This window comes from Embleya sp. NPDC050493 (assembly GCF_044458105.1).
GTDB lineage: Bacteria > Actinomycetota > Actinomycetes > Streptomycetales > Streptomycetaceae > Embleya.
Map to the genome: position 1 here is coordinate 1 of NZ_JBITHP010000007.1, position 56674 is coordinate 56674.

At 70.9% G+C, this 56674-nt stretch carries 48 protein-coding genes and 3 pseudogenes (1 of these 51 cut by a window edge); 31 read left to right on the plus strand and 20 right to left on the minus strand.

All coding sequences use genetic code 11. The annotated features are described in order from the left end of the window. Window positions 1–996: 996 nt before the first annotated feature. Window positions 997–3042: a PQQ-binding-like beta-propeller repeat protein gene (locus ACIBM5_RS15875; protein WP_396007376.1), complete on the minus strand. Its 2046-nt coding sequence runs from the start codon at window positions 3040–3042 to the stop codon at window positions 997–999. 484 nt (window positions 3043–3526) lie between these two features. On the opposite strand from ACIBM5_RS15875, the gene ACIBM5_RS15880 reads away from it, so the two are divergent. Beyond that, window positions 3527–4231, plus strand: coding sequence for a hypothetical protein (locus tag ACIBM5_RS15880; protein ID WP_396007377.1), 705 nt, complete (start codon window positions 3527–3529; stop codon window positions 4229–4231). A 38-nt stretch (window positions 4232–4269) separates the two neighbouring features. On the opposite strand, the pseudogene ACIBM5_RS15885 reads toward ACIBM5_RS15880, so the two are convergent. The 4 genes and pseudogenes from ACIBM5_RS15885 to ACIBM5_RS15900 all read right to left on the minus strand — a co-directional run. Beyond that, window positions 4270–4596 (minus strand): annotated as a pseudogene (locus tag ACIBM5_RS15885) (Imm21 family immunity protein); the annotation flags it as partial. 259 nt (window positions 4597–4855) lie between these two features. Then, on the minus strand, window positions 4856–5713 hold the full coding sequence (locus ACIBM5_RS15890; RefSeq protein ID WP_396007378.1) for a S1 family peptidase: 858 nt from the start codon (window positions 5711–5713) through the stop codon (window positions 4856–4858). A gap of 1041 nt (window positions 5714–6754) precedes the next feature. Then, complete coding sequence (locus tag ACIBM5_RS15895) at window positions 6755–6898, minus strand: hypothetical protein (protein WP_396007379.1); 144 nt, start codon at window positions 6896–6898, stop codon at window positions 6755–6757. Between the two features lie 28 nt (window positions 6899–6926). Then, window positions 6927–7841 (minus strand): LysR family transcriptional regulator, encoded by a 915-nt coding sequence (locus ACIBM5_RS15900; protein ID WP_396007380.1) that lies wholly within the window; start codon window positions 7839–7841, stop codon window positions 6927–6929. A 101-nt stretch (window positions 7842–7942) separates the two neighbouring features. Here ACIBM5_RS15900 and ACIBM5_RS15905 point away from each other — a divergent pair, with 101 nt between their 5' ends. Then, complete coding sequence (locus ACIBM5_RS15905; RefSeq protein WP_396007381.1) at window positions 7943–8983, plus strand: NADP-dependent oxidoreductase; 1041 nt, start codon at window positions 7943–7945, stop codon at window positions 8981–8983. 902 nt (window positions 8984–9885) lie between these two features. Here the strand turns inward: ACIBM5_RS15905 and ACIBM5_RS15910 are convergent. Then, the gene (locus ACIBM5_RS15910; RefSeq protein ID WP_391589315.1) at window positions 9886–10197 is read right to left on the minus strand and encodes a chaplin; all 312 of its coding nucleotides are present in this window, start codon (window positions 10195–10197) and stop codon (window positions 9886–9888) included. A 419-nt stretch (window positions 10198–10616) separates the two neighbouring features. Between ACIBM5_RS15910 and ACIBM5_RS15915 the strand changes: the two genes are divergently transcribed. The 10 genes from ACIBM5_RS15915 to ACIBM5_RS15960 all read left to right on the plus strand — a co-directional run bounded on the left by ACIBM5_RS15915 (window position 10617) and on the right by ACIBM5_RS15960 (window position 18289). Then, window positions 10617–11228: a hypothetical protein gene (locus ACIBM5_RS15915; protein WP_396007382.1), complete on the plus strand. Its 612-nt coding sequence runs from the start codon at window positions 10617–10619 to the stop codon at window positions 11226–11228. Between the two features lie 486 nt (window positions 11229–11714). Beyond that, complete coding sequence (locus ACIBM5_RS15920) at window positions 11715–11846, plus strand: hypothetical protein (protein WP_396007383.1); 132 nt, start codon at window positions 11715–11717, stop codon at window positions 11844–11846. Window positions 11847–12125: 279 nt separating this feature from the next. After that, complete coding sequence (gene mihF / locus ACIBM5_RS15925; RefSeq protein ID WP_396007384.1) at window positions 12126–12440, plus strand: integration host factor, actinobacterial type; 315 nt, start codon at window positions 12126–12128, stop codon at window positions 12438–12440. 133 nt (window positions 12441–12573) lie between these two features. Next, entirely contained in the window at window positions 12574–13578 is a 1005-nt protein-coding gene (locus ACIBM5_RS15930) for a YdcF family protein (protein WP_396007385.1), read from the plus strand. Between the two features lie 333 nt (window positions 13579–13911). After that, window positions 13912–14103 (plus strand): hypothetical protein, encoded by a 192-nt coding sequence (locus ACIBM5_RS15935; protein ID WP_396007386.1) that lies wholly within the window; start codon window positions 13912–13914, stop codon window positions 14101–14103. A gap of 327 nt (window positions 14104–14430) precedes the next feature. Next, a complete protein-coding gene (locus ACIBM5_RS15940; protein ID WP_391589311.1) occupies window positions 14431–14601 on the plus strand; it encodes a hypothetical protein in 171 nt (56 codons plus the stop codon). A gap of 72 nt (window positions 14602–14673) precedes the next feature. Continuing rightward, window positions 14674–15243, plus strand: a complete 570-nt coding sequence (locus tag ACIBM5_RS15945; protein ID WP_396007387.1) for a MauE/DoxX family redox-associated membrane protein — start codon at window positions 14674–14676, stop codon at window positions 15241–15243. Between the two features lie 30 nt (window positions 15244–15273). Further along, window positions 15274–15828: a hypothetical protein gene (locus ACIBM5_RS15950; protein ID WP_396007388.1), complete on the plus strand. Its 555-nt coding sequence runs from the start codon at window positions 15274–15276 to the stop codon at window positions 15826–15828. Beyond that, window positions 15825–17741: an ABC transporter ATP-binding protein gene (locus tag ACIBM5_RS15955; protein ID WP_396007389.1), complete on the plus strand. Its 1917-nt coding sequence runs from the start codon at window positions 15825–15827 to the stop codon at window positions 17739–17741. Before ACIBM5_RS15950 ends, ACIBM5_RS15955 begins: the two co-directional genes overlap by 4 nt. Beyond that, window positions 17738–18289 carry a S26 family signal peptidase gene (locus tag ACIBM5_RS15960; protein WP_396007390.1) on the plus strand — a complete coding sequence of 184 codons (552 nt, stop codon included), beginning with the start codon at window positions 17738–17740 and terminating at the stop codon, window positions 18287–18289. The genes ACIBM5_RS15955 and ACIBM5_RS15960 overlap by 4 nt, the downstream gene beginning before the upstream one ends. Before the next feature lie 3 nt (window positions 18290–18292). Here ACIBM5_RS15960 and ACIBM5_RS15965 read toward each other — a convergent pair whose 3' ends face one another. Together ACIBM5_RS15965 and ACIBM5_RS15970 are read right to left on the minus strand one after the other, a co-directional pair. Continuing rightward, window positions 18293–19357, minus strand: a complete 1065-nt coding sequence (locus ACIBM5_RS15965; protein WP_396007391.1) for a hypothetical protein — start codon at window positions 19355–19357, stop codon at window positions 18293–18295. A 1084-nt stretch (window positions 19358–20441) separates the two neighbouring features. Further along, window positions 20442–23147 (minus strand): AAA family ATPase, encoded by a 2706-nt coding sequence (locus ACIBM5_RS15970; RefSeq protein ID WP_396007392.1) that lies wholly within the window; start codon window positions 23145–23147, stop codon window positions 20442–20444. 321 nt (window positions 23148–23468) lie between these two features. Between ACIBM5_RS15970 and ACIBM5_RS15975 the strand changes: the two genes are divergently transcribed. Both ACIBM5_RS15975 and ACIBM5_RS15980 read left to right on the plus strand, forming a co-directional pair. Next, window positions 23469–24044, plus strand: coding sequence for a hypothetical protein (locus ACIBM5_RS15975; protein ID WP_396007393.1), 576 nt, complete (start codon window positions 23469–23471; stop codon window positions 24042–24044). Between the two features lie 151 nt (window positions 24045–24195). Continuing rightward, complete coding sequence (locus tag ACIBM5_RS15980) at window positions 24196–24855, plus strand: hypothetical protein (RefSeq protein WP_391589303.1); 660 nt, start codon at window positions 24196–24198, stop codon at window positions 24853–24855. 310 nt (window positions 24856–25165) lie between these two features. Here ACIBM5_RS15980 and ACIBM5_RS15985 read toward each other — a convergent pair whose 3' ends face one another. Continuing rightward, a complete protein-coding gene (locus ACIBM5_RS15985; protein WP_396007394.1) occupies window positions 25166–26230 on the minus strand; it encodes a hypothetical protein in 1065 nt (354 codons plus the stop codon). Window positions 26231–26650: 420 nt separating this feature from the next. Beyond that, the gene (locus ACIBM5_RS15990) at window positions 26651–27355 is read right to left on the minus strand and encodes a TetR/AcrR family transcriptional regulator (RefSeq protein ID WP_396007395.1); all 705 of its coding nucleotides are present in this window, start codon (window positions 27353–27355) and stop codon (window positions 26651–26653) included. A 157-nt stretch (window positions 27356–27512) separates the two neighbouring features. Between ACIBM5_RS15990 and ACIBM5_RS15995 the strand changes: the two genes are divergently transcribed. Beyond that, a complete protein-coding gene (locus tag ACIBM5_RS15995; RefSeq protein WP_396007396.1) occupies window positions 27513–28325 on the plus strand; it encodes an alpha/beta fold hydrolase in 813 nt (270 codons plus the stop codon). Window positions 28326–28761: 436 nt separating this feature from the next. Here the strand turns inward: ACIBM5_RS15995 and ACIBM5_RS16000 are convergent, their stop codons facing one another. The 3 genes from ACIBM5_RS16000 to ACIBM5_RS16010 form a co-directional block, all read right to left on the minus strand. Further along, on the minus strand, window positions 28762–29364 hold the full coding sequence (locus ACIBM5_RS16000; protein ID WP_396007397.1) for a dihydrofolate reductase family protein: 603 nt from the start codon (window positions 29362–29364) through the stop codon (window positions 28762–28764). A 159-nt stretch (window positions 29365–29523) separates the two neighbouring features. Continuing rightward, window positions 29524–30030, minus strand: a complete 507-nt coding sequence (locus tag ACIBM5_RS16005; RefSeq protein ID WP_396007398.1) for an SRPBCC family protein — start codon at window positions 30028–30030, stop codon at window positions 29524–29526. Window positions 30031–30033: 3 nt separating this feature from the next. Next, on the minus strand, window positions 30034–30375 hold the full coding sequence (locus ACIBM5_RS16010; RefSeq protein WP_396007399.1) for an ArsR/SmtB family transcription factor: 342 nt from the start codon (window positions 30373–30375) through the stop codon (window positions 30034–30036). 551 nt (window positions 30376–30926) lie between these two features. On the opposite strand from ACIBM5_RS16010, the gene ACIBM5_RS16015 reads away from it, so the two are divergent. The 3 genes from ACIBM5_RS16015 to ACIBM5_RS16025 all read left to right on the plus strand — a co-directional run bounded on the left by ACIBM5_RS16015 (window position 30927) and on the right by ACIBM5_RS16025 (window position 35173). Beyond that, on the plus strand, window positions 30927–31271 hold the full coding sequence (locus tag ACIBM5_RS16015) for an SH3 domain-containing protein (protein ID WP_396007400.1): 345 nt from the start codon (window positions 30927–30929) through the stop codon (window positions 31269–31271). A 1291-nt stretch (window positions 31272–32562) separates the two neighbouring features. After that, window positions 32563–33444 (plus strand): hypothetical protein, encoded by an 882-nt coding sequence (locus ACIBM5_RS16020; protein WP_396007401.1) that lies wholly within the window; start codon window positions 32563–32565, stop codon window positions 33442–33444. An 847-nt stretch (window positions 33445–34291) separates the two neighbouring features. Continuing rightward, window positions 34292–35173, plus strand: coding sequence for an alpha/beta fold hydrolase (locus ACIBM5_RS16025; RefSeq protein WP_396007402.1), 882 nt, complete (start codon window positions 34292–34294; stop codon window positions 35171–35173). A 186-nt stretch (window positions 35174–35359) separates the two neighbouring features. Here ACIBM5_RS16025 and ACIBM5_RS16030 read toward each other — a convergent pair whose 3' ends face one another. After that, window positions 35360–35779 carry a TnsA-like heteromeric transposase endonuclease subunit gene (locus tag ACIBM5_RS16030; RefSeq protein WP_396007403.1) on the minus strand — a complete coding sequence of 140 codons (420 nt, stop codon included), beginning with the start codon at window positions 35777–35779 and terminating at the stop codon, window positions 35360–35362. Window positions 35780–36264: 485 nt separating this feature from the next. Here ACIBM5_RS16030 and ACIBM5_RS16035 point away from each other — a divergent pair, with 485 nt between their 5' ends. After that, window positions 36265–36759 carry a DUF4429 domain-containing protein gene (locus ACIBM5_RS16035; RefSeq protein WP_396007404.1) on the plus strand — a complete coding sequence of 165 codons (495 nt, stop codon included), beginning with the start codon at window positions 36265–36267 and terminating at the stop codon, window positions 36757–36759. Between the two features lie 509 nt (window positions 36760–37268). Here the strand turns inward: ACIBM5_RS16035 and ACIBM5_RS16040 are convergent. Then, a complete protein-coding gene (locus tag ACIBM5_RS16040; protein WP_396007405.1) occupies window positions 37269–38027 on the minus strand; it encodes a class I SAM-dependent methyltransferase in 759 nt (252 codons plus the stop codon). Window positions 38028–39043: 1016 nt separating this feature from the next. Between ACIBM5_RS16040 and ACIBM5_RS16045 the strand changes: the two are divergent. The 4 genes and pseudogenes from ACIBM5_RS16045 to ACIBM5_RS16060 all read left to right on the plus strand — a co-directional run. Further along, window positions 39044–39688 (plus strand): annotated as a pseudogene (locus ACIBM5_RS16045) (ABC transporter ATP-binding protein); the annotation flags it as partial. Between the two features lie 77 nt (window positions 39689–39765). Beyond that, window positions 39766–40560: an ABC transporter permease gene (locus tag ACIBM5_RS16050; RefSeq protein WP_396007406.1), complete on the plus strand. Its 795-nt coding sequence runs from the start codon at window positions 39766–39768 to the stop codon at window positions 40558–40560. 409 nt (window positions 40561–40969) lie between these two features. Then, the gene (locus ACIBM5_RS16055) at window positions 40970–42124 is read left to right on the plus strand and encodes an epoxide hydrolase family protein (protein WP_396007407.1); all 1155 of its coding nucleotides are present in this window, start codon (window positions 40970–40972) and stop codon (window positions 42122–42124) included. Window positions 42125–42561: 437 nt separating this feature from the next. Then, entirely contained in the window at window positions 42562–43251 is a 690-nt protein-coding gene (locus tag ACIBM5_RS16060; protein ID WP_396007408.1) for a class I SAM-dependent methyltransferase, read from the plus strand. Between the two features lie 621 nt (window positions 43252–43872). Here ACIBM5_RS16060 and ACIBM5_RS16065 read toward each other — a convergent pair. Next, a complete protein-coding gene (locus tag ACIBM5_RS16065; RefSeq protein WP_396007409.1) occupies window positions 43873–44433 on the minus strand; it encodes a hypothetical protein in 561 nt (186 codons plus the stop codon). 2048 nt (window positions 44434–46481) lie between these two features. Between ACIBM5_RS16065 and ACIBM5_RS16070 the strand changes: the two genes are divergently transcribed. The 3 genes and pseudogenes from ACIBM5_RS16070 to ACIBM5_RS16080 all read left to right on the plus strand — a co-directional run bounded on the left by ACIBM5_RS16070 (window position 46482) and on the right by ACIBM5_RS16080 (window position 49091). Next, window positions 46482–48017: a serine hydrolase domain-containing protein gene (locus tag ACIBM5_RS16070; RefSeq protein WP_396007410.1), complete on the plus strand. Its 1536-nt coding sequence runs from the start codon at window positions 46482–46484 to the stop codon at window positions 48015–48017. Window positions 48018–48052: 35 nt separating this feature from the next. Continuing rightward, window positions 48053–48183: pseudogene (locus ACIBM5_RS16075) on the plus strand (IS5/IS1182 family transposase); the annotation flags it as partial. Between the two features lie 488 nt (window positions 48184–48671). Then, window positions 48672–49091, plus strand: coding sequence for a hypothetical protein (locus ACIBM5_RS16080; RefSeq protein ID WP_396007411.1), 420 nt, complete (start codon window positions 48672–48674; stop codon window positions 49089–49091). Between the two features lie 509 nt (window positions 49092–49600). Here the strand turns inward: ACIBM5_RS16080 and ACIBM5_RS16085 are convergent. Next, the gene (locus ACIBM5_RS16085; protein ID WP_396007412.1) at window positions 49601–50518 is read right to left on the minus strand and encodes a DUF6891 domain-containing protein; all 918 of its coding nucleotides are present in this window, start codon (window positions 50516–50518) and stop codon (window positions 49601–49603) included. Between the two features lie 170 nt (window positions 50519–50688). Further along, a complete protein-coding gene (locus ACIBM5_RS16090) occupies window positions 50689–51678 on the minus strand; it encodes an NAD(P)H-dependent oxidoreductase (RefSeq protein ID WP_396007413.1) in 990 nt (329 codons plus the stop codon). Between the two features lie 169 nt (window positions 51679–51847). On the opposite strand from ACIBM5_RS16090, the gene sigJ reads away from it, so the two are divergent. From sigJ to ACIBM5_RS16115, 5 genes are all read left to right on the plus strand, one after another. Continuing rightward, complete coding sequence (gene sigJ, locus ACIBM5_RS16095) at window positions 51848–52795, plus strand: RNA polymerase sigma factor SigJ (protein ID WP_396007414.1); 948 nt, start codon at window positions 51848–51850, stop codon at window positions 52793–52795. 467 nt (window positions 52796–53262) lie between these two features. Beyond that, window positions 53263–53685, plus strand: coding sequence for a hypothetical protein (locus ACIBM5_RS16100; protein ID WP_396007415.1), 423 nt, complete (start codon window positions 53263–53265; stop codon window positions 53683–53685). Window positions 53686–54036: 351 nt separating this feature from the next. After that, on the plus strand, window positions 54037–54318 hold the full coding sequence (locus ACIBM5_RS16105; RefSeq protein ID WP_396007416.1) for a hypothetical protein: 282 nt from the start codon (window positions 54037–54039) through the stop codon (window positions 54316–54318). 763 nt (window positions 54319–55081) lie between these two features. Then, on the plus strand, window positions 55082–55273 hold the full coding sequence (locus tag ACIBM5_RS16110) for a toxin-antitoxin system HicB family antitoxin (protein ID WP_331768951.1): 192 nt from the start codon (window positions 55082–55084) through the stop codon (window positions 55271–55273). Beyond that, window positions 55270–55566 (plus strand): hypothetical protein, encoded by a 297-nt coding sequence (locus ACIBM5_RS16115; RefSeq protein ID WP_396007417.1) that lies wholly within the window; start codon window positions 55270–55272, stop codon window positions 55564–55566. The genes ACIBM5_RS16110 and ACIBM5_RS16115 overlap by 4 nt, the downstream gene beginning before the upstream one ends. A 94-nt stretch (window positions 55567–55660) precedes the next feature. Here ACIBM5_RS16115 and ACIBM5_RS16120 read toward each other — a convergent pair whose 3' ends face one another. Both ACIBM5_RS16120 and ACIBM5_RS16125 read right to left on the minus strand, forming a co-directional pair. Continuing rightward, complete coding sequence (locus ACIBM5_RS16120; RefSeq protein WP_396007418.1) at window positions 55661–55966, minus strand: alcohol dehydrogenase catalytic domain-containing protein; 306 nt, start codon at window positions 55964–55966, stop codon at window positions 55661–55663. A gap of 331 nt (window positions 55967–56297) precedes the next feature. After that, window positions 56298–56674, minus strand: the 3' portion of a protein-coding gene (locus tag ACIBM5_RS16125; protein ID WP_396007419.1) for a LacI family DNA-binding transcriptional regulator. 655 nt of this gene lie beyond the right edge of the window; the window shows 377 of its 1032 coding nt (coding positions 656–1032); its start codon lies off the right edge, out of view; its stop codon occupies window positions 56298–56300.

A 56674-nucleotide genomic window follows, 5' to 3' on the forward strand; every position in this document is an offset into this window, starting at 1 on the left:
CGCGGTCTCCGGCAAGTCGCCCAAGGACGTGCTGGACCAGCTCCAGAAGGAAGCCGAAGCGGCGGTCGCGCAGCAGAAGAGCTGACGCACCACAGCTGATCACGCTACTGGGACTGGGGACTGGGGGCTGGGGGCTGGGGACCGGGGACCGGGGACCGGGGACCGGGGACCAGACCGGGGACCAGACCGGGGACCAGACCGGGGACCAAAGACCGGAGACCGGAGCGGACGGGCGACCACGACGGTTCGGAACGCCTCGCCCGCCAAGCCGTCGACGCCGAAACACACCGACCCACCGAGACTGACGGCAACCGGCCCGCCGCCACTCACCCCGACAGCGTAGAGAGGCGTGGCGGTTCAAGACACGCGACGGTCAGCGGGTGGCACGACTCGGCACATGACTCGGTTCCGATCCGGATCAGCGTGCAGCGGAAGACGAACGCCCGTCGAGCCGGGCATCCTGGGCGGCATCGGTGTCACGCTGGAAATGGTGCGCTGCGTCTTCGAGATCGACCGCGCCGACACCGCCTCCAGCGGTCCGCGCGCCCTGGTCGGCCGCCCCGTAGGTACCGGGGCATCCGTACCACGAGCGCTGGTACGGCCGGCCCGCCCCCAGCAACCGCGGCGGCGGCGCCACTACCTACGTCGACGACACGACCAAGGCCTCCTGACACACGCTGAGGGCGGCGGGCGCAAGCGCGTACCCGCCGCAACGGCCGCCGGCGGCCACAACGGCGTGGAGATGCACAACGCCGCCGGCGAAGGCGGCAGCCTCGCCGCCGCCCTCGATCTGCTCACGGTGGACGTCGTCTGCGTTCAACGTGGTGCGGTGGCGTTCCTCGGCAGGCTGACGTTGTGCGTGGCGTGGTTGTCGCGGCGCTGTGAGCCTCCGAGCTCGAGCGCCACTCCGAATCTCGATTGCGCGACGTGTGGGGAGTCGGGACGGATGTGGTGTTGTGGATCGGTCCGCCGATTCTCGAGGGTGTAGTGCGCGGGCTATGGCGAGTCGTTTCCGGTGGTGGTGTTCAAGGCGTACACGTTCACGCCGCCGCTGACGTAGACCACGCCATCGGCGACCACGGGCGACCCGTCCGCGCCGTCGAAGGTCCACCGCATGGCCCCGGTCGCCGCGTCCAAGGCGTAGACCTTCCCGCCGCCGATGTACACCACCCCGTCGGCCACCGCAGGCGTTGTGATCTCGTTGCCGGTGTCGAAAGTCCACGCCTTGGTCCCGGTTGTCGCATCCAGGGCGTACAGGCGGCAGCCGGGGCCGCAACTGCCGACAAACACACGTCCGGCGGTCGCCACGGCCACGGACTTCCCCACGCTCCCGTCCGTGGCGGAAGCCCACTTTTGTGCGCCGGTGGCCGCATCCAGGGCGCAGACGGTGTTACCGGCACCGATGTACACCACCCCGTCGGCGATCGTGGACCAGTTGGACCCGGGGACGGGGGCGGACCACTTGCCGGTGCCGGTGGCCGCGTCCAGTGCGTACACATTCGGGTAACTGGCGAGGTACACCACCCCGTCGGCCACCGTCGGCGTCGGGCTACCGAAGGACGTGTCGCCCGTGGAGACGACCCACTTCCTGGTGCCGGTGGTCGCTTCGATGGCGTACACGGTCCCTCGTACAGCGACGTACACCACACCGCCGGCCACCACAGCCGCCGACGAGTCGATGCTTCGGTCGGCGGTGAACGTCCATTTCCCGGCCCCGGTGCTCGTGTCCAGTGCCTGCACCTTGTCGTACCGGCAGACGTACACCATTCCGTCGGCCACCGCCGGCAACACCTCGACCGCGTCGCCGGCGCTTGCCCATTTCCTGTGCCCGGTAGCCGCGTCCAACGCGTACAGCTTGTCGCTGCCGCCGATGAACACCGTCCCGCCGGCCACTGCCGGCGACCGGGAGAGCTTGCCGTCGGTGCCGTGTCGCCACCGGACTCGGGGGTCGGGGTTGTCGCGGTCGGGCAGGGCGAGGGCGGCGGCGGTGCCGGCGCCGGCCGCCGCCACGGCGCCGACACCCAGCCACAGCGCAGTGCGGCGGGTGATACGCCGGGGCGGCGGTGGGGGGTCCGCCGTCGGTCCCGGGATGCGCTTGGGCACCTGATCCGTGGCGGTGGAAGCCTGGTGCGGGGTGAGGTCGCCCAGGACGGTTGTTCCTCCCATCGCCGCTGCCGGGGTGTCGGCGTCCACGAGCGGGGCCCTGTTCGTACCCGCGCCGGGCGAGTACGCCGCGGTGGTGGGGAGTTCGCGGAGCCGGTGACGGACCTCGGCGGCGGACGCGGGCCGATGGTCGGGGTCCTTGGCGAGCAGGGCCAGGACGAGGTCGTCCAAGGCGGCGGGGACACCGTGGCGCGTGTTGCCCGGTGGTACCGGAGGCGTGTGCAGGTGGGCGGCCATCATCGCGATCATGTCGCCGGCGCGGAAAGGCGTGTGTCCGGTGAGGAGTTCGTGCAGGACGCACCCCAGGGAGTACAGGTCCGAGCGGGCGTCCCCGGGGAGTTCGCCGAACCGCTCGGGCGGCATGTACGCCAGGGTGCCGATGACCTTGCTCGATCGGTTCGTCGACGCCATGTAGCGAGCTGTGCCGAAGTCCAGGATCTTGACCCGACTATCCGTGCCGAGCATCAGGTTCGCGGGCTTCAGGTCCCGATGCACGACCCCGGCCGCGTGGGCGACCTCCAGTGCCTCGGCGGTCTGCGCCGCCCACTCCACCGCCGTGGCCACGGCGGGCGGTCCATCCCTGCGCAGAACGGTGTCCAGATCCCGCCCGGCGAGGAACTCCATCACCAGATACAGGGTTCCGTCGTCGGGGTCCTGACCCAGGTCGAACACCGTCACCACACCCGCGTGGTTCAATCCTCCGGCGGTCTTGGCCTCTCGGAAGAACAACTCCGCGCCGGAGGCGTCGTGTCGATCGTGCGGCAACAGTTTGACCGCCACCCGCCGCTCGATCACTCGGTCACGGCCCTCCCAGACCTCCCCCATACCGCCCCGGCCGACCAAAGCGACCAACTCGTACCGACCGCCCAAAACCCGCACGGTCACAACCTCCCCCGGATCGCCATCCTCGGGCCCGCCGTCACGGGACCACACCGAAGATCCCACGCCCGCCACCTGCCGGCCCATACTCCGAGCAGTGAGGACGAATCGGCAATTGTCTCCAACGAGTTCGTGGGGCACGGCCGAGCAACGTCTCGGTGTCTCGGTGTCTCGGTCGACGAGACGGTCGTCCACGATCGGCGCGGCTTCACCGCCGCGATCGTGGACATCGAAGCAGACCCGGGTACGCGTCGGCGATGGCCTGCTGCCTCCGCGCGCATGAGGGGACGTCGCCCGATCGCGCGATGCCGCCCGGGCGCGGGCCGCGGCTCAGTCGCGCGCCGCGGGAGTCAGTACCCGGACCCGCACGGAGGCCGGCCATACCCGTGCCGGGGTACCCGTCGGGGCCATGCGGCGGTCCGTGGACGGCGACCGACGGATTCCTCCCGTCCGCTAGTGCCGGGCGCGGCACTAGCCTGCGGACATGAGCTTGGATGCCGAACTGCGCGCGTTGGCGGCCCAAAAGGACCTCGCGGCCGACCTGGTGTGGCGTCTGCTTCGACACCCGCCGGCCCGTCGTGCGGTGGCGCTGCTGCGCCGGGATCTGACCGAGGCGATGATCGAGGAGATCATCGCGCTCGGCTCGGCACGTTCCCTCGCGGCCAACTGCTCCGCCGTGCCTGCCGAGGTCAGGGCTCGCTTGGCGGAGCACCCGGAGCCGGCGGTCCGGAGCGGGATCGCCGCCGGCGTCACGGACGATCCGCCGGGACTGCCGGCCCGACTGGCGGATGATCCGGATCCGTCCGTGCGGATGTTTCTCGCGATGAACGACCATCTGCCATCGGAGTTGCGAGACCGTCTGGCTGCGGATCCGGATCCCCGTGTGCGCCGGCAGATCGTCCACCACTGGCGCGACGCCCCGGAGCGGGTGCGTCGGGCCCTGATGACCGATCCCGACCCTCACGTTCGCACGGACAGTGTCCGGAAGTACGTCCCTCCGGCGGACCTGCTGCCCGTCCTCGTCGCCGACCCCGTGACCCGCGCCGCCGCCGTCGGTCATGCGGGCCCGTCGCCGGAGTTGGCCGCCGATCCCGATTCCGCCGTACGTGTGGCCGTCGCCGACCATCCGAACCTTCCCGCGGTCCTTCGTGAACAGGCGGAAGCACTCCTGGCTCGGGCCGGTCTGTAGAGCGAACGAAGCGTCCGAGGCGACCGAGAGGCCCGCTTTCAGGCTGCGGGGAGGAGCCGGACCACGCCCACCGACGCGTCGTCCCTGCACACGTGCGCGGCCCTCACGCGCCATCGGCCGGCCTCGACCGGGACGGGCGCCTGCTCGGGGAGAGCAACCCCGCCCGGACATCCGACGTTCGGTTCGATCCCGGCCATCACGGCGTCCATCAGCAGCGCGGCCCCATCGGACTCCCAGACGCCGCAGTCCTCCCACGTGGTCGCCGGATCGGCGATGACGGCTTCCGCCATGGCAAGGAGTGCGGCCTCGGAGTCGGCCCCGAGCCACCGCACGAACGCCCGCAGATCCGGTATGAAGCAGCTGCTCGCCGGCTCCCGCGGCTACCCCGACGCGCGGACGCTGCTTCCGGTCTCTTCGGCTGGCATGTGAGGGGCAGGTGACCGAGGTTTCGTACGGACTCGGTGGCAAGCCTCGCCCGCGCCCGGGGAAACGGTCTTCAGTCTCGTCGACTCGGACGGGACAGCGTCCCCCGGGACGGCGACCCCTGACGGCGGGCGGTTCCCCAACCGGCACCACACCGGCGCCCGGCGTGGGTCACCACGCGCCGGGCGCCGGCGTCTCGGCCTACTTGTGGCCGTGGATCGTCTTGTGGATCCAGTTCTTGTACGCGGTGTCGTTCGTGTACAGGCCCGGGCCCGTCGCGCAGCCGGGCTTGCCGTCGCCGTCGCCCGAGGTGGTGCCGATCAGTTCCCACCGGCCGCCGCGGTTCTTTTGGATCTGCGGGCCGCCGGAGTCGCCGAAGCAGGCCATGGCCTTGGGCTTCTGGCTGATCGTGCACAGGCGGGTGGCGTCGGTGCGGCCGTTGCACTCGGCGCTGGTGCCCAGGCGGGTGTCCAGCTCCTGGAGCCGGTTCGGGAAGACCGCGTTCTCCAGGCTGTCCGGGTCGACTATGGTGCCGAAGCCCAGGAGCCGAGTCGGCGTGCCCACCGGCCCGGCCTGCTTGGCGAGCTTGATCGGCTTCTCCTTGACCGGCCGGTCAAGGCGGATCAACGCGAGGTCGTTCACGTTGTAGCCACCATCGTCGGCCGGCTGCGAGTAGCCGGGGTGCATCACGATCTTGTCGATGCCGCGAACGGTGCCGCCCTGCGTGCGGTTCTCGCTGCCGATCCGCACCGTCCCGGCCAGTTCGATCGGCAGATCACGGTCGACACAGTGCGCCGCGGTGAGCACCCACTGTCGATCGATCAGGGTGGCTCCGCAGCCGGCGTCCACGCCCCCCGCCTTCATCGGGACGTAGGCCATGAACGGGTAACTCTGGGTGGAGTCCTGCCCGTTGACGATCGCCCCGGCGCTGCCGGCGAACGCCGTGGAGCCGAGCACGAGTGCCGCCCCCGTGGCCGCGATCGCCTTGGCGACCAGACCGCGCCGGCTGCGCGAGGTGGGGCCGGTGTCGGCGGTGGGACGCGAGGTGAATGCGCGCATGTAGTGACCTTTCGTGAAGGAAGGATCGGCCGCGGGAGGGGTGCGGCGGCCGTACCCGGGCCGAACGCTTCGCGCGTCCGGGCCCGTGCAATTCATCCTCGGTGCGGCGCGCCGCCAGAAACAGTCGGCTCGATGTCATCCTCGGTCAGATTCCGGACACGCCAGTGATCGCGGTACTCGCGGTACTCGCGGTACTCGCGGTACTCGCGGTCGACGGGCCGTCGGACACCGGTTCACCGCCCCCCGGCCGGCTTTCGGCACTGCCGCCCGGCATCCCCGCACGCCGGTTCGCGACAAGCGGCGGCCGCGCGAGGATCAGCGGGCCTGTCGGCCACTCCGCGCGTGACACGAGGATGGGTCCGGACCGGTCCGGACCGGTCGGGTCCGGTCTGGTCGGGTCCGGTCTGGTCGGGTCCGGACCGGTCGACCGTCGCGGCCACCGCATCCCACCAAACAGGTGGGGCAGGGAGCAAGGGTTTTCGGACACAAACGCCCCTCCGATACGCAGAGCAGGTCTCGACGTCCCGGCAATCTGCCGGTCGGCGATCGACACGATGGGCGGTGGCAAGTCTCGAGTGCGTCTTTTGCCGAGCACCTGGGCGGCAGGCAGGATCGACGCGGTCTCCTTCGCGTCGGTGCCTGCCGGCCTCGTGGCGCTGAAGGCCGTGGAACCACGCCTACCAGGGATTCCTGCCGGGGGGTTCTCGATCACGCTCTCGTCCAGTTGGCAACTCAGGAGCTCCGTGGTCCCCAGGCCGCACGCCGGGGTTCCATCACCCGTCGGGAAACGGTTGCACGACGTCCCGCGAGGGGCCGTCGTCGTTGCGATCGGGTGCGGACGGCGGACCCAGTCGGGTCACGAGGGTGAGTGAGGACGAATCCCCTCGATTGGTGTTTCCGGGCCGCAGGATTCGGCGAGGGTCGCCGGCGCCACACCCGGATGTCGAGAACCCGGACACAGGACCATCCGGGTGCTACTGCGGCGCGCGCGGAGGCAACCATGCAAGGCCGAGCGTTCCAGTGAGACAGCCGGAACTGCGTCTACACGGACGCCGCGCCGTGGGCGGGATCGGTTCGTGGTGCGCCCGGCCCGCGGACACCGTGCTCGGGGAACTCGATGCCCGTGATGGCGCCGGAGCCGTCCAGCCACAACCAGATCATGTCGCCGCCACGCTGCGGGATCACCACCCCGGAGCCGGAAGAACCGAACGCTTCACCGGCAGGCTGCTCGGAGTTCGCGGATCAGGGCGCGGACGGAGAGGCTGGAGGCCAGCTCCGGGGTGGTGATGTAGCCCACGGAACGGGTCGGGCGCTCGGGTCCGAGATCGGTGATCTCGATGCCGTCCGGTGCTTCGTTCAGCGAGAGCGCGGGCATGATCGCCATTCCGAGACCTCTGCTCACCATCGAGAGCACCGCTCCGTCGTCCTCGGTCAGGACGGTCGCCTTCGGAATCCAGTCCTGCTCGGCCCACCACCGGCGGGTGTAGGAGCCGCAGTTCTCGTGCCAGTCCACCAGCGGCAGGGAGCGCGGGGCGGGGTGGCCGGCCGGGTGCACCAGCGAGTAGTGCTCCTCGATGAGTACGTCGCCGATGAGCCCGGCGGGCACGAGCGAGGTGGCGCCGATCGTTGCGATGCCCACGTCCGCACGCCCCCCGGCGACCTCGCCGGCGGTGCCCGCGCCCAGTTCTCGGACGACATGCACCTCCGGTTCGATGCCGGGGTGGCGGGCGGTAAGGCGCTCCAGGACGGGCGGCAGCAGGTAGAGGGCGGCGCTACGAAAGGCGGCGATCCGCAGCGGGCCGGCGACCGTGCCCCGTTCGGCGCCGCGGGCCTCTGCGGCCAGGGTGTCCAGGAGCCGCAGGACCCGGCGGGCGTGGGCGGCAGCGGCGGTACCGGCCGCGGTGGGTGTCGCGCCCCTCCGGCCCCGCTCGAAGAGGACCACGCCGACCTTGCGTTCCGTCCCGCGTATGGAGTGCGAGACTGCGGACTGGGTCAGTCCGAGGACCTTGGCGGCCGCCGAGAAGCCGCGCTCGCGGTCGACGGCCACGAGGATGCGGAGTTCGTGCGGGGCGAGGTCGGTGGCGGCAGCCGCGGTGGGTGCCGAGGTTATCGGGGCTGAGGCTGTCATAGGGGGTCCCACCTGCTGCTATGAGGGCTCTTCATGGACCGGGCCGTTCCATGAGCGCAACCCTCTCCCCGGCTTCCGCATTCCTCCGTACGGTCGCCGTCATGACCGAGACCGCGCTCACCGTGCACCAGACCGCCCGCCCTCATGGCTTCCCCACCGCCGACCACTTCGCCTTCGTAGAGTCCGCCATGCCGGAGCCCGGTCCGGGAACGGCGCTGGTGGAGAACTTGTACTGGTCGGTGGATCCCTACCACCGGGAGATGATGGACGGGCACTTCGCGCTGAACGCTCCCCTGGAGGGCCGCACGATCGGCCGGGTCGTGGACTCCCGCGATCCGGCGCTTCGCGAGGGCGAGATCGTCTTCCACCGGCAAGGCTGGCGCACTCACACTGTCCTCACCACCGAAGAGGCGCGTGCGGTCCCCCATTTCGACGGCGTACCGCTCTCCGCGCACCTGAGCATCCTCGGCGGCACCGGCCTGACCGCCTACGTCGGTCTCACCCGCATTGCCGAACTCCGCGAGGGGCAGGACGTGTTCGTCTCGGCGGCGGCCGGTGGTGTGGGCACGGCCACCGGGCGGCTCGCCCGGCTGATGGGCGCGGGACGGCTGGTCGGCAGCGCGAGCAGGGCGGCGAAGGCCGCCTACCTGACCGAACACGTCGGCTACGACGAGGTCTTCGACTATCGCTCGGGCCCGGCGGCAGAACTGCTCGCCAAGGCGGCGCCCGAAGGAATCGACCTCTACATGGACAACGTCGGTGGTGAGCTCCTCGAAGCGGCGATCTCCTCGCTGCGGGAGTACGGACGGATCGTGCGGATCGGCACGATCGCCCAGTACAACAGCACCGGCACGCCCTACGCCCTGCGCAACCTTCCCGACATTGTCGAGAAGAGCCTGCGCATGGAGGGCTTCCTGGTCCGCAACTACCGTGATGTTCAGGAGGAGTTGTACGAGTTCGTCGTGCCGCACCTGCAGAGTGGACGCGTCACGCTCGACGAGACCGTGGTCGACGGCTTCGGCGGCATCGTGGACGGGTTCCTGGGAATGCTGCGGGGCGAGAATCAGGGCAAGATCATCGTGCGGGCGGCCGGGGCGGCCGGGGCGGCCGGGGCGGCGGGGGCGGACGGCGCGGACGTCTGACGGACCGGGGCGTGTCCGGCGCCGCAGAGGAGCGGGGATCCACCTCCGAGGATGGGGGAGGGGGTTGGACTGCGGTGTGCAGGAGCAAACTCACGAGGCTTCTCCGTTCGTTCGCGTCGCCGAGGCGGCGTCATCCGGGACCGGGAATCCGGACCGGGCCGGGCCGGACCGGACCGGACCGGGCCGAGACGGGGCGAGCCCGGCTGGGGGACATGCCGGTGGGGTCGGGCACCGTGATCGGCAGGGTGTTCCAGGTGTCGCCGGCTGCTTTCGGCACAGGACCGCGAGCCGGTGGCGGTGGCCGGGTGCGGCATGAGCGCGGTGTCGTCCACGACGGATGTGAGGGTCGGACCGGTGCTGGACGTCCGAGCGGGAAGGTGAGGCCGGGGTTCTCGGGACCGTCGGGACCGATCGCCGTCGGTGCTTCGTCCAGCGTCTCGCGTACCGTTTTCAGGACGGCCGGTCCGCCCTGCCCTGTTCGGGCGCCGGGAGGAATCTGCCCGCGTGCGGCGACCGAGCGGTCGACTCCGTCAGGGAGGTGGCCGCAGATCCGGGCAGGGCGGCCCAGTGTACGCGGTGCGGTCCCTCCGGTGACTTGACGGTGCGCAGTTCGCCCCAGGTGACGCCGACGGGGTCGAAGCAGACTCGGGTGCGGTCGAGGCGGTTGTGCATCAGCCACGCGCGCACCGGTTGGCGCCCGGTGTCATGGTCACGTCGTCGTCGCGTGTCGCGTCGAGGAAGTCGAAGCGCAGGCGGGCGGGTTGGAGCAGGCACGGGGAGAGTTCCGCGAACCGCGCGGCGGCCGGGTGCTTCCGGGTGTGCCGAGACCCCCGCGGGATGCAGGCGCGGGGGTCTCGGTGTGTCGGACGTGGAGGAACGTCCGGTGTGGCTGGTCCCTGGGGTCAGCCTCGGTGGCCTTCGTGCTGCGGCGCCTGGTGGCCGCTGTCGTGGCCCTTGTGCTCGTCGTCGCTACCGTCGACGTTGAGGCAGGTGTTGCCGATGGCGGGGTTGAGGATGCCGACGATGTTAACGGTGTTCCCGCACAGGTTGATCGGGACGTGGACCGGGATCTGGATCTGGTTGCCGGAGGCCACGCCGGGGGAGCCGACCGCGGCGCCGTCCGCGTCGGCTTCGGCGTGGGCGGCGCCCGCGCCCGCCATCAGGACGGCGGCGGTGCCGGCCATCACCATGGTGACCTTCTTGAACGAACCCACGAACACTCCCTCGTCGCCGTGGCGTCGGTCCGTCCCGACGCCCTCGTGTCGATCAACGACGCACAGGCCCGGAGGACTTCGACCTCGCCCGTTGTTCACCCGAATGCCACACACCGCACGGCACACCCCATCCGGCGCGGCAGCCCGGTCACCGTTGCCGTGCAGCACGGCGTCGTCCCCCGTGCCCGCCGCGAGGCCCGCAGCGGGCGGTCCGCGTCGTCCCGGCGTTCGAGGTGGGGTCGGCGGGAGACGCTCGTCGGACGGCGCTCGCGGAGCGGCGGCAGTGTCGAGTTGCCGACAGCAGTGGGCGGATATCTTGGCGTCCGGAAGCGTCCGGAAGCATCCGGGCGTGTCGGGTCGTCGCGTCCTGCCGGGGGCTTCCATGAAAGGGGCGTCCGGTGCCGGTGACAATGCAGGACATGGATGACGTGTTCACCCTCCTTTGCCAGGCCGTCGATCTGCTGCCCGAGGACGCCGCGGCGGACAACGGCCAGACGGTCGGGGACGTTCGCGAGGACCTCGGGCGGCGGGAGTGGGGGATGGTGCTCGGCGTTCTCGAGGAGATCGGGGATGTGCATCCCGTGTCCGTGGACTTCTGGGAGCTTCTCGCCGAAGCCGCTCGCCGGATGGCGCTCGATAGCAGTCGTCGTTGGTGTCGGTGGCGGGCCTGGGAAGTCCGGCACGGCACGATCCGGGCAACGTTGCATCTGATGGATCCGAAGGAGGGCGGACCTCGAACCGCCTTTCCCGGGGACGGTCGGCTCAGGCCGATGTGGGACATCGGTGGTGGCAGTCGCAGCACGGACGGAGAACGAGCACTCCACGTCGCGAGGCTGTGGGTGGAGTTTCAGCCACGGCTCGGCCCCGGCGAGACAGCCACCGTGCGCCTGGCCCCCCTGCACCCCGAACAGTGGCGGCACCTCGAGCCCGGTGACGTGACCTTGATGCACCAGGCGCAACCTGTCGCGGACCCGACCCCCGCAGACGCCGGCATCGCCGAGATCATCGAGATCCTGCTGCCTCGCGTTTGACGCCACCGCACCGGGCGGGCGCGAGATGCCCGCGGCGCGCACCGCCGTCGGCCGCCACCAGGGCTCACCGTGAGCCCGCCGGAGCCGGCACGGTAACCGGGCGACTCGCCGATGCGGGATCCCTCCACCCCCAATCCGAACACGGACGGGCAACGGCCGGCGCCGACGCACTCCGGCGACCGCATGGCCGAACTTCGAGGGCAGTATCGGCAAAGGCCTCTCGCGGACGATGAGTTACGGACAGACACGATCTCGCCCGTACGCTCCTCCGCACACCACCCCCCGGGGCGGCCGATCGGCCCCCTTTGGCCCGACCGGGCTCGTCGAGGAGGTTTCCTGCCTGCGGGTCGGCTTGGTTCTGGCGATCGCGCAACCGGAGCGGGAACACCGCCACGAGGATGCCGTCGTGTTCAGCCGAGCGTGTTGCTCGGACGCCGCGCACCCGCCCGCCCGAGGCCAGGGGTCGCGGCGGGCGCTGGGATGGCTGTGTCTGGTCGACGACCGCTGCCCGAGGACCTCGGTGCCGTCCCGGACGAGACGGCCGCGCAAGAACTCGGCCGCCTGACGGCCGAGATGCCCTGGCTGTACCAGGTCGACCACCCCTCCGGTATCGATTGATCCCGCACCGTGCCCGGGCTGCGCCGTCGCGGCCGCCCGGTCGTCGGCCCTCGGAGTGTCCCGGTTTTCGGGAACGGGAAGTCCGTTGCGGGCACACGCGTTTCCGTGATTCCCGCATGGTCCCGAGCCCGAGACATGTCCCGGTCGGCCGTATGACGTCGTGTGCCCGCTCTCTCGATCGGGACCCCGGGTTGGCGAAATTGTTGGTCGAGGCTCCGGGTGGAGGGGCATGATGGGCCCGTTCCGTTCCGTTCCGAGCGATGCGAGGAGAGCACCCCGATGGCCGTGCCGCCTTTGACCCCCGAGGAGCGCCGGGCCGCGCTCGCGAAGGCCGCCGCCGTGCGGAGTGAGCGGGCGGAGGTGAGGGAGGCGCTCAAGCGCGGCCGGTTGTCGTTGGGCGAGGCGTTGGCGGCCGACTCCGACGCCGTGCGCAGGATGCCGGTCCGTGCCCTGCTCGAATCCCTTCCCGGCGTCGGCAAGGCGCGGGCCGCCAGGCTCTTGGCCGAGTTGGAGATCTCCGAGCGCCGCCGTGTGCGCGGCCTCGGCGTTCAACAACGCAACCGGCTTCTGGAGCGGTTCGACCCGCGGGGCTGACCGACAAGGCATGGTGCCTGCGCCGGGCACGGGTCGAGCACGCGATCCGACCGTGACCGCGGCCGTGATCCTGCGTGACGCCCTCCGTGACACCCTCGGGAGTGCCGCCGGGCGCGCTGCATAGGATTCGGCGGTGTTCGCCTATCTCCTTTCCGCATTGTTCTTTGCGTTCTTCCTCGTCGGAGTCCTGCGCGACCGCCGCCGGTTCGGCAACGCCGTGTACCTGGGGTTGGCGTTCGTCGCCCTCGTCGTCGGGCTGCTCGGTGAACTCGATCGGCTGCCGGGGCCGCTCGTCACGGCGGTGACCGTGGTCCTCATGCTCGCGCCGGCCGTGGGCGTGCTCGTACTGGCCGGCGCGCTGGTGTCCAACGGCGCGACGATGGTGCGCCGGGAGGGAATCCGCCCCGCCAACCTGCTCTCGCTGCTGGCGGGGCTGACCATCGTCGCCGTGGTCGCGCTTCTGGTGACGGCCCTGATCACCCGCTCACGCACACTGATCGTGGTGACCGGCGCCGTCGTCCTGGTCGTCGGCTATGTGTCCTTCCTCTTTCTGTGCTTCGTCTGCTACGCCTTCCTCTACGAGCGGTTGCGGGTGCGCCGCTCGGTGGACTTCGTGGTCGTACTCGGCTCGGGACTCGTCGGCGGAGATACGGTGCCACCCCTGCTGGCCGGTCGACTCGACCGCGCGCGAGCCCTCTTCGAGGCCCAAGCAGCGCGCGGCAACCAGCCCGTACTCATCACGTCGGGCGGCCAGGGCCCCGACGAGAACCTGCCGGAGTCGCACGCGATGGCCGACTACCTGATTGCCGGCGGGTTCCCCGCGGAACGGATCGTGCGCGAGGACCGCTCACGCACCACCGAGGAGAACCTGCTCTTCAGCAAGGCGATCATGACGGCCGCCGACCCCGACTACCGGTGCCTGATCGTCACCAACAACTTCCACGCCTTCCGCGCCGCCCTCACCGCCCGGCGCACCGGAGTCCGCGGCCACGTGATCGGTGCTCCGACGGCCCCGTACTTCCGCCCCAGCGCAACGATCCGCGAATTCGTCGCGGTGTTCCTGACCTACAAGGTCGTCAACCTCGGTGTGTGCCTGCTCATTGCCGTATCCGGCATGGCCGCCTGGCTGCGCCTGTGAAAGGCATCCGGGAGCCGGCGACGCCGACGGACGGCGACGCGCACCGGGCTGGAGCTGCACCGGCAGGGCCGGCGTCATGGCACCGGGCCTGGAGCTGCACCGGCAGGGCCGGCCTCATGAGCGGGATCCACGCGAGTCGGCCCGGGCGACGCGAACCGGTCGAACCCACCCGTTTCCTGGGACGGCTCATGCGGATGCACGCGGCCGGGACGCCGTGCAATTCGAAGTCGCCCTCCGGCGGAACACCCTCGGTATCCCTATTCCCACCGGTGGAGGCTCCCTTTGGGGAACACTTGCCTCGGGTAACACTCGCCGCATCCGGACCGGAGCTTCATGGACACGAACGGCTTCAAAGGCTTTCTCCGCAGGCAATGGTTCGGACTCGCGATCTTCGTGTTCTTCCTGATGTTCCACGCGGCGCTCGGCTTCTACTCATGGCTGCTGACCGATCTCGCTCTCGGAGTGGCTCTCATCGGGTTTCTCGTCTGGGGCGATCGCCGGTTCGCTCGGAATCGACGCCCCTGATCGTGTGAGAGCGTTCGGCCCGACGGTGGAACCGGCGGGCCGAACCTGCGGTCAACGATCGACGACCAAGGCATGGCGGGCCGACCCGACCAGCGCCCAGCGAGGCCCGACCCCGGCCACGCTGTTCCCGACCGGGGCCTCCGTGTTGTCCCGGACACGCGGACGGAGCGGGACACGAACGGTCCTTGTCCAGGACATGTCCCGGACGCCCGTTCGGCTTGTCACGGACGCTCCACGCGCCGGAGTCTCGAATCGTCCCTCCCGCCGGATCGCCGCGGCGGCCCGCCGGGAGGGCTTATCGATCCCATCGATCCGAGGAGCGTTCGAATGCTCGCGAAGCTCGAAGCCGTGGGGGCCGGTCTGCTGGCCCGCCTCGTTCCCGAGACCGAGGCTCAGGCCGCGACCTGCAAGGTGCGCTGCGTCGACGGTTGGTACTGGTGGTGCTGCAAGCACGGCAACACCTGGACCTGCACGGACCGTTCCGAGAGCCCCTGCTGATCCGATCCACCCAATGGGCCGGGCGGTTCCCCCCGCGGGAACCGCCCGCCTCCGGCATTGCGGAGCCTGGTCATGCCCTACGTGGTCATCGCGATCCGGTGTGCGATCGCACTGATCTTCGCCGTTTCCGCGTTCTCCAAGGTGCGCCGTCGCGCATCGTTCGGGCTCTTCGTCGCCTCCCTCCGGGAGATGGCGGTGCTGCCCGCCGCGCTGGTGCGTCCGACCGCAGTGGCGGTCGCCGCGGCCGAGTTCGCCGTCTGTACCGCGATCGCCTACCCGTTCGGCCGGACTTGGCATCCGTGGGGTCTGGCGATGGCCGGCGCCCTGCTCGTCGCCTTCACCGTCGGCATCGTGCGAGTGTGGCGCGCCGGTTCACGCGCGACGTGTCGTTGTTTCGGCGCTTCCACCCGCGCGCTGGGTCCGCTGCACGTCGTACGCAACACCGTCTGGGCCCTGGCGGCTCTGGGGGCCGCCTGGTGCGGTTTCGCCGATGCGGACGGCGGCGCGGTGCGAGCCGGCGGGGTGTCGACGGCGGTGGGCGTCGGCGTCCTCCTGGCCGTGTTGACGGTCGAACTCGAAGACATCGTCGACCTGTTTCGCGCACCGGCGGCCGCCCCGGGTGACATCTCGCGTGCCGGCTGACGTCGGTCGTCCCGAAATCCTGGAGATCCCATGCGCTTTCTTGTGGTCGCCGTAATTTTGGTGGGTCTGCTGTGCGCCCTCGATCTGCTCCTGACGCTCGGAGTGCTCAAACGCCTGCGCCGGCACGCCGAACTGCTCGACGCGCGCGTGCGCGACGCCGACGACGTTCGCTTCCCGGTCGCCGAAATCGGTTCCGTGGTCGCCGACTTCACCACGGTGAGCGTCGACGGTCGGGAGTTGACCACGCGCGACGTTGCCGACGACACGCTGGTCGCGTTCCTGTCGCCGAACTGCTCACCGTGTCGCGAGAAGCTGCCGGATCTGGTCGCGTACGCCGCCGCATCGCCGGGCGAACCGGATCGCGTGCTCGCCGTGGTCACCGGAGAACGCGCGCAATGCGCCTACTTTGTCAGGGAGTTGTCCCCCGTCGCCCGCGTGGTGGTGGAGCCCCCCGGCGGCCCGGTCGGCTTGGCCTTCGCCACCTCGGCCTACCCGGCCACGCTTCGCGTCCGTCGGGCGGCCGACGGCCGGCTCGCCGTCGTCGACAACGACGTGGAACTCGCGGCGCCCGGTGTCGGGCGATGATCCCGATACGCGTCACGGGTAGTCGACCATGGGCTGCGACCGCCCTGGCCGTACGGGCCGCGAAGGGCCCGCTGGCGATCCAGGTCGCGTTGACGGTGGTCTCCGGTGCGCTGCCGGTCTGCGTCGCCTGGCTGACCAAGCTCACCCTGGACGGCTTGGTGGAGGGCGTCCCGGGCTCGACCATGGTCGGGCTCGGCGCCGCCTTGGCGGTCGTCGGTCTCGTCGCTGGGATCCTGCCGCAGGTGTCCCATTACGTTCGACGGGAGAGCGACCGCCGCATCGGCTTGATGGCGGACGAACGGCTGTGCACGGCGGTGAACGGCTTCGTGGGGCTGTCCCGATTCGAGGACCCGGCCTTCGTCGATCGGCTACGCCTGGCCCGGCAGGGCGGCGGGAAGAACCCCGGCACCGTCGTCGACGGATACCTCGGCATCGTCCGGGCGCTGCTCACCATCTCCGGCTTCTTGGCGACGCTGCTGGTGCTCAGCCCGCTGATGACCGTGCTGGTGTCGGCCGCGGGGGTGCCGACGATGATTGCGGAGTGGGCCCTGGCTCGTCGCCGGGCTCGTCTGGTGTGGACCATCGGACCCACCGAGCGCCGCGAGTTCTTCTACGGTTCGCTGATTTCCGACGGCGAAGCAGCCAAGGAGTTGCGGCTGTTCGGCATCGGCGGATTCCTGCGGGATCGCATGCTGGCCGACCGGCGCACCGCCAACGCAGCCAAGCGGGCCCTGGACCGCCGGGAGGTGGCCGTGCAGAGCGGCCTCGCCGCACTCGCCGCCGCGGCCTCCGGGGCGGGCCTGATCTGGGCGGTCGGTGCCGCGCACGCCGGACGCCTGAGCGTCGGCGGCATCGTCGTGTTCATCGCCGCCGTGGCCGGGGTGCAGGCCGCCGTGCGCACGCTGGCCGCCGAACTGGCCCGCTGCTACGAGGCGGTGCTGCTGTTCGACCACTATCGCGCCGTGCTCGACTGTGCCCCCGACCTGCCGGTGGCCGCTTCGCCGCGCGCGTTGCCCGCGTTGCGTCGAGGCATCGAGTTGCGCGATGTCTGGTTCCGCTACACCGACGAGCACCCCTGGGTGCTGCGCGGCGTGGATCTGTGGATTCCGTACGGGGAATCGGTGGCTCTGGTGGGTCTCAACGGCGCCGGCAAGTCGACCGTGGTCAAGCTGTTGTGCCGGATGTACGACCCGACGCGCGGACAGGTGCTGTGGGACGGTGTGGACATCCGGGACGTCGACCCCTGCGCGTTGCGCGAGCGGATCGGCGCGGTGTTCCAGGACTTCGTCAGCTACGACATGACCGCTGCCGAGAACATCGCCCTCGGTGACCTGTCCGTGCTCGAGGCGTTGGACGCCGCCGGACCGAACGGCGGGGATGCGGAAGCCCCGGTCGAGATCCGCGCGGCGGCACTTCGGGCCGGCGTCCACGAAACCGTGGCACGGCTGCCACACGGATACCGCACGCTGTTGAGCCGCACGTTCTTCACGGAGGCCGATCGCGACGACCCGGCGACGGGCGTCATGCTGTCCGGAGGACAGAGCCAACGACTCGCGCTGGCTCGCGCGTTCCTGCGTGATCGCCGGGATCTGATGATCCTCGACGAGCCGTCCGCCGGCCTCGACGCGGAGGCCGAACACGAGATTCACGCCTCGCTGCGCCTGCACCGCGGAAACCGCACGAGCGTACTGGTCTCGCACCGCCTGGGCGCGGTCCGCGAGGCGGACGCCATCGTGGTGCTTTCCGGCGGCCGAGTCGTGGAACAGGGCGCGCACCACGAACTCCTGGCAAGGGAAGGCGAGTACGCCAGGCTCTTCACCCTCCAGGCGGAGGGCTACCGAGCCGACGAGGACGAGATCTTGACGACGGCGGGCTCACAACCGGGCACCGAGTCCCTGCGGGAGTTGTCATGAGCGGCTCCGCCCCGCCTCGCGCGATCGCCGGCCGAGTGCTTGCCGCGCTCGCCGTCGGTGCGGGCATCGGTGGGCTGTTGCGCTACGGCCTGGTCACCGTCACGGTGCGGGGGGCGAGCATGGCGCCCGCCTTCCGTGATGGTGACCGGGTCCTGGTGCTGCGCACCCGCGCGATCGGCGCCGGTGGCCGGCTCGTGCCCGCCCCCGGGCGCGGCCGGGTGGTCGTGGCCGAACGGCCGGACTCGGAGTCACCGAGCCCCGACCCGGCCCGGAAGCTGCGCCCGTGGTTGGTCAAACGTGTGCGTGCGGCACCGGGGGACCCGGTGCCGCACGCCTCGGTGCCGGGCCTGGGCGGGACGCCGGACGGTCGCGTGCCGGCGAACCGATGGGTACTGCTCGGGGACAACCCCACAGTCAGCGTGGACTCGCGGGACCTGGGCTACTTCACGTCGACGTCGGTCCGTGGCCTGGTGCTGTGTCCGCTGCCGCCGGTGCGGACGCCCGGGGCAGATTTCGTCGAGAGACCGCGGCGCACCCGCGGCGCGTAGGCGCTACCCGGAGGCCGTGTCCGCCGGCGAGACCCATCGGGCGATGTGGGTCCGGCCCCCGGCGCTTCGGCAGATCAGCCCGCCCTCGACGACTGTTCGCTCCCCACGTTGTGGCGGTGGGAGTTCGAGCAGGCCGCGCCACCGGCCGGTCCGGAGATCCAGGACGGCCAAGCCCGTGGCCTCCCACTCGTAACGGCCACCGGCCAGGTACTCGCGTTCGACCACTGCGGCGAGCAATCGGCCGCGTGTGAAGATCGGCCCGTTGCACGCCCACGTGTCGTCGTCCGGCAGAGGTTCGCCGCTGTGTGCGACGATGCGCGCGCTCGTCCCGGGGGTCCGCCACGGCACGGTCGAGACGAAGCCGTCGGAGTCGAGCACCACGAGGTCGGCGGTGTCCGACAGGGCGATCGCCATGACACGTTCGCCGGGCACGCCCTCGGCCAACGCCGCCGGGTCGGTGTCGAGACCGTGCCACCGCAAGACGCCGTCCGTGGTCCGCGCGACGGCCAAGAGCGCAGTGTCGTCACCGGAGCACGCCGCCAAGGCGATCGTCGTGGACGCGCCGGGCCCGATGGCGATCTCGACTCCCTCGTCCACCACAGCCGGCTGAGCGGTGACGCGCGTTTCGAGCGCCACGTTGTCCATTGGCTCCAGTGTCACGGCGTCGAGCAGAAGCAGCCGCCCGCCCGCCTCCTGCCCGGTGTTCCCTACCAGCACCAGGCAGGCGCCGTCGGCGGTGAACCGGAGCGAGGGCCGGATGGGTCGTCCCGTCGCGACGGGCAGGGCGCTGCGGCGGGCCTGCCCGTCCGGGCCGTGCACCTCGATCGTCAGGTCTGTGCGCAGGACGGCCAGGCCGGTGCCGTCGGGACCGACCGCCAGGGCTTCTCCCGGGACGCGGTAGGGGCAGGACATGACGGCGGTCAGGCCCCGGTGGGAGTCGTGCACGGTGAGCCGGCCGCGGTCTTCCAAGGCGACGAATCGTCCGGCCGGATCCATCGCGGCCACCCGGCCGGCGGCAACGCCGACTTCGACGATGCGCCCGGCGGGGGAGGGGGAAGCGGTCGACATGGCTCTGTTCTACCTCGGAGGTCGGACGCGCAACGCGGGAGCCTCCGAGCAGCGGAGTGCTTCACGAGCGGCCACCCACCCGACACCGCCACCGACCCCCGCGGCAACGCCACCATCCACACCGTCCAGGCCGACGGCAAGGTCGACCGCGTCACCGACGCCCAAGGGCACGAACGCGACACCACGTACGACGCGAACAACAACGTGCGGACGGCCGTCGACGCCATGGGCACCGGAACGGCCGGAACCGGATTCGTCCGCGAACCCTCGGGCAGCATCGTCGGTGTGAACATCGGGGCACCCACCTACTACCACCTCACCGACACCCAAGGCTCCCTCGTCGGTCTCACCGACACCGCCGGCACCAAATCACCTACGCCTACGACCCCTACGGCAACACCCGCACCGTCACCGAAACGGTCCCCAACCCGCTCCGCCACACCGGCGCCCCACCTCGACCCGGCGGGCCTGTACAAGACCGGAGCGCGCAGTCCTGGCCTTCCTGAGACCAGCCGACCCGTCGGGCCCGTCGGGTGCCCCGACGACACCACCGGAAAGGGCAGACATGATCGGGGCCTCGACGACGAGGAACAACAACCATCCGTGGCGAACCTTCGTGGCCGCCTTCGTCTTCCTCTACGTGCTCATCGGCGTTGTCATGACGCTGGCCGGCTCCTCGGCGCAAAGCGCTTGGACCGCGCCCTTGGTCCTCGTCGCACCCGCCCTGGGCGTGGCAGCGGTGAGGTACCGGCGAACACGGACGTAGCAGTCGTCGCCGCGAGCGATGTGTCGGAACGTGACGCCGTCGCGTCGGCGACGGGGCAACGCCACCGCTGTGGGATCGGTGGGTGAGGAGGCGGTGCGGGTGCCGGTGACCCGGACGTGCCCCGGCGACAGGAGCGGGAGCGGGACGCGGAAGGTTTGTGCACGGCGGTTCCGTTGGTGATGGTGCCGTAGGTGACGGTGCCGGTGGTGGTTGTGCATTCGGCGGACAGGTTCGTCGGGGTTGCGCCCGGGGGCGGCGTGGCGGCGACGGTTGATCGCCGAGTTCTTCGTCTCCCTGATGGACGGTCCCGCGCAGGCTTCAGGTAGTCCTTGCGGTGGGCAGGATCGAGCGCAGGCCGTGGCGGTCGCGGACGCCGACCTTTCGGTAGGCGCGGCCCAGCGTGTTGTCGACGGTGCGAATCGACAACCCGCACGTCACGGCGATTTCCCTGCTGGTGTGACCCTGTGCGGCCAGGAGGGCGATCTGATGCTCGCGGACGCTGAGGCTCGCGGCGGTGGACAGGGTCGCCAATGCCGGCGTGGCCGCCTCCTCGCATTCCGCGACCAGGAGCAGTGCCCGCGATTCGGCGCGTCGGGCCGCCGCTTCCGCGCGTGCGTCGTGCGCGTGTCGGCGCAGTCGGGCGGACCGGGCCAGGCACTCGGCCGCGAGCAATACCGCGCCGTGGGCGGCCCACTGGTCCGCCACGGCGCTCAGCGCGTGCGGGTCGGCCGTGGCGACCGCGCGGGCATGGGCGGCGCGAGCCGCCGCGTTGTGCCCTTGGACCACGTCGGTCGACGCGATCACGCGGATCGCCGCTGCCCGGTCGCCCCAGCGGACCAGGTCGTGTTCGAGGGTCAGGGCCGCGCTCGGGTCGCCCCGGTCGCGGGCCGAGGCGGCGCCGGCGCGCAGGACCGCGTGAGCCTCGTCCGCGTGCCCGCGGCAGCGCAGCGCCCAGGCGTACGCGCGCGTGGTGTCCCACCCGCACAGCGCGCTTTCGCCGTCGGCGATGGTCAGGGCGAGCTCGTCCGCCTCCGCTCCGGCGTGGCCGGCCTGGGCCCGGGCCAGGACCAGGCCGGCGAGCGCGCGCTGCTCGGCGAATCGGTGGCCCTGCACATGGGCCTGGGCGCGGGCCTCGGCGAAGAGTGTCGCGGCCTCCCGTAGGCGCCCGCGATCCAGCGCGATCCGGCCGTGTACCCAGCCGAACCACACGACCAGCGCCGGAACCGGTGCGCGCAGCAATTCGTCCAGGCCCTCGACGAGTACGCGTTCGGCCTCGTCGAGGCGACCGGCCTCCAAGAGTGCCCAGGCAACCAGGTACGAGCTGCGGGCGGGATAGAAGACCTCGGTCCGGTCGGTGATTTCGCGGTGCGCGGCGTACGCGGCGCGGGCCGTGCGGATCGCGTCCTCCGGCCGCGCGCGGGCGAGTTCGATGCGCAGGCGGGCCTGGAGATGCAGGACCAGGTCCGGTCCCGGCCGATCGTCGGCGCCGAGGCCGGGGCCGGCGTCGAGTTCGTCGCCGGCCCGCGCGACTCGTCCCGTCGCGCCGAGGATGGTCGCGGTCCACGCGGACAGCGCGGGGGAGGGGCCGGCCCGACGAGCGGCCTCGCGCAGTACGGCCAGCGCGCGGGGCAGGTCACCGGGCCCGTAGAAGTGGTGCACGGCCAGGGCCAGTCCGGCCGGATGGGCGTCGGCGCCCCGGGCCGCGGCGAAGGTCTGCTCCAGGACCGCGATGCCCTCCGCGAACTCGCCCCGCTGTCCCAGCGCTTCGCCCAGCATCACCCCGGCCCGCACGTCGGGTCCGTGCCGCAGGGCGGCTCGGGCCAATCGGCACATGGTCTCCACGTCGCCGACGCCCAAAGCCTCGGCGGCGCCGCGGACCAGGAGTTCGCTGTCGGCGGTGCCGGTGGCGGCCAACTCCCAACGGGCCAGGGCCAGGGCGTCGCCGGTGCGATGCGCCCCGTGCGCTCGTACCCGCGCGGCCTGCTCCAGCAGGATGGCGCGGGCGCGCAGTCGGCCCACGCCGGCCCGCAGGACGGGCGCGTGGGCCGGTTGGGCGAGCACGAGGCGTTCCCGACGGTCGTCGCGGCGCAGACCCACCAGGTGCGCCGCCTCCAGGTCGGCCAACGCGTCGGCCGGGGTCTCCGGCGGCAGGTCGCACAGCGCGATCGGGCCGCACAGCGCGAGGAGTTCGAGCACGGCCCGCCGGTCGGGGGACAGCAGGTCGATCCGTTCGTCGAACGAGACACCCTCCAGCGAGTCGGCCAAGGGCCGCTTCAGGCACCAGATGCCGTGGGCCGGGCCCAGCCGATCGTCCGCGATCGCGGCGCGCAGCGCCTCGCGGAGGTGGAGCGGGTTGCCCTGGCCCGACGTCCACAGCGCGCGGACGGCGACCGTGGTGATCGGCGCGCCCAGGGCGGCGCGGAGCAGGGCGCCGGCCTGCCCGACGTCCAACGCGGGCAGTGCCACGTGCCGCAACGCGCCGCGACGCCACAGCGAGCGCAACGGATCGGGCCAATCGGCGCCGTCGGGCAGCGTGGCCAGTAGGAAGATCGTGTCTTCGGCCAGCAACAGCGCCAGCAGTGCGGACGAGGACGCGTCGAGCAGGTGGACATCGTCGATCGCGACCACCGGCCTGCTCCCTCCGGCCGCCCGGCGCGCGGCCAGTTCGTCGCGTACCTGCCCGAAGAACGTCGCGGGCTCCTCCGGGCGCGCGCCGTGGGGCACCAACGGGGTCAGCGCCGACAACGCCACGGACGCCGAAGCTCGGGTGGCCCGCACCCGTACGATGTGCCGACGCCGAGAGGCGGTTCCCGCCCCCGCCCTCGGCGGGCGGACGTCCGCCGGATCACCGCCACCGGCGGACCGGCCGAGGAACTCCTCGACGAGACGGCTCTTGCCGATCCCACCCGCCCCCGTGATCACGGTGCCAATGCAGGTGGACGCGCGTAACGCGCGCTCCAGCTCGCCCAGTTCCACGTCGCGGCCCACGAACGGCAAGCGCGTGTCTCCCGGAGCGATGTCCATCGTGACCCCCGTACCCCCGTCGTATCGGCCCCCCGGCCACGGCCCGCGAGACGGACACGTTCTCGGCAGCATGCCGGCCCCGGCTCGCCGCCGCACGAATTCGCGCCCTCGGAGCCCGCGTTCGTTCGACGGGTCGGCGGCTCGATGGAGTATGCGTCGCGCCGAAATGGAGTAGCGGTTCACTCTGTGTGCGGCGAAGCGGCCCGGTTGACAGTAGCTGTGCCGAGGACCGGTCGACCACGTGCCGTCCGAGGTCCCGGCATTCCATATCGCTCGTCGGGCCGATCCGTTCGGCGCGACGTCATCGAACAGGACACCGATGTGAACGCGAGACGACTTACCCGTCGGTTGGCGCCGTTGGCGTTGATCACCGTGATCGCGGCCGGCACCCTCACGGTCGGCACCGCCGCCGCGGAGCGCTGCCAGGACTGCGAGCCGGGCGGCGGCGGAGGCACCGGCGGCGGCACCGGCGGGGGCGGCGGCGGTACCGGATCGACCGGACCCACCCGCCATGTCCGGCTGACCGGCTCCGTCGCGACGACCGACGCGGAGGGCATCTTCGGCGACGACAAGCACTGCACCGACGCCTTCGCGTACGAACTGGCCGCGCCGATCGGCCAGTGGACGGTGAGCCGACGGGACAGCTTCTGCGGCGGCGAAGTGCGGTTGGAGACGTATGTGGACGTCTTTCCGGCGGCCGACGGAACGATGCAGGCGGTGGTGCGCCTCAAGCTGTTCGAGGGCACGAACTACCAGACGCAGGACCTGGACGGCGAGGCGAGCAAGATCCTGCCGACCATCGCGGTGGGCGGGTCCGGCGGGGCGAACGTCTATGTGCACAGCGGCGAGGGCGCCGACGACGACGGCAGGTCGGACATCACCATCGAGAACTTCTGAGTGGGACCCACCGAACGGGAGTAGTTCCGAGTGGGACCCATCGAACGAGAGAACTTCCGAGTGGGACTCACCGAACGAGAGAGCTTCCGAGTGGGACCCACCGAACGAGAGAACGGCTGAGCGGGACACACCGAATGAGGGGGACGGATCCATGCGAGACAAGCTTCGGCGGCGGATGCGCAAGGCGGCTGTGCTCACGGCAAGCACCACCCTGGCGATGGGCGCGCTGACGATCGGCTCCGCGTCGGCGGAGCGCTGCCAGGACTGCGAGCCGGGCGGCGGCGGGGGCGGCGGTACGGGAGGCGGCACGACCACGCCGGTGGTCTACCGGCACGTCGGCCTGGAGGGCTGGGTGAACCTGTACGACCACGAGGGTGGCAGCACCTACACGCGCTGCGAGGGCAGCGGCGGCGACTACTTTTGGTACGACCTGCAGGCGCCGGTCGGCCAGTGGACCGCCAGTCGGCGGGACAGTTTCTGCGGCGGCGAAGTGCGCCTGGAAACCAGGATCGAGGTCAGGCCGAACGCCGACGGCACGCTGGACTACCGCGGCACCCAACTGCTCTACGAGGGCACCAGCACCACGACCAACGACCTCGACGGCAAAGCGGCGATCCCGCAGGCCGCTCCGGTGGGCGCGGGGGCCACCGCGGGCTTCGACGTCGCGGCCAAGAACGGCAACGAACAGGGGCATATCAACTTCGAGTTCGGCTCGACCGACGACGGCTTCCAGGTCTCGTTCAACTGGGTGCACGACGAGGGCGACCCCACCGACTTCACGGTCTCCCGCTTCCGAGTCCACAACGTCTGACCGGGTGATCGCACGACCCGATCACCGGTTCGCCACCCCGGTGTTCGGGTCGCCTCGGTGTTCGGACCACGGCCACTTGCGGACGCAGCAGGCGGCACGTCCCGGCCCACCCGCCGTCCCCGACTCCGGCGCGCCCGGCGGAGGCCCGGGGTCGGTGACTCCGGGGCTACCACCCGTGACCACGCGTAGACCAGCGGTGGGGGCCGGCCGTGGTGGGCGCCACGTCCGAACCCCGAACCGGGAACACGAGCACGATCGAGGGTCGAGTCGAGGCTTTCACATGCACAGGCGTCGAAGTACCCCGGGAGTGCTACAGCTTGTAGGTGTTGCCGCCCGTGTCCTTGACGGACTTGCACGTGCGGCCGGTGTCCGTCCCCGAGAAAACCGCCGACGCCTTCCTGTTGTAGTAGTCCACGCTGTAGGTGTTGTCCGAGAACGTGTTCCCACCGCTTCCGCAGATGTCCGCCCTCGGGAACGCCCAGTAGGTGAACATCCCGTGGTTGCCGTTCCCTCGGATCTTCCCCTCGAAGTCGCGGCCCTTCTTGAACACGTTGTTCCGGACCTTGTTGCCGCTGCTGCCGTCACTGGCACGGACCGGGTCGCCGGAGACGACCTGGAAGGTGTTTCCCTTCACCAGATTCCCGTTGCTCCCCGGGGTCTTCTGCGTCTGGTTGAAGGCGAGGTAGACGCCGTGGGTGTTGCCCGGGGCGTCCTTGTTCTCGAGATTGACGAATCGGTTGTTGGTGATCCTGGCCTGCGAAACGTAGTTCAGGTGTACGCCGGCGTAGCCGTTGCCACCCTTGACCCAGGCATTGCCGATTTCCTTGAAGGTGATCCCGTCGACCACCAGCCCCTTGACCGGACCGTCCTGCCTGGTTCCGGTGGCCTTGATCCCGCCGTCGCCGTAGCGCTGCACGGTGTACGGCCCCTGGAAGTTCAGTTTCGGCGACTTCGGACCGACCTTCGTCCAGTACCCGTCCTTGGCCGCCCGCCCGTCGAAGGTGACGGGCCCCGTCCCAGGCTGAGCCTTGACGGTGACGGTCCCGGAGGCGATGCCCGGCGCCCACTCGACCCCGGCATCCGTGTAGGTGCCGCCGCGGAGCATGATCGTCGCGTTCTTCGTATGTCTGGCCTCGAGCACAACCTGGGCGTCACGCAGGGACCTGACCGGACTCTGCGCAGTCAGGCCGGTTTTCCCGGCCGTCCGCGCAAGCGAATCCCCTGAACGGTCGGCCGGCGACAACCCGTCGGGGTCGACGTAAACGGTGACATCCTCGCCTCCGGCCGGGGCCGCCAGTGCCTCCGGCCCACCCGGAACCAGGACCAGCACGGCCGCCGCCAGGCCCGGCAGACCGAAGCGTAGGTGTTTGCGCATGGGCGTTCCTCCGCATCCGAACGTCATGGGAGGCACGAGGGAGAAGTCCGTCCCCGCCGCTCGTGCTGCCGAGGACGCTGCCGTGTGCACACCACCACCGGCAAGCACTTCACCCCGTTCGGGACTGTTCGGGACTGTCCCGGACAGCCCGTCCACCCCGATACCGAGGTCCGCCGAGGCGGCGCGGCGCTTGGCCGGGGCGACGATGGTGGCGCCGTAGGCGACGAGTCCGTGGCCTCGGCGGGCGATGTGTACGTGGTGGCCCGGGGCCGGTGGGGCGACGACTCGGCCGCCGAGCTGCGCCGCCGGATCTCTCACCGGGACTGGCTCGACCGGGCGGCGCGGCTGCGCCCGGTGACCGTCCACCGGTCCGACGCGCGATCTCGTTTCGGCACCGACGGAGCGCTCGGCGTGGGACGTTCAACCGTCCGTGTGCGGGTGATCGTCGGTTGTCGGCGGTCTGTGGAGACCGTGTTCGATCATGTCGACGAGGTCGTCGGTGGACGCGCGGGCCTGGGCGGGGGTGAGGCCGCGCAGGGGGCCGTCGACGAGGAGCGCGGCGAGGCCGTGTACGGCGGACCAGGCGAGGAACTCGGCGCCGGGGCGGCGGCTTTCGTCGAGTGCTCCCGCGTCGACCAAGCCGTCGAGGGCGTCGCCGAGGATTTGGAACGGGGTACGGCCCGCGGGGCCGGCAGCGGTGCTGTCCTCGGCCCGGGCCATGTCGGCGTGGAAGGTGAACGCGATCCGGAACAGGCCGGGTTCGGCCTGGGCGAAGGCGACGTAGCCCCGGCCGACGGCGCGGAAACGGGCGCGGGCGGCGGCGAGTCGGTCGGCGTCGTCGGCCGGATGCGCGGTGGCGGCGCCGATCTCGGTCTCCATGTCGGCCGCGAGTCGGGCCATGGCGGCCTGGGCGACGGCGGCGAGCAGGGCGTGGCGGTCGGCGAAGTGCCGGTAGGCGGCGTTCGGGGCGACGCCGACGCGGCGCGTGACCTCCCGCAGTACGACCGCGTCCGGCCCTCCGGTGCGGGCCAGTTCCAGCGCGGCTTCGACCAGGGCGTGGCGCAGGTTGCCGTGCCGGTAGGTGCTGCGCGAGCGGGACGGGGGCTCGGGGGTGTCGACGGGCACGCTTCCTCCATTGTGGACGGCGTCCACATGTGTGTGGCAGGATTCCGGTCGTCCGCCACGGCGCCCGGATCCCGGCCGCGCGCACCATGTGGACGTTGTCCACAATAGCGGTCCGCCGCGCGAGCAGTGGCCCCGCACACACCCCGAAAGGCTCGTCATGACCGTCACGCTCGACACCACCCCCGCCACCGTCGTCTCCGCGGACGGCACGCCGATCGCCTACACCGCCACCGGCACCGGCCCTGCGGTCGTGTTCGTCGACGGGGCCCTGTGCCACCGCGCCTTCGGTCCCGGCCCCGCCCTCGCCGCGGAGCTGGCCGCGCACCACACGGTCCACACCTACGACCGGCGCGGGCGCGGCGACAGCGGCGACACCGCGCCGTTCGACGTCGAGCGCGAGATCGAGGACCTCGCCGCGGTCATCGCCGCAGCCGGCGGGACCGCGTACGTCGTCGGGATGTCCTCGGGGTCCGCGCTCGCCCTGCGCGCTGCCACCGCCGGCATCGGCGTGCGCAAGGTCGCGGTCTACGAGCCCCCGTTCACCACCGACGACGACGGCGCCGCGCACTTCGCCGACTACGTTCGCAACCTTCGCACCGCGCTCGCGGAAGACCGGTACGGTGACGCCGTCGCCGAACTCATGCTCTACGCGGGCGCCCCGGCCCCGGCGGTCGAGCAGATGCGCGCCATCCCGCTGTGGCCGGCCTTCGAAGCCGTCGCGCCCACCCTCGCCTACGACGCCGAGGCACTCGGCGTCGACACCGGGGCGGCCGTCCCCGTCGGGCTCCTCGCGGACATCACCGTGCCCGTCCTGGCCGTCGACGGCGGCGCGAGCCCCGAAACCCTTCGTGCCCCCACCCGCGCCGTCGCCGCCGCGACCCCCACCGCCCGGTACGCCACCCTGCCCGACCAGACCCACGAAGTCGCCCCGGCCGTCCTCGCTCCCGTCCTCACCGACTTCTTCGCCTGAGCACCCGGGACGGACCCACGTGGCCGAGCGATCACCCGGGATGGACCCGCGTGGCCGAGTGATCACGCAGGACGGACCCACGTGGCCGAGCACGGCCGCGGCGGCCGGGTGGACGAGGGTCGCCGAGTGCGCGAGGCCGGCATCTCACGCGGCAGGCGCCGAGTCGCCCGGCCGAAGCGCGAGGTGTGCGGCGACATGGCCCGCACCTCCACCGCCGAAGGCCGGCCGGCCCAGTGGCGGCCGGGCCCCGGGCGGCGGAGGCGGTTCCCGGGTCCGCCTCGGCGGGAAGCCGCTCCACCGGCGCTTGGACGGCGGCTGGGGTGCGCCGGCCCGTACCGCGACGGTGGCGGGGCCCACGGCGGGGGCGAACATGAGGGGGTGGGCTTCTCCCTCTGGTTCGCCTCGGGCCGGTTCGTCGGTCGCATTCGCCCGGGGCTCAACTCTTGCGGCGGTAGCGGATGTGGGTGGCCAGCGGGGAGTGCAGCACCTCGGCGGGCTCGAAGTCGAAGTCGACGCCGTCGAAGATCCGTTCGCCCGAACCGAGGAGGACGGGCGCGATGTCGAGGGTGAGTTCGTCGATCACCCCGGCTGCCAGTGCCTGCCGGACGACCGAGGCACCGCCGGCGATGTCCACGCCCTTGTCGCCTGCGGCCCGGCACGCCGCGGAGTATGCCGCGTCGAAGCCGTCGGTGACGAAGTGGAACGTCGTCCCGCCGTCCATCTCGATCGGATCGTGGGGGTGGTGGGTCAGTACGAACACCGGCGCGTGATAGGGCGGTTCGGCGCCCCACCAGCCCGACCAGTCCTCATCCCAGTCCCCGCGGATCGGGCCGAACATGTTGCGGCCCATGACGTATGCGCCCCTCGGGCGCATCACCCACTCCTTCGCGATCCTGTCCGCGTCGTTGGCCCGCGGGTCGCCGAGGTGCCAGCCGTGCAACTCCAGCCCCCGCTTTCCGATGGGGTCCTCACGGCTCTGGTCGGGTCCGGCGACGAAGCCGTCCAGCGAGATCGACATGTGGCAGGTGGTATCCGACATCATGAACTCCATCCGGTTGTTGCGACCGGGAAACCGCTTGTGCGGATGCCGGTCCGATTCGATCGCCGATTCGCCGATTCGCCGATTCGCCGGTACGCGGGTTAGCCGGTTCGCCGGGTCATCTTCCGCGGAGGTGAGCTTGTCGCCGTTTCCCGACCATCAGTCCTCCGCTCCCTTCCGGGCGATCTCGGTGAGGTAGGCGGCCAGGTTGCTCAGGGTCTGCCGGCCGCGCTCGATCGCACGGTACTTTTCGGCCGCCTCGTCACGCTGCTCCTTGGTGGGGAACACCGTGTGCATCTCGATCCGGGTCGCCGCGCCGTCGAGCTCGAACGTGAGGACCGACTCGAAGGCGTTCGGGTCGTCGCGGGTCTCACCGTGGAGCATCGCGATCCGTTCCGGCGGGACGAGCTCGGTCCAGGTGATCAACTCCTGGTAGTCCGTCCCGTCCGGTCCGTGCATCACGAAGTCCCACTCCCCGCCGACGCGGAACTCGAACGCCCGCGTGGTGGTGGTGAACCCCTCCGGTCCCCACCAGTGCGACAGGTGCCGCACGTCGGTGAACGCCTCGAACACCAGCTCCCGTGGGGCGTCGACGAGCCGGGAGACGACGATCTCGCGGTCGGCTGTCGCCGACCGCGCCGGCTTTCCTCGTTCTGTCGTGCTCATCGGCTACTCCGCTTTCCCTGTCTGCTTCAGGTCCTGCACGTAGGCGTCCAGTCGGTCGAAGCTCCCGTTCCAGAACTGCTCGAAACCGCCGGTCCACTCGTGGACGGGCCGCAGCCCGCGGGCGTCGAGGCCGTACAGGCGCTGCTTGCCTGCCTTGCGGTCGCGCACCAGCCCGACCTCCCGGAGCACCCGCAGGTGTTTGGACGTCCCAGGCTGGGTCATCCCCAACTCCTGGGCCAACTCGGTCACCGACCGCTCACCCGTCCGCAGCAGCGCCATGATCTCCCGGCGCTGCGGCTCGGCGATCGCGTTGAAGACGTCCGACGTCGTCGCTGCTCGTGCCATGGATTTGATCATATTCCCATATCGGCATGCGTCAAGCCGGAGGGATCAGGTTGGGCTTGCCGGGTGACGATCGTGACCGCTTGTCAGGGCCGCCCGGAGCGCTGCCGCCGCGACACCGTGGTTCGGCCGGCCCGGCCCGGCCCGCCCTCCGGTCGGCTGTTCGTGCGCGCGGATCGGGCCGCCGTGCAGCGGCCCGCGTCGCGAAACCCGAACGGCTGCGCATACTCGCGCGGGGCCGGGTCGTCCGTGGTCGTCGACGACGATGCCCAGGAGCGCGAGGCCTGCGAGGCATGCGAGGCCTGCCATGCCTGCGGGGTTCCACACGGTTTGAGCCGACTGAATGCCCGCCTCGGCGATCCTGTGCCGAGTCGAGAACCACGAAGGCCGCACTTGATCGCCGACCCGGATGGACCGCTCTCGGGTGCGCGCACGAACTCCCTGTCGCAGTAAGGCTGTGTCGTTCGCCACCGCGTGAATTGGATATCCGTCCGGGCGGGGCGACGGAAAGGTTGCGCTCGAGTCGTTCTTTTCATCGATCAAAGGGGTCATCAGTGAGCAAGCCAGGCCGGAACGCCGCCGCGGTGCTGATGTCGGTGTCGCTCTTCGCGGGTGTGGGCGTCGCGCTCGCGCCGTCCGCCTCCGCCGCGAGCCACCCGGCGTGCTACCGGGATCTCAGGGATCACACCGCCAAGATCACGGGCAACAACGTCAACCTGCGCAAGGCCAAGGGCACCTGGAACCCGATTCTGCGGGTCCTGCAGAAGGGCGCGAAGGTCACCGTCTACTGCCAGGGCGTGGTCTACCGGGACGGCGACGCCGAGGCCAGCGAGTGGTACTACGTCAAGCACCAGGCATCGGGCATCAAGGGTTGGGTGCTGACCAAGTACGTTCGCTGATCGGCGGCCGTGAACGCGGCTTGGCTCAGGCCGCGACCACACACCGAACACCTTCCGGAGGCCGGCACTCGAACCCGTACGACACGCGAACCCGTACGACACTCGAACCCGAACGGTACTCGAACCGGTACGCACTCGAACCCGTACGACACTCGAACCCGCACGGTACTGGAACCCGCACGGCCTGCTGGGACTGATCGACCAGGACGTCCTGTTCACCACGGTGCCCTCCCCGTCCGGCGACCGGGCGTCGTTCTCCGGCCGCGGATCCGCGTCGACGGCCGCCCCGCCCACGCGTCCGCGTCGACGGCCGCCCCGCCCACGCGTCCGCGTCGACGCCGTGTGCGAGTCGGGTGGCGGGGGTTGCCGGGACGGGGCAGCGAGGGCGGTTTGCCGTGAGGTCGGCCCCGTCTCGGGGTGCGCGATTTCAGGTGCGGGTTCGATCCGGACGAGTCGCGCGGATTGTCCGTCGCGCAGGAGGGCGTCGGGGTGGCGACGGGCCAGGGCAGAGACAGCGCGGGTTCCGGGGGAATCTCGGGGGCCCGAGCCGGCCCAGGGGTTCACAGCCGGCGTTGTCGTCCTCGTTCGTCAACCGAGGGCGCCCGGCGCCGGGCAATCACGGCGTAGCCGCCCGCAGTTGTCGTACGGGTTCTCGACCGGCCTTCGGCACCCCGCGTCGGCCGGGTCCGGCATCGGCTTTCGGGACGCGGCATACTGACGCAAACTCCCACGTCCGACACGCACCTCGGACGAGGGGTGGCGTGCCCAGGCAAGGCGTCGGTCGAGCCGTGGCGCGGCAGGGTTCGAGAAAGCCGGGCAAGGCCGTCGAGAAACGGACGGACAGGGCGGGGGCGCCCGCCGCTGCGCCGAAGCGTGGTTCGGCCGCCGTGTGTTCGGTGGCCGAGCCACGGTGTCATCGGCCGATCAGGTGCGCGGGCCGTTCGTGTCGGGCGGGTATGCCCTCGCGCGGCGATCCCGCCTGCCGACCATCGGCGTGGCAAGGGACCCGGCGATCGACCCACTCCCGGGTTCGTGCCGCGAGTCGGACGTCGAAGGCGGCCGTCACGCCGCGGGGAACCGCCCCGGTGCGCGTCGGCGTCCGGCGTGTAGGGGGCCGCCGAGGTGGCCGAGTGGGGCGTCGGACCAGGACGTTGCCCCGACGGACGCGGCCCAGGCACCGGCGGCGACGGCCTTGACGGCCCACCTGAGCTGTGTCGACGATTGTTCACTCGGGCGGCGACGCGAAGGTTCCACCGGCTGACGCCGTCGACAGGGGAGAGGAGAACCGATCGTGCCGGAGACGAGCGCGTTGGATGACGTCCTGCGAAGTGCTGTCCGAGTCCGCATTTCCTCCTCCGTCTCGTCGTCCGGGGGCCTGATCGACGGAGAGACCGTTGTGGATCTGTCGGATCGGGCCGAGCGTGACCGCCTGCGCGTTGCCATGTCGGTGGAGTCACCGCTGCAGTGGCGCTGCCTGTGCGGCGGAGATGTCAGGTTCGAGTTTTTCGACGCGGACGCACGACATCTGACCGCCGTGGTCCTCCACCATGGTGCGATGCTGCGTTGGGAAGGCTGGGCAGGGGACGCCGTCCTGACCGACGGCCAGGGGCTGCTGCGTTGGCTCGACGCACGCGGCGCACCTGGCCCGCTGCGGAAAGCCGAGGAAGACGAACTCCGCCGTGTGCAGCAAAAACTGGAGGAAGAGCACTGGCTCGCAGCGATGCCGGACGCACTCGAAGACCTTTCCGACCGGCTCCTCGGACTGTCCAGGAGCCCCGAGTTCGTATCATCGGGGTTCCTGGTCGAGCTTCACGATCGGGTGCGGCAGGCAATCCCCGATTCCACAAGCCGAGCACTGGCGCTTCTTGCGTGGCACAGCGGCGGCACCGGCCGATGTTCCGGATATCCGGTGCACGAAGACGTGCCGAGCCTGCTCCTCAAGGACCTGCCCATTGGCGACATCATCGCCGCCCTGCAGGATCCGAGGGCCGACGCGCGCCACCACGCGGGGGCCGTACGTCACCTCGTCGGGTGGAAGACGCGGCACAACCAGCAGAGCGACATCGATGCCGTCCCCGAGGCGGTGAAGGCACGCCTGCTGCATTCGGCCCGGACGTCCGGCGACGAGGACAAGCAGGGCCGCGCGGAGCGGTGGCTGGCCGGCGGGTCCTGAACCGGTTCGTCGGAAGCAGGTACTGATTCTCGCGCTCCCGGTAGCGGCGTGGCGAGCGGGACTTCGCCGAGTTCCGTGCGGGAGACGAATTTCGCGCGCAGCAAGTCGGCCATCACGGACAGCCGCGGTGTCGGCCAGTCCGCTCGGCGTGTGGCCCGACCGCCTCGTGCATGTGCATCGTCGGCGGTGGCCGCATCGCGGATTCTGTCGTGGTCGGCGGCATGGGCGGCCGACAAGGCCCAGTAGCCGTGGAGCACCGACGGGTATGTCTCGCCGCCGTACGACATGGGAACCCGGTAGTCGTCGCGAAGCACGGGCAGGCCCGGCACCTCGGACCGTTCGACCGGGCGGCCCATCTGACGCGAGGTGACGACCGGACGATCGGACGACCGCTTTCATAGGTCAGTGTTCGCGGTGGCGGTAGGCGACGGCGGCCGCGAACGCGCTCTCCCGCACACCCGGGCCGTGCGGCGGCCAGTCCGTCGTCGACGGCGGCGTCGGGGTGTGACCACACCACGCCGAGCATGACGAGTCTCCGGGTGCGGTCGTGGTCGAGGCGTCCGGGGGCGAACCCGGCGCACTGGACCGCGGTGTGCCCGACGCGTATCCGTCGACCCCGTCGCGCGCGCGTCGACCACCGAGAACCCCCCCACGCCCGACACCAAACGCCATCCGGGTCGGGCCCCGAATCACGCGGACATTTGGGTCGGTCGTCGCAGCGCCACGCTCACTCGGGGTGTTGTCGACGCTCTCGGGAGGCGATTCCGTCGCGCAGCAGTATCGGGCATGTTCCCGGGTAAAGGTGCCGATCATGTGCGGAAGAGGAGACGGAACAGGAGATCAAGGGATGAGCTGGACACTCGCCGAGGAATTCGAGACACCCGAGGGCGTGATGCGATGGGGCGTGATGGGCAGCGGGGATCCGGTCGTATTGGTGCACGGGACCCCGTATTCCTCCTTCCTCTGGCGGGACATCGCTCCGGCGCTCGCCCGTACGCGCACGGTCTTCGTCTTCGACCATCTCGGCTTCGGCCGGTCCGACCGGCGCGAGGGCCAGGACCTCGGTTTGGCGGCCCACGGGAGGAACTTCGCCCGGCTCCTCGACCATTGGGAGTTGTCCCGTCCCAGCGTCGTGGCGCACGACATCGGCGGGGCCGTGGCGCTGCGGACGCTGCTGTTGGAGGGGAGGGACTACCGCGACCTGACGCTCTTCGACGCGGTAGGCGGCGGTGAGTGGGAGCGTGGACTTTTCCGGCTCATCCTGGAGCACGCGGATGTCCTGGGGCAGCTTCCGGACTACGCACACGAGGCGCTGGTCGCGAGCCATATGCGGCACGCGACGCACGTCGGCTTCCGCCCCGGGGTCCTCGACGCGTTTCTCGAACCGTGGCGAGGGCCGGCGGGACAGGTCGCGTTCTACCGCCAGTACCGCCAGATCAGGCAGGCGGACACTGCCGAGTACGAGCACCTGCTGGGTGGGATCTCGATTCCGGTGCGCATCGTCTGGGGCCGCGAGGACCGCATCCTGCCCCCGGAGTACGCCGAGTGGCTGCACGCGCGCATTCCGCACGCCGAACTGCACTGGATCGAGAGGGCGGGCCACCTCCTCCAGGAGGACGCGCCGGGGCAACTGGTGTCCCACCTCACCGCCGGCTTCCCACGGAGGGATCAGGAAGGACGAACGGATCAGGAAGGACGACGGGAAAGCGGCGGCGACCGGCACCGGTGACGACCGGCGACGACACACCGCGCTCGGCTCGCGTCCCGGACGAGTACAGCCGCCGGACCCCGATCATCACCGGCCGTCTCGCCCCCGCGCCGAACCGGGACGCGAACACCTCATGCAACAGCGAAGCGATCCGGTCGTGCCGCCGGTGCCGATGCCGATATCGAGACAACCAGCGGACGTTCGCGATCAGCTCCGCCGCCGGCGCTCCCAAGCGCTCGAAGCCCCAGGCGACCCGCCGACCCGCTGACGCGCTCGTCGCGTCGTCAGGAACACATCCGCGTTTCGCGGGCCGATGCGAATGTCGTCTCGGACGTCGACCACCACGGCCGAGCCGTCGTCGCGGCGGACGAAGTAGTCGGGTGCATGGCACCGTTCGCGTACTCCGTCGTGCCAGAACAACCAGAACGGCTGCGATGCCGTGCCCACCACCTGCGGATCGAAGTCCGGCAGGATCAACCGACCGCGCTCCAACCACGGCTCGGAGCCGACGTGCCGACCGACCATCGCCGCCCAATACCAACCCGCGGAATCACGTGCGCCCCGCAACCATCGGAACTGCCCGACAGGCCGGGCTTCCTCGAACGACAGCGCCGCGCACGACCACAAGGCCCGCCACTGACGTGCCCCGGGGCTGATCGCGACCGCCTCGGCTCCGCGCGTCCCCGGGCGTGCATCGAACAGTGCGCGCCGGGCGCGGTGTTGGTGGCGCCCAAGGGCACTCTCGCCGGCGGTTCGATTGCTTGGCTGAAGAAACTCCCGACGGCACCGCGGCGGGCCGCCTCAAGCACACTACTGCGGCGTTCATGTCACTCGGTCGTCCGAGGTCATTGACATCCGTATGGCTGCTTGGATCGGGCCTGTCTTCTGTGTGCCGGCGACTGTTGTCGGAGTCCAGTGTCATCAACGCGACGAGGGGGCCGCGTGCTTCTTCGTCCCCGCCGCTGCGGGTGCGTTGCGCGAGACACAGGCTCGCACGGTGCTGCGCCAAGCTGACGTGCCGTGGGGACCGTCTTCGGCAGGATGTCTCGTTCCCGAGGCGAAGCGCCCGTTCGTCCGTGACAATGCAGGCCTCTGCTTTCGAAGGACACCCCATGCGTCTCGACCCCCCTCTGATCGTCAAGGGCTACAACGGAACCGTCACGTTCGACGGTCAGTTCGTCACCCTCACCCGGAAGGGGTTCATCGCTCGCAGCACAGTCGGCAAGGGCGAGAAGCGCATGCACATCTCTCAAATCACCGCCGTGCAGTGGAAACAACCGGGCATGCTCGTCAACGGCTTCATCGAGTTCACCCTGCCGGGGGGTATGGAACGCCGCTCTCAGCTGGGTCGACAGACCCGCGACGCGGTCGGAAACGAGAACGCCGTCGTTGTCACCCGTTCCCAAGCAGCCGCGTTCGAGCCCCTGCGCAAGGCCCTCGAAGCCGCTGTCGCCGAACAGCATCGGATCGCACCGACTGCGCGGTCCGGTGCCGCGGAGCCGGACCTCGCCGGGCAGATTCGCGAACTCGGCGAACTCCGCCGGACCGGCGTGTTGTCGGACGACGAGTTCGCCGCGGCGAAGAGCCGCCTCATCGACCGTCACTGACCCGAGGAAAGCATCACACGGACGGAACTCGCGTGTCGCGACCGGTCGAAGTGATACCCGCGGTTGACGATGGTCCGCTCCAGGACAGCCTCGTCGGAACCGTTGGCAAGCTGTGACGCAGCTCGGCGCGACGGTGGCAAACCATCGGCGACGCCTGAAGTGACGTATGACTTCGGCCGCCCAACGCAGAAGCGCTCGTCGCCGCGCCGTACCGTGTCCGGACGGCAGCGAGGTTGTTCGCCGTGTGCTCGCTGAAGTCGGCGCGGCCCGGCGTATGCAGGTCACAGATCGTGAAGACGATCTCTGAACTCACCCGGGAACAGGCGGAAGAACTCCTGGACCGGGCCGACTTGTTGGGCGAACGAAGTGTCCAGGGCGGCCGAGGTATTCCCGTGGCGCCCCGGGGTGTTCCGCCCCACCGTGTCCTCAAGCGTCGGGAGCCGGCTGCCGCGTTGTGGGCGTGCGGGGCACGTACGTATCCACCTTCACCGCCCGGTGGATGTTCTTCGCTACCGGCGGTGGTCGGCGCGGAGTCGGAAGACCATATAGGCGGCGTCGTCCTCGACGGGATTGTCGTCCCCGTCCGCGACGACCGACACGGTCGTCAGCCCGGCCGCTGTGGCGAGTTCCTCGAATCCGGAGCGGGTGTACCAGTGCAGCAGCCATGGGCGCTCCACGACGGTGCTCCCGTCTCTCGCGAGGCGTTCATAGCGCAGCAGGGACGTCTGGGTTCGTGTTCGTTCGTCGTGTTCCTCGGACACCAGGGAAAATCGCAACTCGGCGCCGTCGGCGGCGGTGGCGGTTCGTACCTGCCCGATGCGGTCGGGTGGGGTGGGTGAGGGGACGTGCAGCGGGATCAACGCGGACCCGCCGTCGACCAAGTGGTGCCGCACGCTTCGGAGGGCGGCGTCGGCGGCGGTGTCGTCCGGCAAGAGGTTGAAGGTCGGCCCGGCCAGGAAGATCGCGCGGAATCGTCGCGGCAGGTCGAGCGCCTCCATGCGTTGATGGTGGAGGGTGACGGTGATACCCGCCTCTTCGGCCCGACGCCGGCAGCGCTCCAGCATGTCCGCAGAGGAGTCGACACCTTCGACATCCAGGCCGATTCGGCGCAGAGCGAGCAGCGGATCGCCGTCACCGCAACCCAACTCCAGCGCCGGGCCACCCACTTCGCGCACGAAGTTTACGTAACTCTCGGGGTCCGGGGAGAAGGACTTCAACGGCCCATAGGACTCCGCGACGATTCCGGTATAGAAATTAGCCGGCTCCATGCGCCCCTCGTCAGCCCCATCCTTCACCCGATTGCCCGTCGTCGGCCCTTGGCTCGGTCGATCTCCGACTCGCGGGATTGCTTGCTGCGGCACGGAGAACGGGACGATCCGCTCCGTGTTCTCGGTGCAGGGTAGCGCCGGCGTGATCGAAGGGACCAGCGAATAGACGAGCGCGAAGGCGTCTGTTGAGCGTTACCGTGAGCGGGCGGGTGAGTCTCGGCTTTACGATCCCCGCGGTGGCGAGGGCGGGTCGATACGGGCCCGGGTTGCGTGCCGGCCGTCGTGTCGGCTGGTTGGACGGGTCGGGGGCGTGTGACGGTGGGCCCTTCGCTGCCGCGAACGCCTTTCTCCCGGCCACCTGCCTCGGGAATTCGCGCCTCCCTGCGCGTGGGGCCGTTCCGGGAGCGTCCAGCTGTCATGGAAGTTCGTTGCGACGGGCCCGGCGAGCGCATCATTGCCGCCTCCGAGCGCGGCCCCGTGATTGCGGCAGGGGCCGTCCGCCTACTCACCGCGGTCCGCTCTCGGCGGGACCCGGTATGCCACGCTCGATCGTGTGTCGCTTTCGTTGTCGGGCCGGAGCAGCGGGCAGCCCCCGAATCCCTCGAAGCGGTGCCTCGGCGACGAAGCCCGAAGGTGGTCGGTGTCGGCGGCGGAACCGGTGCATCGGATATCCGAGCCGGACGCCGTCACCGAGGCCGGGAATGCCATGGCAGCCGCGAAGTTCGGACGCAGGCTCGAGTTCGGGCGCAGGTTCGAGGACAGGTCGAACGTACGCGTGTAGGTGATGGGTGCGGCGAGCGGCCGGACGGTGCGGGCAGCGTGGTGCGTACTGGAACATCCCATCATCGTGCCGGGTTGCGCTGCCTCGAACCTCCCCCGTGCGGGGGAGGCCGTCCCCACGGTCGGGGGATCCGGCGAAGCACCCCGACATCGCAACCTTGAGGCACCGCGGCAAGCGGACGGCCCGACCCCGTGGCCGACCCCACGAGCCGACCGCACCTCAGGGAGCGAAACACATGATCCGGATCCGGAACCTGACCAAGCGTTACGGCGACGTGCTCGCCGTCGACGACCTCTCCTTCGAGGTCGCCTCCGGCACCGTGACCGGTTTCCTCGGCCCCAACGGCTCGGGCAAGTCGACCACGATGCGGATGGCGTTGGGTCTGGACCGACCCACGTCCGGTGGCATCACGATCGGCGGCCGGGAGTACACCGAGCTGCGCGAGCCGTTGCGACACGTGGGGGCCCTGCTCGACGCCGGTGCTGTGCACAAGCGTCGACGGGGGTACGACCACCTGCTCTACCTCGCGCAGTCCAACCGCATACCGGTCTCGCGTGTCGACGAAGTGCTGGCCGAGGTCGGCATGACCGAGGCGGCGCGGCGTCGCACCGGCGGCTACTCGCTGGGCATGCGCCAGCGCTTGGGCATAGCCGCCGCGCTACTCGGCGACCCCGAGGTGTTGATCTTCGACGAGCCGGTCAACGGCCTGGATCCCGAGGGCATCCGCTGGATCCGCGACTTGATGCGGTCGCTCGCCGCCGAGGGGCGCACGGTCTTCGTGTCGAGCCACCTGATGAGCGAGATGGCGCTCACCGCCGACCATCTCGTGGTGATAGCCGGCGGGCGACTGCTCGCCGACACGGCACTGAACGAATTCGTCGGTACGGGCGAGGCATTGGAAGACGTCTATCTCCGGCTGACCGCCGGGCGTGAGCAATTCGTGGGAGGTGGCCGGGCGTGAGCACGATGACAACGGCGCGGATGGTCGGGACCGATTCGATGTTCCCGGCCGCCGTGCGCGCCGAATGGACAAAGATCCGTTCGGTGCCCTCGACCGCATGGCTGCCCCTGGTGACCGTGGTTCTGATCGCCGGAGTGAGCACCCTCGTCAGCGCGTTCGTCGCCGAGAGGCAGCGCCGGGAGGACGGCGCCGAATACGACCCCTTCACCCTGGTGCACTACGGCGTCAACTTCGGGCAGATGGCACTCGTGGCTTTCGCCGTCCTCGCCGTGGCCGGAGAGTACGGCAGCGGCACGATTTGCTCGTCGCTGGCCGCGGTGCCCGATCGCCGGGTGTTCGCCACCGCGAAGTTGACGGTGATCACCGCGATCGCCCTGGTCACCGCCGTCGCATCGAGCCTGAGCTGCACGCTGCTCGCCCGCCTGGTCATGCCCGCCGGCGACATCTCTCTGACCGCGACGGAGACTTGGCGCACGGCGTTCGGACATGCCGCGTATCTGACCCTGTTGGCGGTGCTGTGTGCGGGGGCCGCATTCCTGCTGCGCACCCCGATGGCCTCGATGGGCCTGCTGATGCCCCTGTTGTTTCTGGGCACGGCCGCGCTCACGGCCATACCCGGGGTGCGCGAGGTGGCCCGGTTCCTGCCGGACAAGGCGGGCCAACGCATCATGCGACTGCGCGACTTCAACGCGCACGAGGTCGACCCGTGGCTCGGCATCGGTGTCATGGCCGTGTGGGCGATGGCGGCGACCGTCGCCGCGCTGGCCGCAGTCCGCAGGCGTGACGCGTAACGGCCACGGCCACGGCCGAGGCGATCGGGCGGGCCGGAAGCCGAGGTTGCCTCGACGGGGTAGGTGAGGAGCACGGCCCACAACAAGCCTCGTATCTCGCGGTGTTCGTCGCGGGTGGCGGCCGTTGGCGGACGCCGAGGCCGTCTCCGGCGCGGATGCACAGCCGAGCGAGGTCGATCAGGGGTTCGAGTACCGGCGGACGGCCTGCGCTGGGCCACACGACGATCCGAGCGAAACGGCCTGGGCAGAGACCGGATCGCCGGCTGCCCCTACGACTGTCCGGAATCAGCATCCGGAATCAACGGAGCTCGGTCGGTGTTTGCAGCTATCGATGCGATGCCCACGCCGGCCGCGCCCCGGTCGTCCCGGGGGCACGCGCCCTGCCGGCGGACGAACCCCCGAAGGACACATGAGCACGGAGCGATACCACATCTCGGTTCCCGACCACGTGCTCGACGACCTGCGCGAGCGGCTGGTACGCACCCGGTTCACCACCGCGACGGACGCGGCGCACTGGGCGGCCGGGGTCGATCCCGGCGACCTGCGCGAGCTCGTGGCGTACTGGGCGGACGGCTTCGACTGGCGGGCGGCCGAGGCCCGGCTGAACGCCTACCCGCACTTCCGTGCCGAAGTCGGCGGCCGCAAGGTGCACTTCGTGCACATGCGCGGCAAGGGCCCGGCCGCAGGTCCCGCACCTCTGCCGCTGGTGCTCAGCCACGGATGGCCGAGCAGCTTCGTGGAGATGCTACGGATCGCCGAACTGCTGACCGACCCGGGCGCACACGGCGCAGACCCGGCGGACGCGTTCGACGTAGTGATCCCGTCGCTGCCCGGGTTCGCCTTCTCCGAGCCGCCGAGCGACCCGTTCACGCGGCGCGGCGTCGCCGAGACGTGGCACGCGCTCATGGTCGACGTGCTCGGCTACCCGCGCTTCGGTGCGGAGGGGGGCGACATCGGCGGCGGGATCACACAGTGGCTCGGCGCGCTGTTTCCGGACGAGGTGGCCGGCGTACTGGTCACCTCGTCGGTGGTCCCGACCGACTTCGGTGCGACGCCGCCGACGCCCGAGGAGCGGGAGTTCCTCGACGCGCTGGCCGGGTACGACGCCGCCGACGGCGGCTACAGCGGGATCATGTCCACCCGCCCGGACACGGTCGCGGCCGCGCTGGTCGACTCCCCGGCGGGGCTGCTGGCGTGGATCGTGGACAAGTACCGCGACTGGAGCGACTGCGGCGGCGATGTGGCGACGCGCTGGGACCGCGACACGCTGCTGACGGTGGCGACGCTGTACTGGGCGACCGGGTCGATCGGCACCTCGTTCCGCGAGTACTACGACTGGCCGCACAACCGGCCGGTGCCGCCGATCGCCGTCCCCGGCGCCGTGACGCTGAGCAACGAGCCGGCGTTCCGCGGCATGCCGCGCGGCCTCGCCGAGCGGATCTTCACCGACCTGCGGCAGTGGCGCACTCCGGAGCGCGGCGGACACTTCATGGCCCACGAGGAACCCGAGCAACTGGCCCGCGACCTGCGGGACTTCTTCCGGCCACTGCGGGGACACGAGTAGGGCGCGCATCCAGTCGAGAGCAACAGGTACTGCTTCCGGTGAGTGGTCACCGGTTCACCGTCGGCGTCGTGGACCAGTGTCCCGATGGCGGGCAGCGACCCGCACGTGGCCACGGCGCCAGTTGACGACGGTGGCGATCCCCACCGCGCGGATCGGATCCGGTCGCGAATCGTCCGCGCTCACCGACAGGCCGGGATCCGCGACCGGGGATTCGAGTTCGTTCCGGGTCAGCGCGAGTTCGGGGAAAGCGACGAGTTCGGCGCCCTGGGCGCGCGCCCACTCGGCGAGAGCGGCGAGCCGACGAGCCGACCGACTTCCCGGCAATCGGTCGGCATTGTGTCGAAACCGTTGACAGCTCCGGGCCGTTGCGGTTTGGGTGGGCGCGTTGCTGTCCGTTTCGTGAGCGACCGTGGGTCGTTCGGGGGAAGGGATCGGTCATGGCGCGTATTCGTGAGGGGTATCGCGGCGAGGGACCCGGGGCGTTCACGCCGGATGGGTGCGCCGTGGAGATGTACGACCGTCTGCCGGTGCGCGAGGAGCCGGAGATGATCGCCCTCGGCGCTCGCGAAGGGGCCCGTACCCTGCTCGAACTCGGTTGTGGGGCCGGGCGGGTGACCCATGCGTTGGTCGAGCGCGGGTGGGAGGTCACGGCGGTGGACGAGTCGTCGGAGATGCTCGATCGGGTACGCGGGGCAAAGACCGTACTGTCCACGATCGAGGACCTGCGGCTCGGAGAGCGCTTCGACGTGGTGTTGTTGGCGTCCTATCTGGTGCACACGGTCGAGCCCGCGTTCCGCCGGGCGATGCTCGACGCCTGTCGGGCACACGTCGCCGACGACGGGGTGGTGCTGATCCAGCGCGAAGGCATCGGCTGGCACGACGAGTTGCCCCGGATCAGCCGGCATCCCGACGGTGCCGTGAAGATCCTCAGCTCCGAGCCGATCGGAGACGGAGTGCGCGCGGTGCACATCGAATACGAGTTCAAGGACGCCACCTGGGTGCACGAGTTCCGCTGCCGCCCGCTGACAGACGAGGAGTTCGAGGCGATATTGGCGGAATCGAACCTGGCTCTGGACGGCCACCTCGACGAACTCCGCACGTGGGCACGTGTGTTGCCGGTCGTCTGAGAACACTCCCGCCGAGCCTGGTCACCTCGGCGGATGGCCGGCCTTCGACGCGTAGCCGGTGGGTGAGGTGGCCGCCCGTTGTCGGCCACCCGCCCCGGCTTCCCACGGCGGCGATGGGGGCTCCGGCGTTTGCCCGGGTCGCCGGTTCGAGGCCGAGGTCACGCTGTTCGACGATAGCGGCCCACCGGTGACCCCTTGGCGGTGGCGCCTCGGCGGTAGCGCCTTGGCGTCGGCACCGGGGGCTGCTACCGCCTCCGCTCGCGACCGGAACGGGCCGACGACCAAAACGCTCGCCCCGGCCGAGACCAAGCGCGAGCGTAGATCGGGACCACGATGAGCGCGCCCTTGACCGCCGCCCCTCCATGCGGCCAATTCCGCTTCGGCACAAGGCAGTTCACCGCCCCGAGCCGGGTGCCCTACGCGGCCCGCCGAGCACGGCCGCACGACGCCGGAGTTACCACCCGGCGTAGGGGAGGCGGGAACCACGACGCGATGCCGCGTGCCGCCCGGTGTCCGACCGTGGGTCCGGCAGGCCGGCCGGCGGCGGTCGCGCCGTGGGAATCCACTGGCAGCCGCCGGCAGACGGGAGACGCGTGGCGTCCCGGTGTTGCGCGGCGACCGTCAGGCGCGAACGGTCAACCAGGCGCCGAGTCCGTTGCATCCGCTCGCGCTGTAGGTGGTGCTGCGGTAGCCGGCCGGGATGGGCGAGCCGGGGCAGGTCCAGATGCCGTTGCGGACGAGTTGGTGGTACCAGGCGCCGATGCCGCTGCAGCCGTTGCGGTCGTATCCGGTCACCACGTACCCGGCCACGATGGGTGACCCCGAACAGGTCCAGATCCCGTCCCGTGCGAGTCGGTGGTACCAGGCGCCGACGCCGCTGCAGCCGTTGCGGTCGTACCCGGCGATGACATACCCCGACACGATGGGTGAGCCCGAACAGGTCCAGATCCCGTCACGAACGGGCTGCTGTAACCAAGCTCCCCGGCCGCCACAACCGTTGCGGTCGAAGGCGGTGATGACATACCCGGCAGGCACCGGCTCGCCCGGACAGGTCCACCCGCCCACGCGCGCGGCGGGCGCCGCCTCGGTTGCGGCGGCGGCCGTACCCGTGGCCGCGCCGGTGAGCATCACGGCTGCCAACAGGGCCACCGCTCCCACGATCGCGGCGGCCCTGTCCCGCATGGCCGCCATCGTCGTGCGACTCCACAGTCGACGGAATTTGCTGTTCAATTCACACCAGCCCTCTCGGCGTGTTCGCTTGATATCTCTGAGTAATCAAGGACCACCCGACAATAGGACAGGACGCACCGAACGCAAGCTTGATGGTCAGGATGGAAGAATCCGCGAAGAAGAACAGAAAAGCCACCCGCGAGGGCCGGAATCCGCCAACCCCCGGTTTCCGGCCATCAGGCGCACACGGGCCTTCCGGGTGGGTCGTGTCGGCAGGGGCTGCGTCTGACCAGCGGCGTTCCGAACGGTGGGTATACGGAAATCGTTGAACTCCGGGAGGCATGCGGAGCGGGATCCCCGCCCCGGGCTCGGCATAGGGTTTCGAAACGCCTCTCGCAGGAGGGTGCGTGACTCGCGATGATGCCGCGGTCGAGAAAGATGGGCGCAACACTCCCGAAAGTTTCCCGAGGCGACGGTGTCCGAGACGAGGGGTGCCGTCGGCCTGTCCCGCGGCGATCCGGTCGCGGCAATCCCGTCGCGCCCCGTCGGACGCGATGGGCCGCGCCGGCCGTGCGTCACGTGATCGCGGGTCTCCGGCGGGTGCGCGGTTGCGGATGCCGGTGAATCTGCGGGCCGGCCTGGTCCTGGCGATCGCGCAACCGGCGAGGGAACACCGCGTCGAGGAGGCCGTCGTGTTCGCTCGTGCGTGTTGGTCGCACCCTGAACGCCCGCCCGAGGTGAGAGTTGCCGTCGCGCTGGGGTGGTTGTGCCCGACCCGTGACCCGATGCCCGAGAACCGGCGCGCGGTTCTCGACGAGATCGTCACGGACGAACTCGGCCGCCTGATGGCCCGGGCGCCCTGGATGTGGCGGGTCGACGGCTACTCTCTCGCGGCGCCGGACCGACACGCACCCCGAACCGGACGTTCCACTCCGTCCCCACGAGCCCCGATCCCCGGGCAGACCCCGAGGATTTCGCCGACGACCCTCCTTTCCGAGACCGACGCCGAGGGCACGACGGCCGCTGCACCTGTCACTCTCCTCGCGCACCGGGCGCCGACCCTTCACGAGTGCGGCGACCGCCGCGACCTGCGGCCGTCTCGGATCGGGAAACGCCCACCACCGCAGCACAGCACCGCACAACCGCACCGAACAGCCGCCTGGCGTTCGAGCCATCCGACGTCATGTGCCTGTGATTGCGGCGCCGAGGTCCGTGGTGATCGTCTCCCGGGTGTGGCCGGGCATCCAGTACCGCACCATCGACACCGTCCAGCGCCTCCCGGCCGCCTGCCGCGCGACGTCCGCGCCTTCGCGGAGCAGGAGATGCGGTAGCGGAGGCGGCGATGGGCGGGTGTCGGCCGGCTCACTGCCGAACGCGCGTGCCGCTCACGGTCGTTCGCTGTATGTTCCGCTCCGGTACGGACGCCTCCCGGCCGTTCGAGAACCGAGCAGCATGCCGGAAGCGTGCACGTTCGCGTGTGCGCTCCGGCAGCACAAGAGCCGCTCTCGGTCTCCTGGTGCGCGCGGACCACGTTGAGGCAGTGCCGACGGTCGGGGCCCTCGATCCGCGCCGTCGCCCCCGCTTCGGTCAGCGGGATCCGCCCACGGTCGGTCGTCCGGTGCGGATCCGGACGTCCCGGACGCCACCGTGGCCGCTCGGCCCCCTGTGGCGAAAGCACCACGTCGTCGGTTCACCCGGTGGTCGTCGTGGGCTCGGGTACCGAGGGCGAGGTTACGCACCATACCGACGCAGACTTCCGAACCCCCCGGACGGCTGATCTTCGTCCTGGGTTCGCGCGACCGGCGGTGGGCGTAAGGGGAACCGGAGAGGTATCCGAGTCCTCCCACGTGAGGACGATGCCGCTCGCGACCCCGCTTCCTACGCTCGTCGAACGGGGGAGCGACGCGCCCGCACCCGGGGTGCGATGTCGCCGGGAAGTGTCCTGTGTGGACGCCGTGTTCCCGGGGCGACGGCAAGACGGTCGTCGGCGTCTTCGGGCGCGCACGGTCCGGTCGCTTCCCCCCCGCCTGCACGACCGACATCGATCGAGAGGCAGATTCGTGACTCACCCTCCCCGGATCCCTTCCTCGGCGGAAGCCGCCGACGGCACCCGAAGCACACCCACCCGGCGCACTGTGCTGCGCGGTTCGCTGGCCGCCGCCGCGGTGGCGGGCACGGCCGGAACGGCGGTCGTCGGCACCGCGCCGGCCGCGCACGCGAGCGACGCATCACCGGCCGAGGCGGAGCTTGCGGGCGAGACGTCCACGGCCCGGCACTGGCGCTCCAGGCTTGCCACGCTGGCCGCCCGACACCAGGTCCCCGGCGCCTCGTTGGGCATTCTGGCCGGCGACCGGGTCGTCAAGGTCGCCGCCGGTCTGGCCAACGCCGACGACCGTATCGAGGCCACGCCCGACACGCTCTGGCAGATCGGCTCCATCACCAAGGTCTGGACCGCCACACTCGCCATGCGCCTGGTGGACGAGGGCACAATCGACCTCGACACTCCGGTCGTACGCCACCTGCCCGAACTGCGACTGCCCGACCCCGACCGGACCAGGCGCCTGACGCTGCGTCACCTGCTCGCCCACACCAGCGGGATCGACGGCGACGTGCTCCCCGACACCGGACGCGGCGACGACTGCTTGGAGCGGTTCACCGCCCTGCTCAAGGACGTTCCGGCGGTTCACCCGCTGGGCCGCGCGTACTCGTACTGCAATGTCGGCCTGATCCTCACCGGCCGGCTGATCGAACGCCGCACCGGCACGACCTGGGACGCCGCGCTGCGCGAACGCGTGATCGCGCCGCTGGGCCTGACCCGCAGCCACACGCTGCCGGAGGACGTGCTCGCGCATCGCGCCGCCGCCGGTCACACCTCGGGACCGGATGGGCGGCCGCGCGTCGACCCCACGTGGATGCCCCGCTCGCAGGGCCCGTGCGGCATCGTGTGCTCCAGCGTCGGCGACGTGCTCGCCTTCGTCCGCCTGCACCTGAACGACGGCCTCGGGCCCGACGGCACCCGGCTGCTGTCGGCGCGCGCCGCCGAGGAGATGCGCTCGTTCCAGACGGCCACGCCCAACACCCCGGACAACGGGGAAACCCGCGGCCTGGGGTGGGCCCGTTGGAACTGGGACGGTCGGGCGGTGTACGGCCACGACGGCAGGACCCAGGGTCAGTCGTCCTACCTTCGGGTACTGCCCGACGCCCGTCTCGCGGTCGTTCTGCTCACCAACGGAGGCGACGCCCAGGCGCTCTACCACGACCTGTACCGGGAGATCTTCACCGACCTCGCCGGCGTCGCGCCCCGCCCGCCGCATGGCCCCGACGGCACCAGGCCACCGCACGACGCGGGAGGCTACCTGGGCCGTTACCAACGCGTGGGGGTGGTCGAAGAGATCCTCGAACGCGGCGGTGCGCTGTTCCTGCGCCGGACCTTCACGGGAGGCACTCCCAGCGAGTTCGAGCTGCACCCCGCCGGTCGGGACCTCTACGTCCACCGCTTGCCCGGCGTCCGCGACTGGGAGCCGCTCAAGTGCTTCACCCTGGACGGCACGCGTTACGTGTGCCAGAGCGACCGGGTGCTGCCGCAGATCTCCTGACGGCGCGCATTCCTGATTCCGGATGACCGCTCGGGGCACGACACCGGTTCTCCCGGTGGGAGGCGGACGGGACGTGTCCGTGCTGTTCGAGCACGTGCGGGTGCGTGACGACGCGGTCGGCCGGGTCGACTGGTCGGTGTCGGTGGACTCCACGATCGTCCGCGCCGCCGGGCTCGGTCCGATCGCCGGTATCGCCGCGGGGTGAAAGACGACGAGAGCGGGCGGGTGTCCGCGGCCGATCCGCTGCTCGAGTACACCGACGCGGCGACAGCCGCGCGGGCCCGCTTCCGTCTCGGGCTGTCGACCGTCGCCTCCCACGTCGAAACCGGTGTCCCCAACGCCCCGCTGCTCAGCCTGTGGGAGGCGCAGGGACGGACGGCGCTGCTCGAACCCCCGGCTGCGGTCGCTGCTGCGCAGCACGTCCGCCACGCGGCAGGCCCTGCGGTGGGCCCTCAACGCCCCCGACGGCCCGGCCCGATTGCGCGCCGAAACCCTGCGCCGCGAGCATCCGGACGAGCTCGTCGCCGCCATCCGTGAACGGCCCGCCCGCGCGGCGCGACACGTGCCGGACTCGTTCCGGCCCGCGGCCATGGCGGTCCACGAGCACGACCCGCTGCCCCGCGCGGCGCCGGTGCTCCTCGCCCGGCATCGGTCGTGTCCCGCCGAACTGCTCCGCGGGCCGCGGACGCGGACGCCCGGCCGGCCGTCGAGTTGGCCGCCGGCTTGCGCGAGTACGCGCTCGCGGCACTGGCCGGGCCACTCCCGGCCGCGTCGAGGCAGGCTCGCTTCGGACTCGGCTGGTTCGGCAACGCTCTCGCCGACGAAGTGCTCTCGGTCGGGGAGTTCGTCGAACTCGGCCACCCGGAGGCGCGGTTGCCGGAAGCGCCGGCGGACCTGTCCGGCGTCTTCCCCGACGGCCACGCCGAAGCCTCGGCCATGATCGCCGAGCACGCGCGGGCGACGATCGCCGGCGACCCGCAGGCGTGGGCGGTGGCCGTGATGTTGTTGCCGGAGTTCAGCGGGACGGTGCCGGAACTGCTCGCGACGGCAGCGGCGGTGGCCACGTCCACGTGACCGGCGCTCCCGGAGACACAGTGCCGGGACGACCAGGTGGTCGCAGGCACTGCGCCTCAACGACCTCCGGGACCTCAGACCTCACGCAAGTCCAGGTGTTCCGGAACCCCGTCGGCGTCGCGGAGTTGTGCCGAGGCGCGCTGGTTCCTCCGGTTCGTCACATCGGCACGATTGTTGTGACCGGGGTCGCCGGCGCGCGCGGGTTGTCATTCGACCGGGACACGTTTTTGGGCAGTCCAGGAGGTGGTCGGACCGACCCCGGCCGGTGGCAGCACGTTTGCCCTGTCGGCCGATGGTGACAAGCAGCGCGCCGATCCGATGACGACCAGCGTGCTTCGTCGGTAGGAAATCACAGCTCGGGGTGCGTTGTTCGGGACGACTATCGTGCTTCGGCGCATACGGGTGTCAGGGGGTGTGGCGTTGCCGGCCTGGTTGTGGCGGGCGGGGGCCGGGGCGCGAGGGTTGCAGGAGGGTGTCCAGGCCGCTTGTCGGGGGGCTTGGCGGTGTTGCTATCCGACCAGGCGGCGGCGCCAGTCCAGAGGGGTCACGGTGATCGCCCGACCGGGGTCGTGGTCCCATTCGACGGTCAGGCCGGCCGCTTCGAGCGCGGCCACGACCTCGTGGCCGACGGCTGCGGTGGTCTCGGGCGAACCGTCGAAGCCGCCGTAGAGCAGCGTCAATCCGTGGCCTGCCGCCGCCGAGTCCGTGCACTGGGTGTGGAAGTAGACGTATCCGCGGGCGCCGGGCCTGCTTTCGCCACCGATCTCGGAGTCGCCGCAGGTGCGGCAGCAGGTGAAGTGCTCACGGGCGGTGATGCCGGCATCCCGAAGGACGGCGAACGCGCGGGCAAGCCGTTCGGGGTCGGTCTCGCCCTGCCACTCGGCCTGCTCCGCGACGCGCTCCAGCCACATTCGGTCGGCCAGCGCCGCCCCCTGCTCACGCGACACGGGCCGACGATCCCCCGTGACCAGGTACTCCTCGGCAAGCTCCGCCAGTTGGGCGCGGGAGGCGTATCCGCCGACAAGCACTTCGCGAACCCGCTTCTCCAGCAGTTCGCACTCGCTTTCGTCCAGGTCGAGCGGCGGCACCTCACGTGACGGCCCCATGTCCAACACCGACCAGGCCGGACCGGCGGCCCAGCCGGATTCCTCGCGGGCCCAGCCGGTCATCGCCGCGATCACGGCCTCGGGGTCGGCGACCGTCACCTGGAAGTGTCGGTCGGCGGCGCCGTCGCGGTGCTCCAGCGTGTAGTCCCCGCCGGCCTCGTGCCAGACCTGGGCGAAGACGTCCGGCAGGTCGGGTATCCGCTGGACCACCAGGAATCGATCACCGGCACCGCCGATCCGCCGGACCAACTCGGCCAAGTCCTCGGCGGACACGCGGACGTACCGCCCCCCGCTCTCCGTCCCCACCACGATCTCTAGCATGCGCAGACTCTGACACAACCCCCTGACAACGACGCACCGACCCGGGGGCGAACGGGTCGGTTCGCGGCGCGAGCCTCGACCGGAGCGTGAACCGCCGGTGAGGAAGGGATCGGACGCCGGGCTCACGTCCGACCGCCGGCCGGCCCGGGAGCCGCAGGGGCCCGCAGGCGTCACGGTTCGAGGTCGACGACCCCCCTGCCGCTCGGCATGTCCAGCGGTACGGAGACCTGGTCGTGCGTGATCAGCCAATCGCCGTCGATCTTCCGGAAGCAGAAGGTGACCCGGACCCACATGCCGCCCACCGCCGTTCCGTCGGGCAGTGTGCCGCTGAGGCGACCGAACGCGTGCGTGAACGCCACGTCTTCGCCCACCGTGGGCATCAGGTGGCGCAGTTCGTAGGTCACCTCCCGGAAGAACGTGAACACGTTCGCCCAGTTCTCGAGTTTCGCGTCGATCCCCACGTGCCGGAGCGGCGGATCGATGTCGAAGGAGACGACGTCCGTGGAGTAGTGCCGCCTCAGGCCCTCGAGGTCCTTGGCCCGGATCGCGTCGATGACCTGGCCGATGTGGCGGCGGATCGCGGCTTCGTCCGTTTCGCGCTGTGTGGGCGTGGCCGTCCGTCCTTCCGTGCTGTGGGCGACGACGGCGTCCAGCAGTGTGTCCAGGGCGCTGACGTGGTGGGCGCCCGGGGTGAGTGTCGCGTCGTCCTCGAAGTCGGTGTGCAGGGACAGCGAGACCTGTGGGGTCACGGCAGCCATCCGAAGCAGCTCGCACACTGTCCGCAGCTGCCGGGCCGCGCGGGTGCCGCCCCCACCGCCGTAGGAGACGAACCCGACGGCCTTGTGGGTCCACTCCGCGTACAGGTAGTCGATGGCGTTCTTCAGGACGCCGGGGATGGAGGCGTTGTACTCCGGGGTGACCATGACGAATCCGTCGAAGCGGGCGATGGTGTCCGCCCAGGCCCGGGTGTGCCCGTGCCGATACCGCCCGGCGAGCGCGGGCAGCGGCTCGTCCAGGTGCGGCAGCGGGTGGTCGAGCAGGTCGATCACCTCGAATTCGGCGTCGCCGCGGCGGGCCGCCCGCTCGTGAACCCACCGGGCGACCCGGTCGCCCTTGCGGCCGGGGCGGGTGCTGCCGATGAGTATTCCGATCCTGGTCATCGCCGTCTCCTGAGGTGTCCTACCCGGGCTCTCCGGGCCGGTGGTGTCTTCGAGCGGTATGACGACGCGGCCCCGCGGAACGTCAGGAGGAGTCGCGGACCTGACAATCGGACGTGCTCTCTCGTCGGACCGGTGAGGGACGATCCGAACTTGGGGAGCCGGCGAAACCATGACCGATCACGCGGCATCACGGCACGACGAGTCCGACGCGGGCTTGGGTGCGATCATCGGCGAGCGGCGCCGCCTGATCGGTCTCGCCTACCGGCTCCTCGGTTCCCTGGTCGAGGCCGAGGACGCGGTCCAGGAGACCTACACCCGCTGGTACGCCATGTCCCGCCGGCGGCAGGACGCCATCGACTCGCCCGGCGCCTGGCTGACGACGGTCGCCACCCGTGTGTGCCTGGACCTCCTCGGCTCGGCACGTGTGCGGCGTGAGCGCTACGTGGGCGAATGGGTCCCGGAGCCGCTGCCCGGGCGGACCGAGTGGATCGGCGGGCGCCCGGGTACCGCCGCGACCGACCCCGCGGACCCGGCCGACCGGATCACGCTCGACGAGTCGGTGAGCATGGCGTTTCTCGTCGTCCTCGAAGCCATGACCCCGGCCCAGCGGGTCGCGCTCATCCTGCACGACGTCTTCGGCTTCGCGTTCGCCGAGATCGCCGAGATCACCGGCCGCACCCCGGCGGCGTGCCGCGAACTGGCCTCCTCCGCCCGACGCCGGGTACGAACCTCCCGGCCCGCCGAGGCCCCGGCGGCCCATCAGGCGGGCCTCGTCGCGGACTTCAAGCGAGCGTGGGACGCACAGGACATCAACGCCCTCGTCGGCCTCCTCGCCCCCGGCGCCACCTTCACGGTGGACGGCGGCGGCGTGGTCGCCGCCGCGCTCCACCCGATCGAGGGCGGCGAGGGGATCGCGCGCTACCTCACGGACCTCGCCGTCCGGGCATCCGGCGGCCTGATGGTCCTGGAGCGCACGGTCAACGGCCGGGCCGGTCTGGTGATCGAGCACGAGGGCGTCATCGTGGCGGTGTACGCGTTCGACGTCGCGCACGACCGGATCACGCGCATCTGGGCCGTGCGCAACCCCGACAAACTGCACCCGTGGACGGCGGGCTGACCGCACGATCGGTTCGAAGTCGCGGTCGGTGTGGGAAGTCGCCGCTCCCGGCGTGTCGACGATTGTGCGGAACGCCGTGCCTTCGACGTCGAAGCTCCGGGTGACGTCACGGCTGCACCCGGCCTGCGGCGGCTGCTCGATGGAATGGCACCTGTCGTTGATCGCGGTGGACGACCCGGCACTGCCCGACGACGCCGAAGGTTGCCAAGGCGACCGGGGACAGAGCCCCCACAACGGCTGTGCCATGCCGTGTCGCTGCGCCGTTGGTTGTCGATCCGGGCGAATGGTGGTCAGGTGTGGGACGACGTCCTGGCCGACGACCGAAAGTGGCGAGGGCGGTCGCGTGCGCGAAGCGGCCTTCGGGTCGGGGATAGGAGATTCGGGGCGTGGAGGAAGCATGGGCCGTGCGGGACGGAGTGAAGTGGGATTTCATTCCATTTGTGGGAGTGGGGCCGCTGCGGTTCGGTATGACGTTCGACGAGGTGCGGGCTGCCCTGCTCGACCCCACGTCCTACATCCCGGGGCGATGGATGGAGTTCGACGATCTCGGCGTCTCGCTGTACTTCGGTGAGGGCGCGTCCGGACTGTGCGCCGTCGCCCTGCACGCGGAGCGGGGCCCGCAGGTTCGCATCGGGGATGTCGACCTCGTGGGTGGACGTCCGTCCAAGGTGGCGGAGCAGGTCGTGGACCACGCGGAACACAACGGCATGGACATTCGCTTCACCCTCGAGGGGGGCACGGCGATCGAGGCGTTGGGCCTGGTGATGCGCTCCCAGCGGTCCGTGGACGTGCTGAGGACCCGACCGGTTCTCGTGGCACGGGAATGGGCACCCGGTTCCGCGGACGAGGTCTACGGGAAGATTCCGAAAATGGAATGGGACAGAACGTGACCTGATCGTGGGTGCTTCGGGAGCAGCGTGCGCCGCGCCCCCTTGTGTTCGGTACACGCCGAGTCTTCATTCCCGAAGACTCCCGAACGGGTCCGGTCACTCCGCTTCACGAACTGGCGAAGTCCTTTGCGTGGGGCGGGATTCGCCCTAGGGTTTACCAGAGCACCGCCACCTCTCCGCCGGGCGCGCCCCGCACGTCGCGTGCCTCGGTCCATTCGATCGGTCGCGCCCCAGCAGGACGCCGGCCCCGCCGAATCGTGCTTTGCCGCGCCCGGTGCCCGAGCCCTCGGCCGGACACGTGCGTCACGGGGAAGCCACGGGAAAGTCACGCGGAAAGAGGACGCCTCCGCCATGAGCAACTCCGACCGCTCCGCCGTCCGGGCGGGCGCCTCCGTCGCCGCCTCCCTCTGGGTCGCGGCCGTCGTGGGCGAACTCGTCTACGCTCTGATCCGGGCCGAGGACACCTCCGTATGGGGCCTGTGTAACGTGTACTTCGGCGACGGCAGGACCGATATCGCGATGTCCGTCGACTTGTCCGCAGCCCTGTTGTGGCTCGGAGCGACCATCTTGTTCACCGTCCTCACGGCCATTGCCCGCAGCGGGGGTTCCACCGGTGGGCACGGGGAGTTCTGAGGCACCGCCCGCGCATCGTCCCGGTGCTCGCCCCCCTCGGCCGATCCCGGGTGGGATCGGCTCGGCTCGTGTGCCACTGCGCCCGAGGCCGCCCGGACTGCCGGTACCGACTGCCGGACATCGACGGCCGGTACCGACTGCCGGACACCGACGGCTGCTTGCCCACGAACGGCCCCGCTTTCGCCCCGACCGACCCGTCGCCCAACTCGATCCGGATTCGCCCGAAACGGAAACGAGGCGCGCGCCGGGGCGATGAGCGAGATCGTCCGTATGGCGAGCGGATCAAGGCCACGGGTGCCGACGTCGACGTCGACGTCGACATCGCCGCCCTCGCACGCAGACCGGCATCTCCCGGCAGACCCTCCACGCCCGCCTGCGCGCCCCTGGGCAGCACGTCGCCGCATGACTCGCCCCCGGACACGACCCTCCGATGCCTTGCCGACGGCTCGGCGGCGGCGCTTCTCGCGACGAGTACATGTGGCCTGCGAACGCCGTCGCCTCCGGTCCCGGCCGGCGCGCCGGTGCCGGAGCCCTCGTGCTCGGGCAGCCGGGGCGATGTGGTGGTCCCCGGTGGCGGGGACGTACCGGCGATTGCCATCCGTTCGCCCCGACCGGCGATGGAGCCGGACGCCACAGTGATCGTGACCGGCCGTGCGCGAGGTCGGGACCACGGCCGGGTCGGACCACGGCCGGGCCGACCGGCGTGGAAGCGAACCCCTTGCCACCGGTGACGCCACCGGATCCCGGTTGCTAGGTTGGTGTCATGACGGTGATGACGTTGCGGATTCCCGATGATCTGGACGCCTCGATCCGCGCGGGTGCGGCGGCGGCGGGCCTGTCCCTGAACGCCTACATCGTGCGGGCCGCCCGCCGGCAGGCGGTCCTGGACGCCGCCCGACACCTGGCCGGGCTCGGCCTGGGCGAGGACCTGTGCGGCGAGGGCGACAGCCTGTGAGGCGAGGCGAGATCTGGACCCTCGGCGACAGCCGCAACGTCCTGATCGTCTCGCTCGACGGTCTCGAACAGGCCTACGCGGCACTCCTGGCGATCGTGCTGCACCCCGCGGGGCGCTACCCGGACACCGCGATGTCCGTCGTCGTCGAGGACCCCCTGCCGTGCACGGCCGTGGCGGTCAACCTCCAACAACTGCGCACCACCCGCTTCGACGACGCGAAACTCCTCGGCGCCGTCGACCCCACCGTGATGGAACGCGTCGACCAGGCCCTGCGCGCGGTCCTGGACCTGTAGTCCGGTGGCGTGCCGCCGTCGCCCGTCGCTGCGGCTGGAACACCTCCCGCCGGCGGCAGGCCCGCCGCCGCACTGGTGACGGCCGGCGTGGTGATCACCGACAAACGGACGCGCGCCGGCCGCCCGGCCGCGGGCCGGTCACCCCCTCGCCCACGGCGACGACCTCGCCGGCGGCCTCGAAGCCCGCCGGGTACGGCGCCTGCGGGCCGCCCCGGAACGTACCGTGGGCCTTCGAGACGTCGGCGAAGTCGACCCCGGCGGCGGCGACCCGGAGCAGGACCTCGCCCCGTGCCCGTCCCCGGCCGGGGACGGGCACGGGCGCGTCGGTGATCAGGTGCATGTCCTGCGGACCGTCGAGGGAGGTCTGCCGCAGCGCGCGCATGGTCTCGGGAATGCTCATCGTCGATCAGCCTTTCGTTCCGGGCGTACACGATCGGGGCGGACCTGTCCCGGGCCGCGCCTCCACCATGTAGACCTCGGCCACCGCCGAAAGGAATCGGCCACTCCCGAAGCAGGCGGGACCGACATCCGCCCGTCGGCCCCGACCCGGAGCCCCGCCATCCCCCGGGCGCCCGCCGCATCTCGGTGACCCGTCCGGCCCGCCGCGCGCCCATGCTCGGCCGGTGGGGCGCGGAGGGATTCGGGGGCTACCGCCGGCTCTCTCGGGACAGTGCAACCGGCGTTCGACCACGGGACCGGTCGGGGTGTGGCTTCGATCGGCGAGGCCGCGACTACGCTCCGGGTGCCGGTCCCGTGCTGGCTCGTACCACGAGCGCCGGTTCCACCGTGGCCGGTTGCTCCGGGGCCGACGGGTCGGCGATGTGGCGCAGGAGGTGGCCGACCGCGAGGGCTCCCATCTCCTCGAACGGCTGGGCCACCGTGGTCAGGGACGGCGAGCAGTACTCGGCCAACGGGATGTCGTCCACACCCACCACGGAGATGTCCGCGGGCACGCGCCGGCCGAGTTCGTGCAGGGCGCGGATCACCCCGAAGGCCATCTCGTCGCTGGCCACGAAGACCGCGGTGACGTCGGGGATCTTGCCCAGGATCAGGCCGTTGCGATAGCCGGAGGCGGGCGACCAGTCGCCCTCCAACACCGGCGGTGCCG

What these genes read in the sequence shown, in the direction of transcription:
- ACIBM5_RS15880 (WP_396007377.1), top strand. Translation starts at nt 3,527, where the DNA reads ATGAGCTTGGATGCCGAACTGCGCGCGTTGGCGGCCCAAAAGGACCTC.
- ACIBM5_RS15890 (WP_396007378.1), bottom strand. Translation starts at nt 5,713, where the DNA reads ATGCGCGCATTCACCTCGCGTCCCACCGCCGACACCGGCCCCACCTCG.
- ACIBM5_RS15900 (WP_396007380.1), bottom strand. Translation starts at nt 7,841, where the DNA reads ATGACAGCCTCAGCCCCGATAACCTCGGCACCCACCGCGGCTGCCGCC.
- ACIBM5_RS15905 (WP_396007381.1), top strand. Translation starts at nt 7,943, where the DNA reads ATGACCGAGACCGCGCTCACCGTGCACCAGACCGCCCGCCCTCATGGC.
- ACIBM5_RS15915 (WP_396007382.1), top strand. Translation starts at nt 10,617, where the DNA reads ATGGATGACGTGTTCACCCTCCTTTGCCAGGCCGTCGATCTGCTGCCC.
- mihF (WP_396007384.1), top strand. Translation starts at nt 12,126, where the DNA reads ATGGCCGTGCCGCCTTTGACCCCCGAGGAGCGCCGGGCCGCGCTCGCG.
- ACIBM5_RS15935 (WP_396007386.1), top strand. Translation starts at nt 13,912, where the DNA reads ATGGACACGAACGGCTTCAAAGGCTTTCTCCGCAGGCAATGGTTCGGA.
- ACIBM5_RS15940 (WP_391589311.1), top strand. Translation starts at nt 14,431, where the DNA reads ATGCTCGCGAAGCTCGAAGCCGTGGGGGCCGGTCTGCTGGCCCGCCTC.
- ACIBM5_RS15945 (WP_396007387.1), top strand. Translation starts at nt 14,674, where the DNA reads ATGCCCTACGTGGTCATCGCGATCCGGTGTGCGATCGCACTGATCTTC.
- ACIBM5_RS15950 (WP_396007388.1), top strand. Translation starts at nt 15,274, where the DNA reads ATGCGCTTTCTTGTGGTCGCCGTAATTTTGGTGGGTCTGCTGTGCGCC.
- ACIBM5_RS15955 (WP_396007389.1), top strand. Translation starts at nt 15,825, where the DNA reads ATGATCCCGATACGCGTCACGGGTAGTCGACCATGGGCTGCGACCGCC.
- ACIBM5_RS15960 (WP_396007390.1), top strand. Translation starts at nt 17,738, where the DNA reads ATGAGCGGCTCCGCCCCGCCTCGCGCGATCGCCGGCCGAGTGCTTGCC.
- ACIBM5_RS15965 (WP_396007391.1), bottom strand. Translation starts at nt 19,357, where the DNA reads ATGTCGACCGCTTCCCCCTCCCCCGCCGGGCGCATCGTCGAAGTCGGC.
- ACIBM5_RS15970 (WP_396007392.1), bottom strand. Translation starts at nt 23,147, where the DNA reads ATGGACATCGCTCCGGGAGACACGCGCTTGCCGTTCGTGGGCCGCGAC.
- ACIBM5_RS15980 (WP_391589303.1), top strand. Translation starts at nt 24,196, where the DNA reads ATGCGAGACAAGCTTCGGCGGCGGATGCGCAAGGCGGCTGTGCTCACG.
- ACIBM5_RS15985 (WP_396007394.1), bottom strand. Translation starts at nt 26,230, where the DNA reads ATGCGCAAACACCTACGCTTCGGTCTGCCGGGCCTGGCGGCGGCCGTG.
- ACIBM5_RS15995 (WP_396007396.1), top strand. Translation starts at nt 27,513, where the DNA reads ATGACCGTCACGCTCGACACCACCCCCGCCACCGTCGTCTCCGCGGAC.
- ACIBM5_RS16000 (WP_396007397.1), bottom strand. Translation starts at nt 29,364, where the DNA reads ATGTCGGATACCACCTGCCACATGTCGATCTCGCTGGACGGCTTCGTC.
- ACIBM5_RS16005 (WP_396007398.1), bottom strand. Translation starts at nt 30,030, where the DNA reads ATGAGCACGACAGAACGAGGAAAGCCGGCGCGGTCGGCGACAGCCGAC.
- ACIBM5_RS16010 (WP_396007399.1), bottom strand. Translation starts at nt 30,375, where the DNA reads ATGGCACGAGCAGCGACGACGTCGGACGTCTTCAACGCGATCGCCGAG.
- ACIBM5_RS16025 (WP_396007402.1), top strand. Translation starts at nt 34,292, where the DNA reads ATGAGCTGGACACTCGCCGAGGAATTCGAGACACCCGAGGGCGTGATG.
- ACIBM5_RS16035 (WP_396007404.1), top strand. Translation starts at nt 36,265, where the DNA reads ATGCGTCTCGACCCCCCTCTGATCGTCAAGGGCTACAACGGAACCGTC.
- ACIBM5_RS16040 (WP_396007405.1), bottom strand. Translation starts at nt 38,027, where the DNA reads ATGGAGCCGGCTAATTTCTATACCGGAATCGTCGCGGAGTCCTATGGG.
- ACIBM5_RS16055 (WP_396007407.1), top strand. Translation starts at nt 40,970, where the DNA reads ATGAGCACGGAGCGATACCACATCTCGGTTCCCGACCACGTGCTCGAC.
- ACIBM5_RS16060 (WP_396007408.1), top strand. Translation starts at nt 42,562, where the DNA reads ATGGCGCGTATTCGTGAGGGGTATCGCGGCGAGGGACCCGGGGCGTTC.
- ACIBM5_RS16065 (WP_396007409.1), bottom strand. Translation starts at nt 44,433, where the DNA reads ATGCGGGACAGGGCCGCCGCGATCGTGGGAGCGGTGGCCCTGTTGGCA.
- ACIBM5_RS16085 (WP_396007412.1), bottom strand. Translation starts at nt 50,518, where the DNA reads ATGCTAGAGATCGTGGTGGGGACGGAGAGCGGGGGGCGGTACGTCCGC.
- ACIBM5_RS16090 (WP_396007413.1), bottom strand. Translation starts at nt 51,678, where the DNA reads ATGACCAGGATCGGAATACTCATCGGCAGCACCCGCCCCGGCCGCAAG.
- sigJ (WP_396007414.1), top strand. Translation starts at nt 51,848, where the DNA reads ATGACCGATCACGCGGCATCACGGCACGACGAGTCCGACGCGGGCTTG.
- ACIBM5_RS16100 (WP_396007415.1), top strand. Translation starts at nt 53,263, where the DNA reads ATGACGTTCGACGAGGTGCGGGCTGCCCTGCTCGACCCCACGTCCTAC.
- ACIBM5_RS16105 (WP_396007416.1), top strand. Translation starts at nt 54,037, where the DNA reads ATGAGCAACTCCGACCGCTCCGCCGTCCGGGCGGGCGCCTCCGTCGCC.
- ACIBM5_RS16110 (WP_331768951.1), top strand. Translation starts at nt 55,082, where the DNA reads ATGACGGTGATGACGTTGCGGATTCCCGATGATCTGGACGCCTCGATC.
- ACIBM5_RS16120 (WP_396007418.1), bottom strand. Translation starts at nt 55,966, where the DNA reads ATGAGCATTCCCGAGACCATGCGCGCGCTGCGGCAGACCTCCCTCGAC.